Annotated in this window: 59 protein-coding genes and 1 tRNA gene (2 of these 60 cut by a window edge); 26 read left to right on the top strand and 34 right to left on the bottom strand. The window is 65.2% G+C overall.

Features of this window, described 5'->3' with window-relative positions; translation table 11 throughout:
• The 3 genes from ligA to AC13C7_RS12420 all read left to right on the top strand — a co-directional run.
• A protein-coding gene (gene ligA / locus AC13C7_RS12410; RefSeq protein ID WP_482867665.1) for an NAD-dependent DNA ligase LigA crosses the window boundary here: on the top strand, window positions 1–478 show its end. Its footprint begins 1,757 nt before the window's first position; the window shows 478 of its 2,235 coding nt (coding positions 1,758–2,235); the start codon falls outside the window, past its left edge; its stop codon occupies window positions 476–478.
• Window positions 471–2,570, top strand: coding sequence for an ATP-dependent DNA helicase RecG (recG, locus tag AC13C7_RS12415; RefSeq protein WP_172321544.1), 2,100 nt, complete (start codon window positions 471–473; stop codon window positions 2,568–2,570). The genes ligA and recG overlap by 8 nt, the downstream gene beginning before the upstream one ends.
• Window positions 2,571–2,692: 122 nt before the next feature.
• Window positions 2,693–2,815 (top strand): hypothetical protein, encoded by a 123-nt coding sequence (locus AC13C7_RS12420; RefSeq protein WP_268879115.1) that lies wholly within the window; start codon window positions 2,693–2,695, stop codon window positions 2,813–2,815.
• 215 nt (window positions 2,816–3,030) lie between these two features.
• On the opposite strand, the gene AC13C7_RS12425 is transcribed toward AC13C7_RS12420, so the two are convergent.
• Window positions 3,031–3,483, bottom strand: coding sequence for an iron-sulfur cluster assembly scaffold protein (locus AC13C7_RS12425; protein ID WP_172321545.1), 453 nt, complete (start codon window positions 3,481–3,483; stop codon window positions 3,031–3,033).
• A gap of 67 nt (window positions 3,484–3,550) precedes the next feature.
• On the opposite strand from AC13C7_RS12425, the gene hisI reads away from it, so the two are divergent.
• A complete protein-coding gene (gene hisI, locus AC13C7_RS12430; RefSeq protein WP_172321546.1) occupies window positions 3,551–3,910 on the top strand; it encodes a phosphoribosyl-AMP cyclohydrolase in 360 nt (119 codons plus the stop codon).
• A 79-nt stretch (window positions 3,911–3,989) separates the two neighbouring features.
• Here the strand turns inward: hisI and gluQRS are convergent, their stop codons facing one another.
• The 7 genes from gluQRS to gyrA form a co-directional block, all read right to left on the bottom strand.
• Entirely contained in the window at window positions 3,990–4,853 is an 864-nt protein-coding gene (gluQRS, locus tag AC13C7_RS12435; RefSeq protein ID WP_482867666.1) for a tRNA glutamyl-Q(34) synthetase GluQRS, read from the bottom strand.
• A complete protein-coding gene (locus tag AC13C7_RS12440) occupies window positions 4,850–5,458 on the bottom strand; it encodes a class I SAM-dependent DNA methyltransferase (protein WP_482867667.1) in 609 nt (202 codons plus the stop codon). The genes gluQRS and AC13C7_RS12440 overlap by 4 nt, the downstream gene beginning before the upstream one ends.
• A 38-nt stretch (window positions 5,459–5,496) precedes the next feature.
• Entirely contained in the window at window positions 5,497–6,849 is a 1,353-nt protein-coding gene (gene trmFO, locus AC13C7_RS12445) for a methylenetetrahydrofolate--tRNA-(uracil(54)-C(5))-methyltransferase (FADH(2)-oxidizing) TrmFO (protein WP_482867668.1), read from the bottom strand.
• 59 nt (window positions 6,850–6,908) lie between these two features.
• A complete protein-coding gene (locus AC13C7_RS12450; protein WP_474887730.1) occupies window positions 6,909–7,307 on the bottom strand; it encodes a DoxX family protein in 399 nt (132 codons plus the stop codon).
• A 123-nt stretch (window positions 7,308–7,430) separates the two neighbouring features.
• A complete protein-coding gene (locus AC13C7_RS12455) occupies window positions 7,431–7,817 on the bottom strand; it encodes a VOC family protein (protein ID WP_482867669.1) in 387 nt (128 codons plus the stop codon).
• Window positions 7,814–8,179, bottom strand: coding sequence for a DoxX family protein (locus AC13C7_RS12460; protein WP_172321552.1), 366 nt, complete (start codon window positions 8,177–8,179; stop codon window positions 7,814–7,816). Before AC13C7_RS12460 ends, AC13C7_RS12455 begins: the two co-directional genes overlap by 4 nt.
• Entirely contained in the window at window positions 8,176–10,869 is a 2,694-nt protein-coding gene (gene gyrA, locus AC13C7_RS12465) for a DNA gyrase subunit A (RefSeq protein WP_235952805.1), read from the bottom strand. The genes AC13C7_RS12460 and gyrA overlap by 4 nt, the downstream gene beginning before the upstream one ends.
• A 225-nt stretch (window positions 10,870–11,094) precedes the next feature.
• Between gyrA and AC13C7_RS12470 the strand changes: the two genes are divergently transcribed.
• Window positions 11,095–11,364 (top strand): usg protein, encoded by a 270-nt coding sequence (locus AC13C7_RS12470; protein WP_446120375.1) that lies wholly within the window; start codon window positions 11,095–11,097, stop codon window positions 11,362–11,364.
• A 198-nt stretch (window positions 11,365–11,562) separates the two neighbouring features.
• Here the strand turns inward: AC13C7_RS12470 and AC13C7_RS12475 are convergent, their stop codons facing one another.
• The gene (locus AC13C7_RS12475; RefSeq protein WP_482867670.1) at window positions 11,563–12,615 is read right to left on the bottom strand and encodes an ornithine cyclodeaminase; all 1,053 of its coding nucleotides are present in this window, start codon (window positions 12,613–12,615) and stop codon (window positions 11,563–11,565) included.
• Window positions 12,616–12,627: 12 nt separating this feature from the next.
• Entirely contained in the window at window positions 12,628–13,554 is a 927-nt protein-coding gene (gene rocF / locus AC13C7_RS12480) for an arginase (RefSeq protein ID WP_482867671.1), read from the bottom strand.
• Window positions 13,555–13,675: 121 nt separating this feature from the next.
• On the opposite strand from rocF, the gene AC13C7_RS12485 reads away from it, so the two are divergent.
• Window positions 13,676–14,107 carry an Lrp/AsnC family transcriptional regulator gene (locus tag AC13C7_RS12485; RefSeq protein WP_446120381.1) on the top strand — a complete coding sequence of 144 codons (432 nt, stop codon included), beginning with the start codon at window positions 13,676–13,678 and terminating at the stop codon, window positions 14,105–14,107.
• Window positions 14,108–14,159: 52 nt separating this feature from the next.
• Here AC13C7_RS12485 and AC13C7_RS12490 read toward each other — a convergent pair whose 3' ends face one another.
• Window positions 14,160–14,627 (bottom strand): disulfide bond formation protein B, encoded by a 468-nt coding sequence (locus AC13C7_RS12490; protein WP_482867672.1) that lies wholly within the window; start codon window positions 14,625–14,627, stop codon window positions 14,160–14,162.
• Window positions 14,624–15,202, bottom strand: a complete 579-nt coding sequence (locus AC13C7_RS12495; RefSeq protein ID WP_482867673.1) for a YqaA family protein — start codon at window positions 15,200–15,202, stop codon at window positions 14,624–14,626. The genes AC13C7_RS12490 and AC13C7_RS12495 overlap by 4 nt, the downstream gene beginning before the upstream one ends.
• A 293-nt stretch (window positions 15,203–15,495) precedes the next feature.
• Here AC13C7_RS12495 and AC13C7_RS12500 point away from each other — a divergent pair, with 293 nt between their 5' ends.
• The 6 genes from AC13C7_RS12500 (at window position 15,496) to AC13C7_RS12525 (ending at window position 21,067) form a co-directional block, all read left to right on the top strand.
• Window positions 15,496–16,557: a TRAP transporter substrate-binding protein gene (locus AC13C7_RS12500; RefSeq protein WP_482867674.1), complete on the top strand. Its 1,062-nt coding sequence runs from the start codon at window positions 15,496–15,498 to the stop codon at window positions 16,555–16,557.
• Window positions 16,558–16,616: 59 nt separating this feature from the next.
• Window positions 16,617–17,705, top strand: a complete 1,089-nt coding sequence (locus AC13C7_RS12505) for a hypothetical protein (protein WP_482867675.1) — start codon at window positions 16,617–16,619, stop codon at window positions 17,703–17,705.
• Window positions 17,706–17,715: 10 nt separating this feature from the next.
• Window positions 17,716–18,966, top strand: a complete 1,251-nt coding sequence (locus AC13C7_RS12510; protein ID WP_482867676.1) for a flavin-dependent oxidoreductase — start codon at window positions 17,716–17,718, stop codon at window positions 18,964–18,966.
• Between the two features lie 16 nt (window positions 18,967–18,982).
• Window positions 18,983–19,567, top strand: coding sequence for a TRAP transporter small permease (locus AC13C7_RS12515; RefSeq protein ID WP_172321563.1), 585 nt, complete (start codon window positions 18,983–18,985; stop codon window positions 19,565–19,567).
• A complete protein-coding gene (locus AC13C7_RS12520) occupies window positions 19,564–20,931 on the top strand; it encodes a TRAP transporter large permease (RefSeq protein ID WP_446117978.1) in 1,368 nt (455 codons plus the stop codon). Before AC13C7_RS12515 ends, AC13C7_RS12520 begins: the two co-directional genes overlap by 4 nt.
• Before the next feature lie 51 nt (window positions 20,932–20,982).
• A tRNA-Leu gene (locus AC13C7_RS12525) sits at window positions 20,983–21,067 on the top strand.
• 211 nt (window positions 21,068–21,278) lie between these two features.
• Here the strand turns inward: AC13C7_RS12525 and AC13C7_RS12530 are convergent.
• The 5 genes from AC13C7_RS12530 to AC13C7_RS12550 all read right to left on the bottom strand — a co-directional run bounded on the left by AC13C7_RS12530 (window position 21,279) and on the right by AC13C7_RS12550 (window position 23,807).
• Window positions 21,279–21,674 carry a curlin gene (locus tag AC13C7_RS12530; RefSeq protein WP_172321565.1) on the bottom strand — a complete coding sequence of 132 codons (396 nt, stop codon included), beginning with the start codon at window positions 21,672–21,674 and terminating at the stop codon, window positions 21,279–21,281.
• 94 nt (window positions 21,675–21,768) lie between these two features.
• Window positions 21,769–22,155, bottom strand: coding sequence for a curli-like amyloid fiber formation chaperone CsgH (csgH, locus tag AC13C7_RS12535; protein ID WP_446117976.1), 387 nt, complete (start codon window positions 22,153–22,155; stop codon window positions 21,769–21,771).
• 166 nt (window positions 22,156–22,321) lie between these two features.
• Window positions 22,322–22,762, bottom strand: coding sequence for a hypothetical protein (locus AC13C7_RS12540; RefSeq protein WP_446117974.1), 441 nt, complete (start codon window positions 22,760–22,762; stop codon window positions 22,322–22,324).
• A gap of 90 nt (window positions 22,763–22,852) precedes the next feature.
• The gene (gene csgH / locus AC13C7_RS12545) at window positions 22,853–23,245 is read right to left on the bottom strand and encodes a curli-like amyloid fiber formation chaperone CsgH (RefSeq protein ID WP_446117972.1); all 393 of its coding nucleotides are present in this window, start codon (window positions 23,243–23,245) and stop codon (window positions 22,853–22,855) included.
• Between the two features lie 121 nt (window positions 23,246–23,366).
• Window positions 23,367–23,807 carry a hypothetical protein gene (locus tag AC13C7_RS12550; protein ID WP_214647532.1) on the bottom strand — a complete coding sequence of 147 codons (441 nt, stop codon included), beginning with the start codon at window positions 23,805–23,807 and terminating at the stop codon, window positions 23,367–23,369.
• 540 nt (window positions 23,808–24,347) lie between these two features.
• Here AC13C7_RS12550 and AC13C7_RS12555 point away from each other — a divergent pair.
• From AC13C7_RS12555 to AC13C7_RS12575, 5 genes are read left to right on the top strand one after another with little or no spacing between them, the layout of a single operon-like run.
• Window positions 24,348–24,965, top strand: a complete 618-nt coding sequence (locus AC13C7_RS12555) for a DUF4178 domain-containing protein (RefSeq protein WP_482867677.1) — start codon at window positions 24,348–24,350, stop codon at window positions 24,963–24,965.
• Window positions 24,962–26,254 (top strand): DUF4178 domain-containing protein, encoded by a 1,293-nt coding sequence (locus tag AC13C7_RS12560; RefSeq protein WP_172321570.1) that lies wholly within the window; start codon window positions 24,962–24,964, stop codon window positions 26,252–26,254. Before AC13C7_RS12555 ends, AC13C7_RS12560 begins: the two co-directional genes overlap by 4 nt.
• 1 nt (window position 26,255) lies before the next feature.
• Window positions 26,256–26,420, top strand: coding sequence for a hypothetical protein (locus AC13C7_RS12565; RefSeq protein ID WP_172321571.1), 165 nt, complete (start codon window positions 26,256–26,258; stop codon window positions 26,418–26,420).
• A 12-nt stretch (window positions 26,421–26,432) separates the two neighbouring features.
• Window positions 26,433–26,657: a DUF350 domain-containing protein gene (locus tag AC13C7_RS12570; RefSeq protein ID WP_172321572.1), complete on the top strand. Its 225-nt coding sequence runs from the start codon at window positions 26,433–26,435 to the stop codon at window positions 26,655–26,657.
• A 22-nt stretch (window positions 26,658–26,679) separates the two neighbouring features.
• Complete coding sequence (locus tag AC13C7_RS12575; RefSeq protein WP_482867678.1) at window positions 26,680–28,221, top strand: polyamine aminopropyltransferase; 1,542 nt, start codon at window positions 26,680–26,682, stop codon at window positions 28,219–28,221.
• 19 nt (window positions 28,222–28,240) lie between these two features.
• Here the strand turns inward: AC13C7_RS12575 and speD are convergent, their stop codons facing one another.
• The 6 genes from speD to AC13C7_RS12605 are packed head-to-tail and all read right to left on the bottom strand — an operon-like array spanning window position 28,241 to window position 34,120.
• Window positions 28,241–28,612: an adenosylmethionine decarboxylase gene (gene speD / locus AC13C7_RS12580; RefSeq protein WP_482867679.1), complete on the bottom strand. Its 372-nt coding sequence runs from the start codon at window positions 28,610–28,612 to the stop codon at window positions 28,241–28,243.
• Entirely contained in the window at window positions 28,609–29,628 is a 1,020-nt protein-coding gene (locus AC13C7_RS12585; RefSeq protein WP_482867680.1) for an ABC transporter ATP-binding protein, read from the bottom strand. Before AC13C7_RS12585 ends, speD begins: the two co-directional genes overlap by 4 nt.
• The gene (locus tag AC13C7_RS12590; RefSeq protein ID WP_482867681.1) at window positions 29,625–30,599 is read right to left on the bottom strand and encodes an oligopeptide/dipeptide ABC transporter ATP-binding protein; all 975 of its coding nucleotides are present in this window, start codon (window positions 30,597–30,599) and stop codon (window positions 29,625–29,627) included. Before AC13C7_RS12590 ends, AC13C7_RS12585 begins: the two co-directional genes overlap by 4 nt.
• Complete coding sequence (locus tag AC13C7_RS12595) at window positions 30,599–31,516, bottom strand: ABC transporter permease subunit (protein ID WP_474887708.1); 918 nt, start codon at window positions 31,514–31,516, stop codon at window positions 30,599–30,601. Before AC13C7_RS12595 ends, AC13C7_RS12590 begins: the two co-directional genes overlap by 1 nt.
• 4 nt (window positions 31,517–31,520) lie before the next feature.
• Window positions 31,521–32,444: an oligopeptide ABC transporter permease OppB gene (gene oppB / locus AC13C7_RS12600; RefSeq protein ID WP_172321578.1), complete on the bottom strand. Its 924-nt coding sequence runs from the start codon at window positions 32,442–32,444 to the stop codon at window positions 31,521–31,523.
• 56 nt (window positions 32,445–32,500) lie between these two features.
• Complete coding sequence (locus tag AC13C7_RS12605; RefSeq protein ID WP_482867682.1) at window positions 32,501–34,120, bottom strand: peptide ABC transporter substrate-binding protein; 1,620 nt, start codon at window positions 34,118–34,120, stop codon at window positions 32,501–32,503.
• 261 nt (window positions 34,121–34,381) lie between these two features.
• On the opposite strand from AC13C7_RS12605, the gene betA reads away from it, so the two are divergent.
• Window positions 34,382–36,052 (top strand): choline dehydrogenase, encoded by a 1,671-nt coding sequence (betA, locus tag AC13C7_RS12610; RefSeq protein WP_482867683.1) that lies wholly within the window; start codon window positions 34,382–34,384, stop codon window positions 36,050–36,052.
• A 46-nt stretch (window positions 36,053–36,098) separates the two neighbouring features.
• A complete protein-coding gene (locus tag AC13C7_RS12615; RefSeq protein WP_482867684.1) occupies window positions 36,099–37,037 on the top strand; it encodes a formylglycine-generating enzyme family protein in 939 nt (312 codons plus the stop codon).
• Window positions 37,038–37,226: 189 nt separating this feature from the next.
• On the opposite strand, the gene tdh is transcribed toward AC13C7_RS12615, so the two are convergent.
• Both tdh and AC13C7_RS12625 read right to left on the bottom strand, forming a co-directional pair.
• Window positions 37,227–38,264, bottom strand: coding sequence for an L-threonine 3-dehydrogenase (tdh, locus tag AC13C7_RS12620; RefSeq protein WP_482867685.1), 1,038 nt, complete (start codon window positions 38,262–38,264; stop codon window positions 37,227–37,229).
• Complete coding sequence (locus tag AC13C7_RS12625; RefSeq protein WP_482867686.1) at window positions 38,261–39,451, bottom strand: glycine C-acetyltransferase; 1,191 nt, start codon at window positions 39,449–39,451, stop codon at window positions 38,261–38,263. Before AC13C7_RS12625 ends, tdh begins: the two co-directional genes overlap by 4 nt.
• 113 nt (window positions 39,452–39,564) lie before the next feature.
• On the opposite strand from AC13C7_RS12625, the gene AC13C7_RS12630 reads away from it, so the two are divergent.
• The gene (locus AC13C7_RS12630; RefSeq protein WP_446117945.1) at window positions 39,565–40,434 is read left to right on the top strand and encodes a ribokinase; all 870 of its coding nucleotides are present in this window, start codon (window positions 39,565–39,567) and stop codon (window positions 40,432–40,434) included.
• Here the strand turns inward: AC13C7_RS12630 and AC13C7_RS12635 are convergent, their stop codons facing one another.
• Window positions 40,435–41,331 (bottom strand): LysR substrate-binding domain-containing protein, encoded by an 897-nt coding sequence (locus AC13C7_RS12635; protein WP_172321046.1) that lies wholly within the window; start codon window positions 41,329–41,331, stop codon window positions 40,435–40,437.
• 148 nt (window positions 41,332–41,479) lie between these two features.
• On the opposite strand from AC13C7_RS12635, the gene ugpB reads away from it, so the two are divergent.
• The 6 genes from ugpB to AC13C7_RS12665 all read left to right on the top strand — a co-directional run bounded on the left by ugpB (window position 41,480) and on the right by AC13C7_RS12665 (window position 47,528).
• Entirely contained in the window at window positions 41,480–42,784 is a 1,305-nt protein-coding gene (ugpB, locus tag AC13C7_RS12640; protein ID WP_482867687.1) for a sn-glycerol-3-phosphate ABC transporter substrate-binding protein UgpB, read from the top strand.
• Window positions 42,785–42,863: 79 nt separating this feature from the next.
• Window positions 42,864–43,745, top strand: a complete 882-nt coding sequence (gene ugpA, locus AC13C7_RS12645; RefSeq protein WP_172321044.1) for a sn-glycerol-3-phosphate ABC transporter permease UgpA — start codon at window positions 42,864–42,866, stop codon at window positions 43,743–43,745.
• Complete coding sequence (gene ugpE, locus AC13C7_RS12650) at window positions 43,745–44,596, top strand: sn-glycerol-3-phosphate ABC transporter permease UgpE (protein WP_172321043.1); 852 nt, start codon at window positions 43,745–43,747, stop codon at window positions 44,594–44,596. The genes ugpA and ugpE overlap by 1 nt, the downstream gene beginning before the upstream one ends.
• A gap of 13 nt (window positions 44,597–44,609) precedes the next feature.
• Window positions 44,610–45,668 (top strand): sn-glycerol-3-phosphate import ATP-binding protein UgpC, encoded by a 1,059-nt coding sequence (locus AC13C7_RS12655; RefSeq protein ID WP_482867688.1) that lies wholly within the window; start codon window positions 44,610–44,612, stop codon window positions 45,666–45,668.
• Window positions 45,669–45,676: 8 nt separating this feature from the next.
• Window positions 45,677–46,633 (top strand): glycerophosphodiester phosphodiesterase, encoded by a 957-nt coding sequence (locus tag AC13C7_RS12660; protein WP_482867689.1) that lies wholly within the window; start codon window positions 45,677–45,679, stop codon window positions 46,631–46,633.
• On the top strand, window positions 46,626–47,528 hold the full coding sequence (locus AC13C7_RS12665; protein ID WP_482867690.1) for an HAD-IIA family hydrolase: 903 nt from the start codon (window positions 46,626–46,628) through the stop codon (window positions 47,526–47,528). The genes AC13C7_RS12660 and AC13C7_RS12665 overlap by 8 nt, the downstream gene beginning before the upstream one ends.
• A gap of 32 nt (window positions 47,529–47,560) precedes the next feature.
• On the opposite strand, the gene AC13C7_RS12670 is transcribed toward AC13C7_RS12665, so the two are convergent.
• The 8 genes from AC13C7_RS12670 to AC13C7_RS12705 all read right to left on the bottom strand — a co-directional run.
• The gene (locus AC13C7_RS12670) at window positions 47,561–47,806 is read right to left on the bottom strand and encodes a MoaD/ThiS family protein (RefSeq protein ID WP_172321039.1); all 246 of its coding nucleotides are present in this window, start codon (window positions 47,804–47,806) and stop codon (window positions 47,561–47,563) included.
• Window positions 47,806–50,046 carry a xanthine dehydrogenase family protein molybdopterin-binding subunit gene (locus tag AC13C7_RS12675; protein ID WP_482867691.1) on the bottom strand — a complete coding sequence of 747 codons (2,241 nt, stop codon included), beginning with the start codon at window positions 50,044–50,046 and terminating at the stop codon, window positions 47,806–47,808. Before AC13C7_RS12675 ends, AC13C7_RS12670 begins: the two co-directional genes overlap by 1 nt.
• The gene (locus AC13C7_RS12680) at window positions 50,046–50,525 is read right to left on the bottom strand and encodes a (2Fe-2S)-binding protein (RefSeq protein ID WP_172321037.1); all 480 of its coding nucleotides are present in this window, start codon (window positions 50,523–50,525) and stop codon (window positions 50,046–50,048) included. Before AC13C7_RS12680 ends, AC13C7_RS12675 begins: the two co-directional genes overlap by 1 nt.
• On the bottom strand, window positions 50,522–51,388 hold the full coding sequence (locus AC13C7_RS12685) for an FAD binding domain-containing protein (RefSeq protein ID WP_482867692.1): 867 nt from the start codon (window positions 51,386–51,388) through the stop codon (window positions 50,522–50,524). Before AC13C7_RS12685 ends, AC13C7_RS12680 begins: the two co-directional genes overlap by 4 nt.
• A gap of 150 nt (window positions 51,389–51,538) precedes the next feature.
• Window positions 51,539–52,273, bottom strand: a complete 735-nt coding sequence (locus AC13C7_RS12690; RefSeq protein ID WP_482867693.1) for a proteasome-type protease — start codon at window positions 52,271–52,273, stop codon at window positions 51,539–51,541.
• A gap of 43 nt (window positions 52,274–52,316) precedes the next feature.
• Entirely contained in the window at window positions 52,317–53,123 is an 807-nt protein-coding gene (locus AC13C7_RS12695) for a transglutaminase family protein (RefSeq protein WP_446168996.1), read from the bottom strand.
• 8 nt (window positions 53,124–53,131) lie between these two features.
• On the bottom strand, window positions 53,132–54,076 hold the full coding sequence (locus tag AC13C7_RS12700; RefSeq protein WP_482867751.1) for an alpha-E domain-containing protein: 945 nt from the start codon (window positions 54,074–54,076) through the stop codon (window positions 53,132–53,134).
• A gap of 6 nt (window positions 54,077–54,082) precedes the next feature.
• Window positions 54,083–54,512: the end of a circularly permuted type 2 ATP-grasp protein gene (locus tag AC13C7_RS12705; protein ID WP_482867694.1), read on the bottom strand. Its footprint extends 1,001 nt past the window's final position; the window shows 430 of its 1,431 coding nt (coding positions 1,002–1,431); its start codon lies beyond the right edge, outside the window — the gene reads right to left on this strand; it ends in the stop codon at window positions 54,083–54,085.

Raw genomic sequence — 54,512 nt, forward strand, 5'->3', positions numbered from 1 at the left:
GGGGCGTCGCGCCGATATTTCCGGCACGCGCAACGCGGCCTGGGAGGGGCTGGATGCCGACGCCCGCGCCGCCTGGGAGGATCTGACCGGCATCGACGGCATCGGTGCCACGGTTGCGGTGGCTCTCGTGACCAGCTTTCAGCAGAAAACCGAGCGCGCCTCGATCGACCGGCTTGCGGGCATGTTGACCGTGTTGCCGCCCGAGGCGCGCGCCAGTGACAGCCCCGTCGCGGGCAAGACCGTGGTCTTTACCGGAACGTTGGAAAAGATGACGCGTCAGGAGGCCAAGGCGCGGGCCGAGGCGCTTGGCGCCAAGGTCTCGGGCTCGGTCAGCGCCAAGACCGACATCCTGATCGCGGGGCCGGGGGCGGGCTCGAAGGCGACAAAGGCGGCAGAATTGGGGGTCGAGACGATTGACGAGGACGCCTGGCTGGCGCTGATCAACGACGCCCCGGCGGCGGCGCCCTCCGATGGCTGAGGCGCGGGGGCGGCCCGAGATCCTCTTCCCCCTCTTTGCCGAGCTTGAGGGGCTGGACGGAATCGGCCCGAAAACGTCAAAGAATTACAAGGGGTTGGGAATCGAAACCCCGAAAGACCTGCTGCTGACCCTGCCGGTGGGGGGCATCAACCGGACCCGGCGCGCGACGATCAACGGGGCCGATCTGCCCGCCACATTGACGGTCGAGGTTGTCGTCGGCCCGCATCGCAAACCCGCCCTCAAGGGGCGGCCCTATCGCGTACATGTCACCGATGCCGAGACCAGTTTCGACCTCGTCTTCTTTCACGCGCGCGGCGATTACCTGGACCGGCTCCTGCCCACCGGCGCGCGGCGGGTGATCTCGGGCAAGGTGGAGCTTTTCGACGGCATCGCGCAGATGGTCCACCCCGATCACGTCGTGCCCCCCGTCGAGGCCGAGAGCATCCCGGCATTCGAGCCGGTCTATCCGCTGACATCGGGCGTGACGCAGAAGGGGATCGTCAAGGCCGTCGCCTCGGCCCTGCCGCGCGCGCCTTACCTGGGCGAATGGATTGACCTGCCGCTGCTGAAATCGAAGAAATGGCCGGCCTGGCCTGAGGCGCTGGAGGCCGCGCATCACCCTGAAAGCGAACGGGATTTTTCCCGCGCCCACCCCGCGCGCGAACGCCTGGCCTATGATGAATTGCTTGCCCATCAGGTCACGCTTGGCCTGGCGCGGGCCAAGGTGCGGCGGGCCAAGGGGTTCGTCTCGAAAGGCGACGGGGCGCTGGCCGCGAAGGTGCTGGAGAGCCTGCCTTACCGCCCGACGGGCGCGCAGACCCGCGCGATTGCCGAGATCACGGCGGATATGGGGGCGGAAACGCGGATGAACCGGCTGCTTCAGGGCGATGTCGGCGCGGGCAAGACGCTGGTGGCGCTGATGGCAATGCTGAACGCGGTCGAGGCGGGCGGGCAGGCGGTGATGATGGCGCCGACCTCGATCCTGGCGGCGCAGCATTTCGCCGGCCTGAAACCGCTGACTGATGCGGCGGGCGTGGTGATCGAGATGCTGACGGGGCGCGACAAGGGGGGCGAACGGCGCGCCAAGCTCAAGGCGCTGAAAGCGGGCGACATCTCGATCCTGGTCGGCACGCATGCGGTGTTTCAGGATGACGTGGCGTTCGCCGATCTGCGCCTTGCGGTCGTCGATGAACAGCACCGGTTCGGGGTGCGCGAACGGGTGCGGCTCGGCTCGAAAGGGCAGGGCGCGGATGTTCTGGTGATGACGGCGACGCCGATCCCGCGCACGCTGAGCCTGGCCACCTATGGCGACATGGATATCTCGGTGCTGGATGAGAAACCGCCAGGGCGCAAACCCATTGCGACCGCGCTGGTCAGCTCGGGTCGCATGGGCGAGGTCGTGCAGCATCTGGCGGATGCCGTGGCCGAGGGGCGGCAGGCCTATTGGGTCTGCCCGCTGGTCGAGGAAAGCGAAGCCGTCGACATGACCGCCGCCGAGGACCGGTTCAAGGCGCTGCGCGCGAGCCTGGGTGAAGGGGTCGTGGGCCTCGTTCATGGCCAGATGCCGCCCGTCGAGAAGGACGCGGCGATGGCCGATTTCATCGCCGGACGCACGCGGGTTCTGGTCGCGACCACGGTGATCGAGGTCGGCGTCGATGTGCCCAATGCCTCGATCATGGTGATCGAACAGGCCGAGAATTTCGGGCTGGCGCAGTTGCACCAGCTGCGTGGCCGGGTCGGGCGGGGGCAGGCGGCCTCGACCTGTCTTCTCATGTATCGCGCGCCCCTGGGCGAGACGGCGGCGCGGCGCCTGCAGGTGCTGCGCGAGACCGAGGACGGGTTCCGCATCGCCGAGGAAGACCTGGCCATTCGCGGCGCGGGCGACCTCATCGGCACGGCGCAATCGGGGCTGCCAAGGTTCCGGGTCGCGGACCTCGAAAGCCAGACCGGGCTGATGGAGATCGCGCAACGCGACGCGCGGGCGCTGCTGGCCCATGACCCCGATCTGATGGGGGCGCGCGGGCAGTCGGTGCGCGTTCTGCTCTGGCTGATGGAGCAGGAGAAGGCGATCCGTTTGATTTCAGTAGGTTAGATCAGCCGTTAACTGTTCGGTTGCGTTTTGTTCTCAAATGTTCTCAAAAAGTTCTTGATTAACGCGGTCGAAAATGAGAACAAAGCGTTAACACGCCGATGACGGTTGAGGAGTTGGACACCATGCTGAGCCAGATCAAACAGATCCTTTCGACCTCCCGCGATACGCTTCTCTACGATTTCGCGGGGGTGTTGGCACTGGGTGTCATAACCGTCGGATTGCTGCATCTGCCGGGTCTGATCTGACCCTTTCGATTTCTGCCTGCGGTCGCACGCCCGAAACCTTTTGACCCGCGCAAGGGTCTGTCCCCAACCTTCCCCTTGCCCGAGCCTCTGCCTGATGGCCCCTGGTTATTGCCTGACCAGATCGGCCCCCGGTTTTGGATCACGCCGACACGCACACCTTGCCGCCGCCTTCGGGATCCCCCCCGGAGTGCGGCGGTTTTTTTTGTCCGGAGGTGTCAGGCGCAGGCGGCCTGTTCGGCCTCGGCCATGGCCTCGGCGGTGGCGTCGAAGGCCAGCATGATCGAGGCGTGGCGATTGCGGTAATCGCGGGCGGGCTCCAGCACATCGTAGCCGTCGAAGGGGCCGTCGGGGGGCGGTGCGCCTTCCTTGAGCATGGCGCGCAACTGGTCGCGCCCGGTCTCGACCTCGGCGCGGGTCCGCCCGATGATGTTGCGCGCCATCAGCGCGGCGGAGGCCTGGCCAAGCGCGCAGGCTTTCACATCCTGCCCGAACCGCGCCACGACGCCATCTTCCAGATCCAGATCGACGGTGACGGTCGAGCCACAAAGCGGCGCGCGTTTGCGGATACTGGCCTGCGGGGCCTCCAGCCGGTCGGTCAGGGGAATGTCGGCGGCCAACGCCAGGATGCGCTGCGAATAGAGCTTGATCAGGTCGGTTTCGGTCGTCATGGCTTTTCCCCTCGGGTCACTGCCTATAGGTAGCGACGTGCAGGCGAAATGCAAAGAGAGGCGCGGCATGAGTTTCGACCCCACAAGTTTGACATATGACGAGGCCGGATTGCTGCCCTGCATCGCGCAGGAGGCGGAGACCGGCGAGGTGTTGATGCTGGCCTGGATGAATGCGGCGGCGGTGGCGCGCACGCTGGAGACGGGCCGCGTGACCTATTGGTCGCGGTCTCGTCAGGCGTTCTGGGTCAAGGGCGAGACCTCGGGCCATGTGCAGGAATTGGTGGAGCTGCGGGTCGATTGCGACCGCGATTGCCTGCTGGCGCTGGTCCGGCAAGCGGGACCGGCCTGCCATACCGGGCGGCGGTCGTGTTTCTATACTGCCGTGCGGGACGGGGATGAGGTGGAGATCATGGCGCCCGAGGCGTGAGCATGGGAGCCTCCGGCGGGAGTATTTGGACCAAGAAGATGGGGCAGGGGCGCGCGCGTTAAGGTTAATCGCGGGTGTGTTAACCTTGAGGTGGCAGGCCCACGATGCGGCGGATGTCGTCGGGTGTGGCCCCCTCGGCGCGGTAGGTGCGGATGGCGCGGGCATCGTCGCGCTTGGCCAGGCGCTTTCCGGCCGCGTCCCGGATCAGGCGGTGGTGATGGTAGACGGGCGGGGACAGCCCCAGTTCCCATTGCACGAACCGTTGCAGAAAGGTCGCCTCATAAAGGTCCTCGCCGCGTATGACATGGGTGATCGCGGTCTCGGCGTCGTCGATGACCACGGCGAAATTGTAGGAGGCGGCCATGTTGGCGCGGGCCAGGATGGGGTCGCCGACCTGTGTGAGAAGGTGCTCGGCCGTGACCTCATGGTCCCCGGCATGGGCCGGGCCGGTCTCGGTGAAGGCGGGCATTCGGGACGGCGGTCCGACGGTGGCGGCGAGGTTGTAGCGCAGCGCGTCCGTCGGCGCTCGATCGGCATAGGGGCGGGCGCGGCAGGTGCCGGGATAGATCAGGCCATCAGGGCCGAAACGCGGCACGCCCTCTTGCGGGGCCGAGGCGGCGGCCTCGATGTCGCGGCGCTTGCAGCGGCAGGGATAGACCGCGCCCGTGGCCTGCGCGAGGCTGTCGATGGCGCGTTGATAGGCGTCGAAATGATCGGATTGGCGGCGCACGGGGCCGTCCCAGGTCAGGCCGAGCCAGCGCAGGTCATCATGGATCAGATCTTCCCATTCAGCCCGCGCACGGGACTGGTCCAGATCGTCGATGCGCAGCAGGAAGCGGCCCCCTTGGCTGCGCGCCATGTCATGGGCGAGCATCGCGGAATAGGCGTGGCCCAGATGCAGGGGGCCGGTGGGGGATGGCGCAAAGCGTGTCGTGAATGTCACGTTTTTTCAAGGACGTAGACGGTGGCGTTCAAGTCGATGCCGGGCAGGTGGGGGCCGTGTTCCTCGAAGATCATTCGCGCGGTGCCGCCATTCACCACCTCCGCCAAACCCTGCGTGTAGCTGTCATCGGCCAGCGCGTGGTCGTTATAGGAAAACACCAGGTAGCCGCCCTTGGGCAGGGCCGTCAGCGCGGTCTCCAGCATCGAGACGGGGGCCGCGCCGGGGCTGATCACGCCGACAGCGCAGATCGCCTGATAGGGGCCGGGGGGCAGGCCGCCATCGGGTTCACCTTCGTAAAGCTGGCGGTAGAGGCCACGGGCGCGGGCCTGCTCCAGCATGCCGTGCGACAGGTCGGTGCCGTCGATGATCGAGAAGCCCTTGAGCATCAGCGCCAGCCCCGAGAGGCCCGTGCCGCAGCCCAGGTCGAGGATCGGTGCGTTTGTCTTCAGGCCGGTTTGGGCCAGCGCGGCGGCGCAGCGTCCCGGCGTGGCATAGCCGTTCGCGGCGATCTCGTCGTCATAGCTGGCGGCCCAGGCGTCGTAATGCGCCCGCACTTCCGTTTCACCGCGTTTTCCGTAGGATTTCGTCAGGAATTTCTCTGTCATGGCGGGACGCTACCAGCCTGCGCGGGCTGGCGTCCAGTTCAAAGCACCAGCGCCGGTTCCCCTGTCAGCCAGCCGGTCCAGGCCGTCTTGGCGCGGTCGGTATAGCCCTTGTAGCGCGCCTTGCGGTTCTTGCGCCCGCCCTTGAGGTCGATGGGGGGAAAGAGGCCGAAATTCACGTTCATCGGCTGGAACGTCCTGGCCTCGGCCCCGCCGGTGATGTGATGGATCAGCGCGCCCATGGCGGTGTCCTGCGGCACGGGCGGCAGCGTCTGGCCGAGGATCTCGGCAGCGGCGAGGCGCCCCGCAAGAAGCCCCATCGCGGCGGATTCGACATAGCCCTCCACCCCGGTGATCTGGCCCGCAAAGCGGATATGGGGGCGCGAGCGCAGGCGCATCTGGTCATCGAGCAGCGTCGGCGAGTTGATGAAGGTGTTGCGATGGATGCCGCCGAGGCGGGCGAAGCGGGCATTTTCCAGACCCGGAATCATCCTAAAAACAGAGGTTTGCGCGCCGTACTTCATCTTGGTCTGGAAGCCCACGATGTTGAACAGTGTGCCAAGCTTGTTGTCGCGGCGCAGCTGCACCACCGCGTAGGGTTTCACATGCGGCGCATGCGGGTTGGTGAGGCCCACGGGCTTCATCGGGCCGAAACGCAGGGTCTCGCGGCCCCGTTCCGCCATCACCTCGATGGGCAGGCAGCCGTCGAAATAGCCTGCGGTCTCACCTTCCTTGAAGGCGGTTTTCTCGGCGGCCAGCAGCGCGTCGATGAAGGCCTCGTAGGTGGGTTTGTCCATCGGGCAGTTCAGATAGGCGGTGCGCTCCTCCTGGGTCTCGCCCTTGTCATAGCGCGACTGCATCCAGGCCTTGGACATGTCGATGCTGTCGGCATGGATGATGGGCGCGATGGCGTCGAAGAAGGCGAGGCTGTCCTGGCCCGCCTCATCGGCGATAGCCTGCGCCAGCGGGCCGGAGGTCAGCGGGCCGGTGGCGATGATGGCGGGGCCGGTCTCGGGCAGGGCGGTGATCTCCTCCTCGCTGACCGTGACCAGCGGATGCGCGCGCAGATGGGCGGTGACATCGGCCGCGAAGGGCTCGCGATCCACGGCCAGGGCGCCGCCCGCGGGCAGGCGGTGGCGGTCGGCCATGGACATGATCAGCCCGCCGGCCTGGCGCATCTCCCAATGCAGCAGGCCCACGGCGTTCTGTTCGTCATCGTCCGAGCGGAAGGAATTGGAGCAGACCATTTCCGCCAGGTGCCCGGTCTGATGCGCGAAGGTGCCGACCCTGGGCCGCATTTCGTGGATAACGACCGGAACGCCAAGGTTGACGGCCTGCCAGGCGGCCTCGGACCCGGCCATGCCGCCGCCGATGATATGAATGGGTGTGCTCATGGGCCGGATATAGAACGGGCCGAGGCGATTGGAAAGCCTCGGCCCGTTCGGCAGGAAGGTCAGGCCGCGGTGGCGGGTCTCAGGCGGCCATCCAGCGCCAGGGCGCCCGCGCCCGCGACGGCCAGCGCGATGTAACCGCCTGCCATCGCCACGTTCTTCAGGAACATGGTCATCTGCGCGCTGTTGGCGGGGTCGAAATGGTAGAGCGCAGCGGTCACGACGCTGAACGCGGCCAGGGCCAGCGCGGTCAGGCGGGTCTGGAACCCGATCAGGAGGGCGAAACCGGCCAGGATCTCAAAGAGGATCGCGGGCCAGGCCAGGACCGCGGGCAGGCCGCCGGATGCGAGATAACCGGCGAAACCCTGGACATCGCCCAGTTTGCCGAAACCGGCCACGATGAAGATCAGCGCCATCAGGACGCGGGCGGCCAGAAGGCCGTAGGAAAGGGGGTTGGACATTGAAGCCTCCGACAAGTGGTCCCAGGATGTCTGGGTCGGAGATCTGTGTAGTGTGGAACGAAACCGCAGATCAATCTCGACTTGTGTGCATGGGTGCGGAGGTTTTGTTCGGCTTTGCGACGCCTATCCCGGCTCGATCAGATCCCACCGGTTGCCGTGGAGATCGCGGAAGACGGCGACGGTGCCGTAGGGCTCATGCCGGGGGGCTTCCTCGAACTGGACGCCTGCGGCCCGCATCCTGGCGTGTTGCGCGGCGAAATCGTCGGTATGCAGGAAATAGCCCACCCGTCCGCCCGCGTGCTGGCCAATCGCCGGTGCCTGTTCCCCCACGGCGCGGGCGATCAGGAATGAGGTCTCGGCCCCCTCATGCGGGGCGACACGGATCCAACGCTTGCCCCGGCCCATATCGGTATCTTCCAGCAGCACCCATCCAAGCGCCGCTCGGAACCAGGCAATGGCCGCGTCATAATCATCCGTCAGATAGGCGGTGGCGAAGAGGGTCTGTTTCACGTCCGGTCCAGTGCATATCGCCCCGGCCCATGCGCGGCCAGCACCAGGAACCCGCCCGCAATGGACCAGTTCTTGACAAAGATGGTCATCTGCCAGGGATCATCGGGCAGGAAATGAAAATAGCTGGTGACGGCGCAATAGGCGGCTGACGCCAGCGCGAAGGGCCGCGTCAGCCAGCCCGCGACCAGCGCCAGCCCGGCGATGCCGTTGAACAGAAGCGCGGGCCAGGCCAGAAGCGGCGGCAACCCGCGATCCGTCAGAAGCGTCATCGCGGGTTCCGGGTCGTTCAGCTTTTGCAGCGCGCCCAGGATGAAGAGAAGCGCCAGCAGGAGCCGCCCCGCCAGCGCCGCCGCATCGCTCATGCCTCGGCCTCGTCGCCCTCGTCCCCCTGATCGGCGATCCAGGCGACCGAGACGACCTCTTCGCCCTTGCCGGTGTTGAACACCTTGACCCCGCCCGCCGAGCGGGAGCGGAACGAGATGCCCTCGACCGGGCAGCGGATCGACTGGCCCTTGGAGGTGGCCAGCATGATCTGGTCTTCGAGCAGGACCGGGAAGGCGGCGACGATCTCTCCGCCGCGCATCGCCTTGTCCATCGCGGCGACACCTTGCCCGCCCCGGCCCCGGACCGGGTAATCGTGGCTGGAGCTGAGCTTGCCCTGGCCGCCTTCGGTGATGGTCAGGATCAGGTCTTCGGCGGCCGACATTTCCGCGTAGCGCTCGGGCGACAGTTCCCCCGGCGCGACTTCGTCTTCCTCGCCCTCCTCGGTCACACCAGCCATCAGGCGGCGCTGCTTGAGATAGGCCGCGCGTTCCTCGGCGCTGGCCTCGAAATGGCGGATCACGGCCATCGACACGACCTTGTCGCCATTGGAGAGGCGGATGCCGCGCACCCCGGTCGAATCGCGGCCCTTGAAGACGCGCACATCGGTGGTGCGGAAGCGGATGGCGCGGCCCGCATCGGTGACCAGCATGACATCGTCATCCTCGGTGCAGATGCGCGCGTTGACCAGTTCGACGCCCTCGGGCAGCTTCATCGCGATCTTGCCGTTGCGCATGACATTGGTGAAATCCGACAACATGTTGCGCCGCACATCGCCCGCCGTGGTGGCAAAGACGATCTGCAGATCGCCCCAGTCTTCCTCATCCCGATCGACGGGCATGACGGCGGCAATGGACACGCCCTGCGGGATCGGAAGCAGGTTCACGATCGCCTTGCCGCGCGAGGTGCGCCCGCCCTGCGGCAGGCGCCAGGTCTTCATCTTGTAGACCATGCCGTCAGAGGTGAAGAACAGAAGCGGCGTATGCGTGTTGGCCACGAAAAGCGTGGTGACGACGTCGTCTTCCTTGGTCGCCATGCCGCTGAGGCCCTTGCCGCCGCGCCGTTGCGCGCGGAAGTCGATGAGCGGCGTGCGCTTGATATAGCCGCCCGAGGTGACCGTCACGACCATATCTTCGCGCTCGATCAGGTCTTCATCCTCCATGTCGCCGGACCAGTCGACGATCTCGGTGCGGCGGGGGACGGCGAACTGGTCCTTCACCTCGGCCAGCTCGGTCGAGATGATCGAGAGGATGCGGTCGCGGCTGGACAGGATATCAAGGTAGTCGCGGATCTTGGCGGCAAGCTCCTGCAACTCGTCCGTCACTTCCTTGACGCCGATCTGGGTCAGGCGTTGCAGGCGCAGCTCCAGGATGGCGCGGGCCTGGGTCTCGGACAGGTTATAGGTTCCATCCTCGTTGGCGCGATGGGTGGGATCGTCGATCAGCGCGATATATTCCAGGATCTCGCCCGCGGGCCAGCGCCGCGTCATCAGCTTTTCACGCGCTTCGGCGGCATCGGCGGAGGCGCGGATCGTGGCCACGACCTCATCGACATTCGAGACCGCGACGGCCAGGCCGCAGAGGATATGGCTGCGTTCGCGCGCCTTGCGCAGCTCATAGGCGGTGCGGCGCGCCACGACCTCTTCTCGGAAATCGAGGAAGGCGGTCAGGAACCGGCGCAGCGTCAACTGCTCGGGACGGCCACCGTTCAGGGCCAGCATGTTGCAGCCGAAACTGGTCTGCATCTGGGTAAAGCGGAAGAGCTGGTTCAGCACCACCTCGGCGGTGGCGTCGCGTTTCAGCTCGATCACCACGCGCACACCGATCCGGTCGCTCTCGTCCTGGACGTGGCTGATGCCTTCCAGCTTCTTGTCGCGCACCAGTTCGGCGATCTTCTCGATCATCGAGGCCTTGTTCACCTGGTAGGGAATCTCGTCCAGGATGATGGCGTAGCGGTCCTTGCGGATCTCCTCGACGCGGGTTTTTGCTCGGATGATGACGCTGCCGCGCCCCTCAAGATAGGCTTTGCGCGCGCCGCTGCGCCCCAGGATGATGCCGCCGGTGGGGAAGTCAGGGGCCGGGATGAACTCCATGAGCTGTTCGGAGGTCAGGTCGGCATCCTCGATCAGCGCCTGGCAGGCGTCGATCACCTCGCCCAGGTTATGCGGCGGGATGTTGGTGGCCATGCCCACGGCAATGCCGCCCGCGCCATTGACCAGCATGTTGGGAAAGCGCGAGGGCAGGACGGTCGGCTCGCGGTCCTTGCCGTCGTAATTGTCCTGGAAATCGACCGTGTCCTTGTCGATATCGGCCAGAAGGGACGCGGCGGGCTTGTCCATCCGCACCTCGGTATAGCGCATGGCCGCCGCGTTATCGCCATCCATCGAGCCGAAATTGCCCTGCCCGTCCAAGAGGGGCAGAGACATGGAAAACGGCTGCGCCATGCGCACCAGCGCGTCATAGATCGCGCTGTCGCCATGCGGGTGATACTTGCCCATCGTGTCGCCGACGGGGCGGGCCGATTTGCGATAGCTCTTGTCATGCGTGTTGCCGCTTTCGTGCATCGCATAGAGGATGCGCCGATGCACCGGCTTCAGCCCGTCGCGCAGGTCGGGGATGGCGCGGGAAATGATGACGCTCATCGCGTAGTCGATGAAGCTGGTCTTCATCTCCTCGGCGATGGAGATCTGGGGGCCATGGGGAACGGGCGCGGGCCCGTCGGTTTCGTCCATGTTCTCAGGGGGTTCTGGCGTATCGGTCAAAGGCGGGCTCGCGTCCTGTCCAAGCGTCTATATCTAGTTGTCGCGCACTATAGAGACGCAGGTTTTGGGGTGCAATGGCCCGGTTTCACAGGGTTTGGCACTCCTCCCTCACGGTGGGTAACAAGTTGTTTTATTTGATTTTTAACGAAACCGGCGCATGATCGGATCGGGGAGGGCAAACCAAAGAGGCAGAAAATGGCAAATCGAGAGACCGAGTTGATGCTGAAAGGCTACGGCCTGACCACGGCCGAGATGTTCTATCACATGCCGGATTACCCGCATGTCCTGAACAGTTTCACCTGGCAGGATTATGACCTTGCGCCGGATCACCCGCGCCTGTTTTCCTTCATCGAGTTCTGGCAAGACAAGATCGAGGGCGCGCTGCATTCGGTGCGTTTCACGCATCGCAAGATGATCGGCGATGGGAAATGGCGCAACGTGGTGGGGGAGTTCACGATCCCCTGACCCTCAAGGGCGTGCGCCCCTCCTCACCCCCCGTTCCGGAGGGCTCGTCAGAGCGCGGCCTGCCGGCGGCAGGTATTTCCAGCAAAATGAAAGCAATTCGACTAAAATTTTCGGCTTCTTTGTTCTGAAAATATCCGCGGGGGGCCGCTCAAAAGCGGCGGGGGCAAGGCCCCCTCCACCCTGTCTGCCTGGCGCAGGTCACGCCTTGGCGCGCTGCAACATCCCGAAGAGGTCGCGCGGATCGTCGGGGTCGGCCAGCATGTCGAGCTGGTCGAACAGGTCGGTCCCGTCCAGACGGTCGCGGATATAGCGCAGGGCCGAGAAATCCTCGATCGCGAAGCCCACGGAATCAAAGAGCGTGATCTGGCTGGCCGAGCTCCGGCCCGCCGCCTGCCCCTCGATCACCTGCCAGAGCTCGGTTACCGGGTGGTCCTCTGCCACGTTCTGGATCTCGCCCTCCACCCGCGTCTGGGGCGGGTATTCGACGAAGATGTCGGCGCGGTGCAGGATCGCAGGCGCCAGTTCCGTCTTGCCCGGACAGTCGCCGCCGATCGCGTTGATATGCACGCCCGTGCCGACCATGTTGTCGGTCAGGATCGTGGCGTTCTGCTTGTCGGCGGTGCAGGTGGTGATGATCTGCGCGCCTTCCATCGAGTCCTCGGCACTGCTGCATTTCACCACCGTCAGGCCCTGGCCCTCAAGATTGCGGGCGGCCTTGTCGGTGGCGGCCCGGTCGGTGTCATAAAGGCGCACCGTGGTGATGCCGCAAATCGCCTTCATGGCGAGGCTCTGGAACTCGGACTGCGCGCCATTGCCGATCATCGCCATCGTTGTGGCGCCCTTGGGGGCGAGGTATTTCGCCACCATCGCCGAGGTCGCCGCCGTGCGCAGGGCGGTCAACATCGTCATTTCTGTCAGCAGCGTCGGGTAACCGGTCGCCACATCGGCCAGGAGGCCGAAAGCGGTGACGGTCTGCAAGCCTTCGCGCGTGTTCTTGGGGTGGCCGTTGACGTATTTGAACCCGTATTGAATGCCGTCCGAGGTCGGCATCAGCTCGATCACGCCCTCCTTGGAATGGGCCGCGATGCGGGGCGTCTTGTCGAAAAGCGGCCAGCGGCGGAAATCCTCCTCGATATAGGCGGCAAGCTCCACCAGCATCCGCTCGACGCCGATGGAATGCACCAGCCGCATCATGTTGTCGACCGAGACGAAGGGTACGAAGGCGCGCTCGGAGGGTTTGGGCAGGGACATCTGGGGCCTCCTTCAGGCGAAACTGCGGGTCGGGCGGTCGAAGACGCGGCGGCCCATGAGCGATGCGGTGAGATCGACCATCAACGACGCGGTGCGGCCGCGATCATCGAGGAAGGGGTTCAGTTCGACAAGGTCGAGCGAGGAGACCAACCCGCTATCATGCAGGATCTCCATCACCAGATGCGCCTCGCGGAAACTGGCGCCGCCCGGAACCGTGGTGCCGACGGCGGGTGCGATCTCGGGGTCGATGAAATCGACATCCAGCGAGACATGCAGGAGGCCGTTCTCGGCCTCGACCCGCGCCAGGAAATCGCGCAGGGGGGCGGCGATGCCGTGTTCGTCGATGGCGCGCATGTCATGCAGGATCATGTCGGTATCCTGCAACGCGGCGCGCTCCTCACGATCAACGGAGCGCAACCCGATCATGCAGATATTCTCCAGAGGCACGGGGTTTTGCACCTTGGGGAAGCCGTCAAAGCCTTTCTGTCCCGTCACATAGCCCACGGGCGTGCCGTGCAGGTTGCCGGAATCGGTGGTCTGCGGCGTGTGGAAATCGGAATGCGCATCCAGCCAGAGGACGAATTGCGGGCGGCCTTGGGTGGCGGCGTGGTTGGCGACGCCCGAGACGGTGCCAAGCGCCAGCGCGTGATCGCCGCCCAGGAAGATGGGAAAGCACTGCGCCATGGCAGTCTCGGCAGCATCAGACAGCGCCTCGGTCCAGGCGATGTTCTCGGCCAGCTTGTGGATGTGGTGCGCGCCGGACACGTCGCGCAAGGGCGCGGGCGTGACATTGCCGAGGTCGCGGGGGGCGCGGCCAAGCTCGGTCAGGGTCTCGGCCAGACCGGCGGTGCGATAGGCGTCGGGGCCCATCAGGCATCCGCGGCGGCGCTTGCCGCAATCCATCGGCGCGCCGATCAGGAGACAGGGTGTATCGGTCATGGGGTGGCCTCGTCTGGTTCGGGTTGCGGCAGAGATAGTGAACAAACCGGGTCAAGCAGAAGGCTTCAATTTGTGCTATCTGGTGTTAGAATGATCGAAACGCGCAATTCAGGTGATCGAAATGGATGATATCGACACGCAACTGATCGCCGCCCTGCGCCGCGACGGGCGGGCGGCGCTGTCCGATCTGGCCACCACACTGGGGATCACGCGGGCCACGGTGCGGGCGCGAATCGAAAAGCTGACGCAGGCGGGCGAGATTCAGGGGTTCACCGTGCTGACCCGCGCCGATCTTGCGCAAAGCCCGGTGCGCGCGCTCACCATGCTGGGGATCGAAGGGCCGGGGATGGACCGCATCCGGCGGCAGCTTTCCGGCATGGCCGAGGTCGAGGCGGTTCACGCCACCAATGGCAAATGGGACCTGATCGTGCAGCTTGGCACCCCGACGCTGGAGGCGCTGGATGACGCGCTGCGCCGGATCCGGCGGCTGGACGGGGTGGCGACCTCGGAGACCAGCCTGTTGCTCAGCACTAGCCGCTATTCCAGACTCTAGGTTTGACGCGCAATTTGATCCGAAAACCGGTGCCCACTTTTTGGATTGCGCTTCAGGCGCGCCGCGCCGCCATCAGCCAGATCGCCACCAGCACCAGCGAGGCAATCGCGTTGTAATTGGCCATGGAAAGGCCGATGAACTGCCAGGAGATCTGATCGCAGAGCACGACCGGCGTGCCGCAATCGAGATCCAGCAGCCCGCATTCGGAGGTATCGAGGCCCCCCCCGCGTGCGGTGCAGGAGGTCGGGCCGCTCCACCAATGCCGCTCGACCCCGGTGTGAAAGAGGGCAAGACCGGTCGAGACCAGCATCGTCAGCGCGCCCGCCAACGCGACAAGGGCAAGGGGCAGGGCCAGCGCCAGCAGGGCCAGCACGATCGCCAGGCCATGCGGCCAGCGTTGCCAGTAACACATCGCGCACGGTTCGAACCCGCCCAGATGCTGGAACCCGAAGGCCCCGATCAGCAGCGCGGCAGAGCCGAGACCTGCAAGCAGAGCAAGCGAGCGGAATGTCAGGGTCATAGAAATTTCACCACGTAAAAGCCTCCCAGGAGCAATATCACGAAAAGGATGAACATCAAGCCGAGGCGGCGTTCGATGAAATCGCGGATCGGCGCGCCGAATTTCCACAAGAGCGCCGCGACGATAAAGTACCGCAGCCCGCGCGCGATCACCGACGCGACGATGAAGACCGGCAGGCTGAGGCCGGTGGAGCCCGACAGGATAGTGATCACCTTGTAGGGGAAGGGCGTGACCCCCGCGATCAGCACCATCCACGCGCCGAATTCGTTGTAGCGGGTGGCGAATTCGTCGAAATAGGCGTCCTTGCCGTAGAACTCCAGCACCGGGCGGCCCACGGTCTCGAACACGGAATAGCCGATCCAGTAGCCAAGCAAGCCGCCCGCGACCGAGGCGACCATGCAGATACCCGCGATCATGAAGGCGCGGCGCGGGGCGGCGATGATCATCGGGATCAACAGAAGGTCGGGCGGGATCGGGAAGACGGAACTTTCCAGGAAAGCCACGATCGCCAGGGCGACCAGCGCGTAGCGATGCTCGGCCAGGCCGAGGGTCCAGTCGTAGAGGCGGCGGATCATGCGGGGGGCGCTCCGGGCAAAAAACTCCGCAGGCGATGCCGCAAAAGCGGGCAGGGGTCAAGCGCGGCGCGCGGGACCAACAAGACAGGTGACAATGACCGACCGTTCGGTTAAAGAATTACCGGGAGCGGGAATCGCGACAAGATTGCATTGGATGGTTACAAAATCCCCGTCTATTGCAAACCACCGTAACGGGAGGCGGGGCAGAGGCCGGCAAAGACCGGAAAAAACCTTTGCAGACCGCACCCGATTTGCGTCTACGATACGATGTCACCAATTTTGGGAGGATAGGCATGACAAAGACCTTAACCACAGCGGCACTCAGCGCGCTGGCCCTGACCATGGCGGCCGCGCCCGTCTCGGCGCAGGATGCGGAAGTGACGCTGCGCTGCCAGCATTTCCTGTCGCCGCTGGGCTCCATCCCGCGCTATTTCATCGAGCCCTGGGCCGAAGCGATCGAGGAGCAGTCGGATGGTCGGATCGACGTGGAAATCTATCCCGCGATGCAGCTTGGCGGCGCCCCGCCCGCGCTGTACGATCAGATCCGCGATGGGGTGATTGATTGCGGTTGGGCGATCCCGTCCTACACGCCGGGCCGCTTCCCCGAGGCAGAGGCCATGGAACTGCCCTTCATGACCACCATGAACGCCGAGGACAGCAGCCGCGCCGCCTGGGCGTTCACGCAGGAATACCTGGCCGAACAGCGGTTCGGCGATGTGCAACTGATGGCTGTTCACGTGCATGGCCCCGGTGTCATCCACCTGGCCGGTGACCCGATCGAAGAGGTCGCCGATTTCGAGGGGCTGCAACTGCGCGGCCCGTCGCGTCAGGCCAACGCGCTGCTGGAACGTCTGGGCGCCACGCCCGTCGGCATGCCGGTCCCGGCCTTCCCCGAGGCGCTGAGCCGCGGTGTGGTCGATGGCGGCGTCATCCCGTGGGAGGTCGTGCCGCCGCTGCGCGTGCATGAACTGGCCAATAGCCACACCCAGATCGGCGGTGACCGGGCGCTCTACAACACCTATTTCATCTGGGCGATGAACCGGGATGTGTATGAGGGCCTGCCCGACGACCTGCGCGCCGTGATCGACGCCAATTCCGGGATCGAGACCTCGGCCGATGCGGGCCGCGCGATGGATATCGGCGACACCGCCGGCGAGGAAACGACCGCGGCCACGGGCAATACCATCGTGACGCTGTCGGACGATGTCGTGGCCGAGATGCGGGCCATCGGCGACGCGGTGATCGCCAACTGGATCGAGGAGATGAACGGCCTCGGACTGGACGGCGCGCAGATCGTCGAGGATGCCCGCGGATATATTGCCGAGTATGAAGGCCAGATCGCGGAAGACATGTAAGACGGGATCGGGCGCGCCGGGAACACCTGGCGCGCCCATCCACCTCCGGGGGCAGGGACATGGAGTATTCATCGGCACTGGCGGCGTTGCTGGCCCGCGTTGAGGAGACGCGCGACCAGATCGGCGATGCCTGGCCCTATCATGCCGACCCCGAAACCGGCGTCTGGGACACCGTCGATGACGGCGACTGGTGCGGCGGGCATTGGGTCGAGTGCCTGCGCATCGCGGGCCGGCTGCTGGGCAAGCCGGAATTGATCGAAGAGGCCCGCGCCCGCACCGAGAGGCTGCGCCCCAAGCTGGAGAAGGACGACCAGTTTCGCGGCCACCGCTTCTACTATTCCGCCGCGCGGCTTCATGCCGAAACCGGCGATCCGCACCTGCGCACGCTGGCGCTGGCCGCCGCCTATTCCATGCGCGCCATGGCGATCCCGCAAAACGGGGCCATGCCGATCGGCCATGAGGTGCAGGTCAAGTCCACCACACTGGCCAGCCGCCGGATCGTGGCCATCGACAATGTCCATCCCAACCTGCGGCTTGATTACTGGGCCGCCGCCGAAACCGGCGATCCGGTTTTCCGCGAAGGCGCGATGCGGCATCTCGACGTGACCATCCGCGATTTCCTGCGCCCTGATGGCTCCTCAATCGAATTCATCGAATATCGCCAGACCGAGGACCGGATACTGCGCCATTTCACCCTTCTGGGCGTGGATGACGACAGTTGCTGGAGCCGCGGCCAGGCCTGGGCCATCGCGGGCTTCCTGCGCGCCTGGCAGGAGTTCGGCGAGACCCGATACCGCGATGCGGCCCGCGCCGTCTTCGGCTATTGGCAGGGCAAGAGCGGCCATGCCGTGCCGCCCTGGGATTTCGCCGATCCGGACGGGCCGCTCGACACCTCGGCCAGCGCCATCGTGGTGGAGCAACTGGCCCGCATGGCGGTCGATTGCGACAACTCGGAGGCGCTGGAATTCCTCGACGCGATGGATCCGATGCTTGAGGCGCTCATCGGTCACATCCAACCCACCGGACGGCTGGTCAATGGCTGTTTCAACCAGCCGAAGGAATTCGCCAACCGGTCGGAACTGATCTGGGGCAGCGCCTACCTGCTGATGGCGCTGTCCTACCTGGAGGAGGGGCGGGTGATATGCTGAGGGCGCGACCATGACGGTGATCATCGCAGGCGGCGGCATTGGCGGGCTCAGCCTCGGGCTGTCCCTGCACCAGCTTGGCATCCCCTTCCACGTCGTCGAGGCGGTGGCGCATGTGAAGCCGCTGGGCGTCGGCATCAACCTGCAACCGCATTCGGTGCGCGAGTTGTTCGAGCTTGGCCTGGAATCGGAGTTGGACAAGATCGGGCTGCGCACCGAAGAGGTCGCCTATTTCTCGGCCCAAGGCCAGCTCATCTGGTCCGAGCCGCGCGGGATGGAGGCGGGCTATCGCTGGCCACAATACTCGATTCATCGCGGCGAGTTGCAGTTCCTGCTCTACCGCGAGCTTCTGCGCCGCTGCGGCCCGGAGGTCATCACCACCGGCGCGGCGCTGAAGGGCTGGCGCGAGGATGCGAATGGCGTGACCGTCGCGCTTGAGAACCGGCGCACCGGCGAGGCGCTGGGGGATATGCGCGGCGCGGTCCTCATCGGCGCGGACGGGATCAACTCGACCGTGCGCGCCACGCTCTACCCGGGGGAAGGGGGGGCGAAATGGCGCGGCACCATGATGTGGCGCGGCGTAACGAGGGGAAAGCGCTTTTTCACCGGGCGCACCATGGCGATGGCGGGCACGGCGGAACGCAAATTCGTCTGCTACCCGATCCAGGATCACCCCGATGGCGAACAGCGCATCAACTGGATTGCCGACCTGTCGCGCCCGGAGGATTACCCCTGGAACCGGCAGGACTGGAACCGCGAGGGGCACCTGTCCGATTTCGCGCCCGCATTCGCCGATTGGCGCTTTGACTGGCTGGACATCCCCGCCCTGATCGAGGCGGCGGAAGGCGTCTGGGAATACCCGATGGTCGACCGCGACCCGCTGCCGCGCTGGAGCCATGGGCGCGTCACGCTGCTGGGCGATGCGGCGCATGCGATGTATCCCATCGGTTCCAACGGCGCGACGCAGGCCATTATCGACGCCCGCGTGCTGGCGCGCGAGTTGAACCGGGCGGGCGGGCCGCAGGCGCTGGCCGCCTATGACGCGGCGCGGCGCGAGGCGGTCAACAAGCTGGTGGAGCTCAACCGGGGCGATGGGCCCGACAAGGTGCTGGACGAGGTCGCGGCCCGCGCGCCGGACGGGTTCGACGACATCTCGGACGTGATGAGCGCCGAGGAACTGGACAATATTGCCCGCAGCTACAAGGCCGTTGCCGGGTTCGACGTCGACAAGTTGAACGCGCGCGGCCCGCTGATCGAAGGCTAGGAAAGGGAACGAGACTATGGGGTTGGCACCTGAATTGGAACGGTCCATCGGCCGGGGGATCGAGCGGTTCGCCCGCTACCTCGCCTATGGCGGCGGCATCGTGCTGGCGGCGGTCGCGCTGATGGTCGTGGCTTCGGTCATCGGCCGGGCGCTGGATGGCTTCGGCCTTTCCCCGGTGCGCGGCGATTACGAGCTTGTGCAGACGGGCTGTGGCCTCGCGGTCTTCGCCTTCCTGCCCTGGTGCCAGTTCAATCGCGGCCATGTCAGCGTCGATATCCTGGTGACGCAGTTTCCGATGCGCAGTCAGGCGTTTTTCGGCCTCATCGGCGACATCCTGATTACGCTGGCCGCCTTTGTCATCGCCTGGCGGATATGGGCGGGCTTCGGCGAGAAATTCCCCTATGGCAGCGACGGCCTGCGCGAGGCATTGAGCATGGGCCATCGCCCGTTCTTCCCCGAAACCACTTATGAGCTGTCGATCCCGATGTGGATTCCCTTCGGCCTCGCCTTCCTCTTTTCGGCCCTCTTCTTCCTTACCGCGCTCTACACCGTGTGGCGCGCGCTCAACTGGACCCTTCAGGGCCGGGAGCAACTGGCATGACCGGTCTTGAACTTGCCATCGCGGCCTTTGCCCTCATGCTGGTGGCGATCTTCTTTCGGGCGCCCATCGGCGTGGCCATGGGAATCACCGGCTTCGTTGGCACCTGGTATTACCTCGGCAACCCGAACGCGCCGCTTTCCCTGATGAAATCGCTGACCTACGAAACCTTCTCCAGCTACTCGCTGTCGATCGTTCCGCTGTTCCTGCTGATGGGACAATTCGCAACGAAATCAGGCATGTCGGCGGCATTGTTCAAGGCCGCGTCCGACTGGCTCGGGCACCGGCGGGGCGGTGTCGCCATGGCTGCCGTGGGGGCCTGCGCGGGGTTTGGCGCGGTCTGCGGGTCTTCGCTCGCCACCGCCTCCACCATGGGCCAGGTGGCGCTGCCCGAGATGCGCAAGCGTGGCTATGCCGACAGCCTGAGCACCGGGGTCCTGGCCGCGGGCGGCACGCTTGGCATCCTGATCCCGCCCTCGATCATCCTGGTGATCTACGCCATCCTGGCCGAGCAGAATATCGTCAAGATGTTCATCGCGGCGCTGGTGCCGGGCATCCTGGCGGCACTTGGCTATATGCTGACAGTGGCAATCTACTGCTGGTTCAAGCCCGATGCCGGCCCCGCGCTGGACCGCGTGCCGATGGGCCGGCGCATCCGCGACCTGGGCCAGATCTGGCCCGTGGTGGTGATCTTCGGCCTCGTCATGGGCGGGATCGCGGCGGACTGGAACTGGACGCAGGAGGGGGTTCAGGCCCTCTTCACCCCCACCGAAGGCGCCGCCGTGGGCGCCGTGGCTACCGGGATTTACGGCGTGTTCTCAGGCGGTCTGACCTGGCGCGGCTTCCTCGATTCGGTGCTGTCGGCGGCCAGCTCCACCGCGATGATCTTCTTCATCGTGTTGGGCGCGCATATGTTCAACTCGTTCCTCGCCTTTACCAACGCGCCGCAGCAACTGGCCGACTGGATCAGCGGCCAGGGCTTCGCGCCGCTTCTGGTGCTGACGATCATGCTGGCGACCTATCTGATCTTCGGCTGCGTGATGGATTCGCTCAGCATGATCCTGCTGACCATCCCGATCTTCTTTCCCATCGTGCAGGCGCTGGACTGGGAGATCCTGGGCTATGCGATGAACCAGGAGCAATCGGCGATCTGGTTCGGTATCCTGGCGCTGATTGTGGTCGAGGTCGGGCTGATCACGCCGCCGGTGGGCATCAACCTCTTCATCATCAACTCGATGGCGCGCGACATTCCGATTGCCCGGACCTATGCGGGCGTCGCGCCCTTCGTGGCCTCGGACCTCATCCGCGTCGTGGTGCTGGTGGCCTTCCCCGGTATCACGCTGTGGCTGGTGGGCGTGATGTTCTGACGATGGGATATTGACGATGCGGGGGCGGGCGACTAGACCCTCCCTCGCGTTGCCCGAGTGGCGGAATTGGTAGACGCAGGGGATTCAAAATCCCCCGCCGCAAGGCTTGTCGGTTCGAGTCCGACCTCGGGTACCATCGGTCGTTCTGGCAAGAGCGACCAAGGCGGCAGTCGCTCTGCAAGAGCGACGAGAGCCAACATCAGAAATCCCGCAAGAGACCGCGACGGCCACTCCGCGCCTTGCATGGGCGATGAGAGCCTCATCCCCCACGAAAAACGCGCCCCCTGAATTCTCAGGAGGCGCGCTATTGGCGTTTCGACTGGGGGTGGGGTCCAGGATCTTCCCGATCAGTCGAGGCCAACCTGAAACAGCAGGCCCGTCTGGCAGCCGTCGCCCTGGGCGACATTGGCGTTTGCACCGTTGCCGAACTGGAAGATGCCGTAGCTGTCGCAGCCGTTCTGGCTCAGCGTGCCGCTATTGCCGTTGCCTTCCTGATAGATAACGCCCTGGTTGCCACCGCCGGACTGGCCGAGGCCGGCACCATTGCCGTTGCCGTTCTGCAAAACCTGCGCCGGATCGCCGCCATTGGCGATCTGGAAAATGCCAAGACCCAGGCGGATCATGTTGGCCTCTTCGGCATTGGTGGGGTTCACCTCGAAGCTGAGGGTGCCACCGGCCATTGCGGCGGGGGCGGCGAGCGTGGTCAGGGCGAGGGTGGCGGCGATGAAGGTCTTGCGGATCATGGGTCTGGTTCCTTTGAATAAATTTGCTGTTGGCTGGTGTCTCTGTGTTGATGATTCTACTTTAGTGTCTGAAAGACACTAAGTCAACACCGAATTACAGGTTGGTGGCACAATTATAGGTCGCGCCGTTCACCGACAGGACCATGGTGGCGTCGTAGCGCGACGGGTCGCCCGACAGGTTGGCCTGGCCCAGGGTCACGATCTCGCCTTCGCGGGCCGAGAACGCGCCGCCCTGGCGGATATTGGTGCCACCGCCCGACAGCGTCAGGGCATAGGTGCCGGTCATGGCCTCATGGGCCTGAACCCGGCCCTGGAAATGCACCATGGCGCCGGTCTGGTCGACGGCGATGTCGCAGGCCAGCGGGGCCGTGGCGGCGGCGGTGGTCGTGGTCGCGTTGCTGACGGCAGCGATCCCCAGGCCGGCCAGGATCACGGCGGCGGGAAGGGCGGTGCGCAGGTTGAGGATATTTACGTAAGTCATTGAAGAAGTATCCTTTTGTTGGTGGTCAGGCGGGGGCCTTGACGCGGGGGGTGTGTGTGAGACGGCTGCAAACCGGGGGAAATCGGAAAAGGATGGGGCACAAGATCCGGGGGGCGGGGGCGGGATCACCGCTCCGCCCCCCGGGGGATTGTCGATGCCGATCGGCTTAGTTCTGGACGATCACGGCGGTGTTGCCGGTGCCGACCTGGCTGGAGGAGGCCGAGTTGCCAAAGCCGTTCTGGATGATGGCGACGCCGTTGCCATAGCCGAGCTGGCCGGTCGAGGCGGAGTTGTAGGCGCCGTTCTGGGCGATGCCGGACACGTTGCCCGAGCCGTAGGTCGCCGCGGAGGCCGCGTTGCCATAGCCGGTCTGGCCGATCACGGTGGTGTTCCAGTTGCCGTTCTGGGTGGCGGCGGCGCTGTTGTAGTTGCCGTTCTGGTAGATGCCCATGTCGTTGAACCACCCGGTCTGTGCACCGGCGGCGGCGTTACCCACGCCCCACTGCTGGACATTGACATAGGAGCCGTTGGCAGAGGCGGCACCTGCGACGGGCAGGGCGATCATCAGGGACAGGGCGGCGGTCTTGAAGAGCTTGGAGAAAGTCATTTTGAAAAGATCCTTTGGGTTGGTGGGTTGAATGGTCTTGGTTGCGATGAAACTAATTTAGTGTGCTTTGCACACTAAGTCAAGAACTTTTTACTGGGTGGCGGCACAATTGTAGGTGCTGCCGTTCACGGAAAGGGTCAGGGCCGCGCTGGTGCGAGCAGAGGTGCCGGACAGGTTGGCCTGGCCGATCGTGACGGTTTCGCCGGCGCGGGCGGAGAACGGCCCGCCCTGGGCGATATTGGTGCCGGGCCCGGTCAGGCGCAGGCTGTAGGTTCCGGAAACCGCCTCATTGGCGTGGACGCGGCCCTGGTAGGTGACGATGGCGCCGCTCTGGGTGACGGCGATGTCGCAGGAAAGCGGTCCGGCGGAGGAGGGGCGCGGGGTGGTTGCGGTCGCGGTGCACGCGGCGGTCAGACCGAGCCCGGCGAGAAAAACGGAGGCTTTGGCCAGTCGACGAATTTTCGGGGCGGTGAAGGGGGTCATGGGTCTGATCCTTGGGGCGCGGTGCTGCGGAAAAATCTTGGGGTCGTGCTTGGGGTCGTGAAGGAGGGCGCGCGGGGGGCAGGGAGGGCACTCTGCCCCCCGCGCTTCAGGGTCATCGGGCTTAGTGCTGGACGATGACCGAGACGTTGCCGGAGCCGACCTGAGTGGCCGAGGCGTTGTTGCCGTTGCCCATCTGGATCACGCCGATGGCGTTGCCATTGCCGAGCTGGCCAATATCGGCGGTGTTGCCATTGCCCTGCTGGGCGATGCCGACGATGTTGCCCGAGCCGATGGTCGTGGCCGATGCGCCGTTGCCGTACCCGGTCTGGCCAACAACAGTGGTGTTGAAGTTGCCGTCCTGGCTGGCGATGGTCGTGTTGTAGGCACCGTTCTGGTAGATGCCCATGTCGTTGAGGAACCCGGTCTGTGCGCCGGCGGCGCCGTTGCCGTAGCCATACTGCTGGACGTTGACATAGGAGCCGTTGGCCGAAGCTGCACCTGCGACGGGCAGGGCGATCATCAGGGTCAGGGCGGCGGTCTTGAGGGTCTTGGAGAAAGTCATTGTGAAAAGTCCTCTTCGGGGGTCGGTGTGAATGGGTTGATGCGTTCGTCTTGATGTTGCGGGGGTCGCATGTCGTTTCGGGTTTGGGCGGCGTCTGCATCGTGGCGTCAGCCGATGACCAACACTTGGCCCGATCCGCCGGGGTCAGACAATATCGGCGCGGAGAAAGCTGATAACAGCGAGTTAGTCATTGGATAACACGAACTCAGATGGCAATGTTATTGGATAACACGGGTATATAAATGCAGGTATATCAACATGTTAAAGGGTCGCTCTGAATGTCTTCCCGATCCGCTCCAGCCTGTTCGTGTAAAAACGCCCAAAATAAATTCCGAAACCGATAACACGGGCCAAACCGCGCGCGCGCCGATAACAATCCAATAACGTGTAAAAATCACACTAATGTGACTCGTTCTGCGCGTCCGACCCCTGGATTCCGCCGACTGATTCCCCCGCTTCCACCGTCACCCGAATCGTGCCGCGCCGCCCCGTCGTCCAGCTTGCGGTTGAAAATTCCGTCGGTCCGGGCAATCTGGGCGCATGAGGCCCTTCAACTGCCCCAATTGCGGTGACACCATCGCCCCCGCCCTCGCGCGGGTGAAGATGATGACCTGTCCGTCATGCGGCACCACGCTGCTGTTGGAGGATGAGGCCGTGCGCCTGGCGGGGCGCGAAGGCGTCATGCACGCTGCGCCGACGCTGATCGGCCTGGGCGACAGCGTGACGCTCGGGCGCAGCACCGTCGAGATCCACGGCCATGCGCGATTCTCCTACGGGCGCGGGTTCTGGGACGAGTTCTGGGGCGTGACCGGTTCGGGCGCGTCGCGGTGGGTCTCGGTCGATGAGGGCGACGTGGTCTATCAGCGCCCGCTGGAACCGGAGGATTGGCCGCGCCATAACGGGCATTTCCGTACCGATGGGCACCTGATCGCGGCCGGTGACGAGTTTGACATCCTCGAACTGGACAGCGCCCAATGCGTCGCCGTCGCGGGCTCCTTCGACGAGGCGCTTATGGTGGGCGAGACCTACCGCTTCGTGAACGCCCAATCGCCGCGCGGCAGGCTCCTGTCCGGCGAGATCTGGCAGGGCGGCGAAAGCTGGTTCCTGGGGGACTGGTTCGACCCGTTCGAGATCTCCGTGCGGAAGGCCCCGGCATGAGCCGCGCGCCCGAACTGACCACGATCAACTGCACCTCCTGCGGGGCGGGGCTGGACGTGCTTGGCGGCGGCCGCGTCGTGGCCCATATCTGCGGCTATTGCGGGGCCGAGCTGGACGCGCAGCATGATTACCAGGTTCTGGCCAGGTTCGACGGGCTGGAACGGCCCGATTCCCCCTTCAGGATCGGCATGACCGGCACGCTTTTCGGCGTCCAGTACACCGTGATCGGCACGCTGGAGCATCGCGAGAGATGGGGCGCGCAGGTCTGGACCTGGATCGACCACCAGCTTTTCTCGCCGACCCACGGCTATGCCTGGATCACGGTCGAGGAGGGCCACCTGGTCTTTACCCGCCGCTACCGCCGCCCGGTCTGGATGTCGGTGGCCAGGGTCGAAACCTCCGAGCATCGCCCGTCGGTCTCGTCGCGCGGGCAGCGCTACAATTACTACGAGACATCGACCAGTGAGATCACCTTCGCCGAGGGGGAGTTCACCTGGGCCCCGCGCATCGGCGACCGCACCACGACGGTCAGCGCGCTTGGCACCGACGCCATGCTTGGCTTTTCCGAGACCGGGACCGAACGCGAGGTCTACCGCTCCACCTACCTGCCGCGCGCCGAGGCCGAGGCGGGGTTCGGCATCGACACCGGGTTGCGCCCCCAGGGCATCCACCCGCTGCAAAGCTACAAGGCAGGGCGGCATGACCGCTTCCTGCGCAACACCTGCCTGGCGCTGGCGCTTGTGACGGCCCTCATCGGCCTGTTCATGGGCGGCCGCGACGGCACGACATTCCTGCCCGAACAGCGCTTCGCGGCGAACGCCCTGCCGCAGACCGTCACATTCGACGTCACCGATGCCACCGGCCTCACCGATATTCGCCTGCAAGGCGACGTGCGCAATTCCTGGGCCTATCTGACGGTGGAGCTGGAAGACCCCGAGGGCGAGCCCCTCTTCGAGGCCGGACGCACCGTCGAATATTATTTCGGCCGCGACAGCGACGGCAACTGGAGCGAGGGGCGCAGGTGGTCCACCCTGCGCTTCCGCCCCGAGACAACCGGCACCTACACGATGAATCTGGGGCTAGAGGAACAGGGCCATTGGCCCAATACCAGCGCCGGGGGCGCGGCGCTCAGCCAGGTCACCGTCAGCGTGGCGGGCGGGCGGTCCAGCGGGTTCTGGCTTTACCTGCTTGCCGGCATCTTTGCGCTTGGCGGTGGCAGCTTCCTTGCGCGCCGGTTCTGGCACCACACCCGCCGCTGGCGCGGCTCGGACTGGACGGATGAGGATTGAGATGAGCCTGTTTCGCATAGCCTTTCTGGTCATATCCATCGGTGCCATTGCCGGAACCGGCTATGTCTCCTATCACGGGTGGGGACGGGCCAGCACCGATCTGGATGCCTCGATCCGCCTGGGCAGCGGTGGCATCGGCGGGATCGGCAATTCACGGGTCAAATAAGCGAGGGTTTTCATGGACGCTTTCTGGAATATCGAACTGGCCGAGCTTGTCGGCACCATCTTCTACACCTTCCTGGGCATGGTCCTTATGGCGATCACCTGGCGCATCATCGTCTGGATATCGCCCTTTTCCATCGTCAAGGAGATCGAGGAGGATCAGAACATCGCGCTGGCGGTGCTGATCGGGATGCTCTTTGTCTCCATGGCCATCATCATCGCGGCTGTCATCGTGTCATGAAGGACAGGCAAGGTCGGGTCTCATGACACCAGCCCAAGGCGCGCGGCTGCGCGCGGTCTGGCTGCTGGCCGCGACATTCCTGGTCGCCGTCGCGGGGCTGATCTACGAGCTGATCGCGGCGACACTCTCCAGCTACCTGTTGGGCGATTCGGTGCGCCAGTTCTCGCTGGTGATCGGAATTTTCCTGTCCTCTATGGGGTTGGGCTCGTGGCTCTCGCGCTATGTGGGCCGGGCCTTCGCGGGCTTTGTCTGGGCGCAGATCCTTCTGGGGCTGGTGGGCGGCTTCATGGCGCCCGTGCTGTTCCTGACCTATGCCTGGATGGGCGACGTGTCGGCGCCGCTCTTCGCGATGCTCATCGCCGTGGGCGTCTTGTCGGGGATGGAGATCCCCCTCATCGCGCGGGTGCTGAAAGAGGAGGGCGCGGGCGCGTTCCGGTTCGAGAACGTGTTGACGGTGGATTATGTCGGCGCGCTGGCGGCCTCTTTGGCTTTCCCCCTGATCATCATCCCGCAGCTTGGCCTGATGTCGGCAAGCCTGGCCTTTGGCGCGCTCAACCTTGCCGTGGCGGGCCTGTCGCTGTGGATCTTCCGCGACCGGGCCACACGCGCGCAGGCGGGCATCTGGGCGCTGGCCTTCGCCGCCTGTCTCGTGGGCCTCGTGCAATCCGAACGGCTGATGGCGCTGACCGAGGTGGGGCTTTACGAGGATGACGTGATCCTGTCCGAGGCGACGCCCTACCAGCAGATCACCGTCACCCGCTTCCGCGACCGGGTGCGGTTCTTCCTCGACCAGGCAATCCAGTTCGATACCGTCGACGAACACCGCTATCACGAGCTTCTGGTGCATCCCGCCATGGGGCTGGCCCCGCGCGTTGAAAATGTGCTGATCCTGGGCGGCGGCGATGGCATGGCCGCGCGCGAAGTGCTGCGCCATGAGGGCGTCGCGGCGATCACCCTGGTCGATCTGGACCCGCGCGTGACAGAGCTTTTCCGTGACCACGCGCAACTTGCGCCGCTCAATGATCACGCGCTCAGCGATCCGCGCGTGACGATCGTCAATCAGGACGCCTGGGAATTCATCGAACATGACGAGGCGCTTTATGACGTGGTGATCATCGACCTGCCGGACCCACGCACCCTGGCGCTGTCGCGGCTCTACACGACGCAGTTCTACGGCCTGCTGGCCGAGCGGCTGACCGGGCAGGGACTTATCGTGACGCAATCGGGATCGCCGCTCTTCGCGCGGGCGGCCTTCTGGTCGATTGTCGAAACCTTCGAGGCCACCCGCAACCCGCAAGACCCCGGCGAGGGTCTCAGCGCCTTGCCCTATCACGGCTATGTCCCCAGCTTCGGCGATTGGGGCTTCGTGATCGCCAGCCAGCACGAATTGGCCCCACGCATGCCCGACCTGCCCGAGGGGCTGCGCTTCGTGACGCCGGAAGTCTGGCAAGGGGCGCGGGTCTTCGGGGCCGATACCGCACGGGTGGAGGCCGAGCCCAACTCGCTGCAATCGCATCCGCTGCTGGATTACTACCTTGACGGTTGGGCGACCTGGTTTCCGTGATACCCGGCGCGGGATCAGCCTACACCGCGCCGGCGACTTCCTGACCGCGCAGCACCTCGGTGCGCGCAACCCGCTGTGGTTGCAGCACCTTCTCCAGGTACTCCGCCGCCGCCCGCGCATCCGCCTTGCCGCACATGAAGATGTCCACGGCGGCATAATCGCGTTCGGGCCAGGTGTGGATCGAGATATGCGATTCCGCCAGCAGGGCCACGCCGGTGATCCCGCTGCCCTCTCCGAACCCGTGCAAATGGCACGACAGCACCGTGGCACCGGCGGGCTTCGCCGCCCCGCGCAGCGCCGCCTCCATCCGCCTCGCGTCCCGCAGCATCACCGCCCCGTGCAGGTCCAGCAGGATATGGACGCCGGGGGCGAAGGGGGCACCGCCGCTCATAGCTCGGGCTTGACCCGTCTCAGGGCCTCGCTGCCCAACGGGTAGTGGCAGGCGACGGTGTGGCCCGGTCCGATCTCCTCCAGGTGCAGCTTGCGCGTGGCGCAATCGGGCTGTGCCGCCGGGCAGCGGGTGCGAAAGACGCAGCCCGAGGGCGGCGAAAGGGGGGAGGGCAACTCGCCTTCCAGGATCGGCCTTGGCCGCGCCCGTTCCGCCTTGGGCGAGGGGATCGGGATCGAGGAGATCAGCGCCTTGGTATAGTGATGGCGCGGCGCGCTGATCAGCGTCTCGGCATCGGCCAGTTCGACCACCCGGCCCAGATACATCACCGCGATGCGGGTCGAGATATGGCGCACGACGGAAAGATCATGCGCGATGAAGAGGATCGAGAGGCCCATCTCGCGCTGCAACCGGCTGAGCAGGTTCACCACCTGCGCCTGCACGGACACATCCAGTGCCGAAACAGGTTCGTCGCAGACCACAAGCTCGGGTTCCGTGATCAACGCGCGGGCAATGCCGATGCGCTGGCACTGGCCGCCGGAAAACTCGTGCGGGTAGCGGTTGAGCAGCGTCGGCAGTAGCCCCACCTTCTCCATCATCTCCTGCACCCGGCGCCGCACCTCCGCCTTGGGCGTGTCGGGGTAGTGCGTGATGTAGGGTTCCGCCACCGCCTGACCCACCGTCATGCGCGGGTTCAGCGCGGCCAGCGGATCCTGAAAGATCATCTGCACATGGCGGCCATGCGCGCGGGCCTTGTCGGGGGGCATTTTCGACAGGTCCTGACCCTTCCACGTGACGGTTCCGCCCGATGCGGGAACCGTGCGCACGATGGCGCGCGCCAGTGTCGACTTGCCCGAGCCGCTTTCGCCCACCAGCCCAAGCGTTTCCCCCGGTGCGATGGACAGCGTCGCGTTCGACACCGCGTGCAGCAGGTCGGGCTTGGTCCAGGGCCAGCCTCCGCGCTTGGGGACGGGGAAGGTGACCGAGAGGTCGTCGATCTCAAGGACAGGTGCGGTCATGTCACGTCCTCCATGTCGGCGTGGCAGGCGCGCAGGTGGGTTCCGGTCACGGTCTCCAACCTCGGCATGATCTTGGGGCAGGGCTCATGCGCCAGAGGGCAGCGCGCGGTGAAGGGGCAGCCCGGCGGCAGGGCTGTCAGGTCGGGCGGGTCGCCCGGAATGATCTGCAGATCGCGCTGCGGCACGTCGAGGCGCGGCACCGCCTTCAAAAGACCGAGCGTGTAGGGATGGGTCGGGTTCTCGAACACCTCGTCGGTGCTGCCCGTCTCCATCACCCGGCCGCCATACATCACCAGCGTGCGTTCACAGGCCCCTGCGACGATGCCCAAGTCATGCGTGATGAGGATGATCGCGGCCCCGAAATCGCGCTGGATATCGGCCATCAGCGCCATGATCTGCGCCTGCACGGTCACATCCAGCGCCGTGGTCGGTTCATCCGCGATCAGAAGTTTCGGCTTACAAAGCAAGGACATGGCGATCATGATCCGCTGCCGCATGCCGCCGGAAAACTCATGCGGATACATGCGCAGCCGCGATTTCGCGTCCGGGATCCGCACCGCATCCAGCATCTTGGCGCTTTCATCCAGCGCGCGGCGCTTCGACAGGCCCTTGTGCAGTTGCAGCACCTCGGCCATCTGGTCGCCCACGCGCATGAACGGGTTCAGCGACGTCATCGGGTCCTGGAAGATCATCGAGATCTTCTCGGCCCGGATCGCATTCAGCTTTTCCTCGGGCAGGTTCAGGATCTCGCGCCCCTCGAACCTGACCGAGCCCTCGGCGCGCCCGTTCCGGGCCAGCAGCCCGAGCGTCGCAAAGGCCAGCTGCGTCTTGCCCGAGCCGCTTTCGCCGACAATGGCCAGCGTCTCGCCCGCGTCGAGGTCGAAGGACAGGCCATTGACGGCGCTGACGGTGCCATCCGGCGTCGAGAATTTCACCGACAGGTCGTCGATCTGCAGAAGGGGCGTCGTCATCAGCGGTCTTTCGGGTCGAGCGCGTCACGCAACCCGTCGCCCACGAAGAAGAAGGCGAAGAGGGTGATCACGAAGAAGAAGAGGGGGAAGCCCAGGATCCACAGAAGGCCGTTATTCATCTCGGCCGCACCATCATTGATCAGCGCGCCCCAGGAGGTCAGCGGCTCCTGCACGCCGAGGCCGAGGAAGGAGATGAAGCTTTCGTAGATGATCATTGAGGGCACCAGCAGGGTGGAATAGACGATCACCACGCCCAGGAGGTTGGGCACGATATGGCGCATGATGATGGTGAAGGGGCGCACGCCGGTGGCCTGGGCGGCCTCCACGAATTCCTTGCCGCGCAGCGTCAGGGTTTGCCCCCGCGCGATCCGGGCCATGTCCAGCCAGGACACCAACCCGATGCCGATGAAGAGCATCAGCATCGAGCGTCCGAAGACGACCAGAAGCAGGATCAGCACGAACATGTAGGGGATCGACATCAGCACATCGACAATGCGCATCATCAGGTTGTCGAGGCGGCCCCCGAAGAAGCCCGCGACCGCACCGTAGAGCGTGCCGACCCCGACCGCGATCAGCGCGCCGACAATACCGACCATGAGGCTGATCTGCGTGCCCTGCACGGTGCGCGCAAAGAGGTCGCGGCCAAGCGCGTCGGTGCCGAACCAGTGGCCGGTTTCCAGCGATGGGCGCCCCGCCTCGCGGACATTGCCCAACACGGCCCAGTCGATATCCTCGTAATTCCACGGCGCGATGAACGGTCCGATGGCGGCGAAGAGCCCCACGGCGATCAGCACGACCAGCCCGGAGACGGCGGCGCGATTGCGAAAGAAACGCGCCCGCGCATCGGCCCAGAGGGACCGGCCCTTGACGGGCGCGGCCTGCGCAAGGTTATCGGCGGCGGTCTTGGTGGCTAACATGACATCAATACCGGATCTTGGGGTCGATCCAGGCGTAAAGCAGGTCGACCACGAGGTTGAAGAAGATGGTCAGCGCGCCAAGCAGGACGGTGATGCCCATCATCACGCCATAGTCGCGGTTGAGCGCCGAGGCGACGAAGAACTGCCCGATGCCGCCCGTCGAGAAATAGACGTCGATCACCACGGAGCCGGTGATCATGCCCACGAAGGCCGGTCCAAGGTAGGAGATCACGGGCAGCAGCGCGGGTTTCAGCGCATGGCGCATGACCACGCGGCGCATCGGCAGGCCCTTGGCACGCGCCGTGCGGATGTAGTTCGAGGTCAGCACCTCCAGCATCGAGGCCCGCGCGATCCGCGCGATCGAGGCCATGAACGAGGTCGAGAGCGCGATCACCGGCAGGATGATGTATTCCAGTTGCCCGCCCTGCCAGCCGCCGCCCGGCAACCAGCCGAGCCACAGCGTGAAGACCAGCACCAGGATCGGCGCGAGGACGAAGTTGGGCAGCACCTGCGCGCCCACGGAAATCCCGACGGCCAGGTAATCCAGCCAGGTGTTGTGGCGCACGGCGGCGACGATGCCAAGCGTGCCACCAACCAGCACGGCGACCACGAAGCTCCAGAACCCGTAGGTGAGCGTCACGGGAAAACCCTGCGCGATCAAGTCGTTCACGTCCTGGTCGCGGTAGATGAAGGAGGGGCCGAAATCGAACTGCGTGACCAGGTTCCAGATGTAGGAGCCGATCTGCACGATAAAGGGCTGATCCAGCCCGTATTGCCGCTCCAGGTTGGCCAGCACGGCGGGCGGCACGCCGCGTTCCGAGGCAAAGGGGCTGCCCGGCGCGGTATACATCAAGATGAAGGTGCCCACGATCAGGATCAGCATGACCGGAATCGCGATCAGCAGGCGTTTGAGAATATAGCTGAGCATGGCGGCCCCCTAAGGGAAGGCGGGGCGCGCCGCAAGGGGCCGCCCCGCCAGATGGGTCACTCGGCGACGCGGTAGATGTCGCGCACGTACCAGTTGTTTTCGACGTTCTCCATCGGCCAGTTCCGGATGGCCGGGTCAAGCACGAAGTTCTGGGTGTAATGGTAGATCGGGATGATCGCCATTTCCTCGGCCAGGATCTCCTCGACGCGGGTATAGTTCGGCTGCGGATCGGCCATGGTGGCGCTCTCGGCCATCAGGCGGTCCACCTCCTCGCTCTGGAACTTGCCGTCATTATTGGCATTGCGCGAGGTCAGCAGGTCGAGGAAGGTCGATGCCTCGTTGTAATCCCCGCACCAGGCCGAACGGGCCACGTCGAAATTCTGGTTGCCGCGAATGTCCAGGTAGCTCTGCCATTCGAAGTTGCTGAGGTTCACCGTCACGCCAAGCGGACGCCACATCTGGCTGACCACGGTGGCGATCTGGCGGTGGTTCTCGGAGGTGTTGTAGATCAGGTCGATCTCGATCGGGTTCGACGGGCCGTATCCGGCCTCTTCCATCAGCTCCATCGCGCGCTGCTGACGCTCTTCCTGCGACCAGCTGGCATAGTCGATCTCGGGCATCTCGAAGCCTGCCGTCGCCCAGTGGGTGAAGTTGTAGGCCGGGGCCTGACCCGCCTGTAGCACCTGGTCGGTGATCACGTTGCGGTTGATCATGTAGGACAGCGCCTGACGCACGCGGGGGTCTTGCAGCGCCTCATGGCCGCTCTCGCTCTGGTTGACGGTGTAGTAATAGGAGCAGAGCCGCGGCACCGAATGGGCGGTCTCGGGCATCTCTTCCTCAAGCTGCGGGTAGGAGCCCGCGGGCAGGTCGTCCATCATGTCGAACTCACCGGCGCGGAACCGGGTCAGCGCCTGGTTGGCATCGTTGATCACCAGGCCGGTGATCTCGTCCATGATGACGCTGTCGGCGTTCCAGTAATTCGGATTCGGGACCAGGCGGAAGAACTCGTTCACCGCGATTTCATCCAGGATATATGCGCCGTTGGACACGATATTCTCCGGGCTGGTCCAATCGGCGCCATATTCCTCGATGGTGGCCTGATGGGTCGGCATGAAGGTGTAATGCACCACCATCTGCGGGAAATAGGGCAGCGGGGCCTGCAAGGTTACCTGGAGTGTGTAATCGTCCAGCGCCTCGACGGCCAGCTCCTCGGGCGGAATCTCTCCGGCGATGACGGCGGAGGCGCCTTCGATCTGGCTCAACTCGACATACCAGGCATATTCCGACGCGGTGGCGGGGTCGGCGGCGCGGCGCCAGGCATAGACGAAATCCTGCGCCGTCACGGGGTCGCCATTCGACCACATCGCATCCTGGCGCAGGGTAAAGGTCCAGGTCTGGTTGTCCTCCGACGTCCATTCGGTCGCGACACCGGGGCGCAGCTCGCCCTGGTCATCCTGGGTCAGCAGCCCCTCGAATATCTGGCGCGCGACGTGGCCGCCGGCAGTTTCCTCGATCAGTTGCGGGTCGATGGTGGGGAACTGGTCCAGCAGGCGGTAGGAGAAGGTCTGATCCTCGGCCAGCGTCTCGCCGGTTTCGGGATGCGTCTCCTGGGCGAACGCCGCCCCGGACAGGCCAACCGCCAGCGCGGTTGTCATCAGCAACGTGAACTTTGACATTTTTTACTCTCCCAATGTTGGTTTCGACGCCAAAGGGAAACACCGTAGCTGCTGTCCCAATTGGCGGGATGGGTCATGCTCCGCCAAATCGGGGGGGGATGCAACAGGACCTGTCCAAAAGGTCAGGTATTCTGTCGGGTCTCTCCGGCAAACTGGCAAGAACTTGCCACATGGTGCGGGCTGACCCCGCGGCGTCCGGTGTCGAATGGGCGTGACGCATCCGGCAATCGCGCGTAATCAGGCAGAAAAAGGGGGGACCACATGCAGGCGGATTACGTGATCATCGGGTCGGGCTCGGCCGGGGCGGCGCTGGCTTACCGGCTGTCGGAAAGCGGCAGGCATTCGGTGCTGGTGCTGGAGTTCGGCGGCTCGGATTTCGGCCCCTTCATCCAGATGCCCTCGGCGCTCAGCTATCCGATGAACATGCGCCAGTATGACTGGGGCTTTACCTCGCAGCCCGAGCCGAATTTGGCGGGCCGCCGCCTGGCCTGTCCGCGCGGCAAGGTCGTCGGCGGCTCGTCCTCGATCAACGGCATGGTCTATGTGCGCGGCCATGCGGGCGATTTCGACCATTGGCAGGATCAGGGCGCGACCGGCTGGGGCTATTCGCATGTGCTGCCCTATTACCAGCGGATGGAAAACTGGCACGATTGCGGCCATGGCGGCGATCCGGCCTGGCGCGGGCATGACGGCCCGCTGCATGTGACGCGCGGGCTGCGCAGGAACCCGCTTTTCCGGGCCTTTGTCGAGGCCGGACGGCAGGCGGGCTATGAGACCACCGACGATTATAACGGCGAAAAGCAGGAAGGCTTCGGCCCGATGGAGGCCACCGTCTGGAAGGGCCGCCGCTGGTCCGCCGCCAATGCCTATCTGCGCCCCGCGCTGAAACGGCCCAATTGCCAAATGATCCGCTGCCTCGCCCGCCGTGTGGTGATCGAGGAGGGGCGCGCCGTGGGCGTCGAGGTGGCGCGCGGGGGCAGGGTGCAGGTGATCCGCGCGAACCGGGAAGTCATCATTTCGGCCTCCGCCATCAATTCGCCGAAACTCTTGATGCTGTCGGGCATCGGGCCTGCCGCGCATCTGGCCGAACACGGCATCGACATTGTCGCCGACCGTCCGGGCGTGGGGCAGAACCTGCAGGATCATCTGGAGATCTATTTCCAGCAAGCCTGCCTGCAACCGATCACGCTCTTCCGGTACTACAACCTCTGGGGCAAGGCGCTGATCGGGGCGCAATGGCTCTTTACCAAGCGCGGGCTCGGTGCGTCGAACCAGTTCGAATCGGCGGCCTTCCTGCGCTCGGCCCCCGGTATCCGCTACCCCGATATCCAGTTCCATTTCCTGCCCCTCGCGGTGCGCTATGACGGCCAGACCCCGGCGGAAGGCCACGGCTTCCAGGCCCATGTCGGCCCGATGCGCTCCAAGTCTCGCGGCGCGGTGACGCTGGCCTCCGTCGATCCCGCAGCGCCGCCCGAGATCCGCTTCAACTATATGAGCCACCCCGATGACTGGTCCGAGTTCCGCCGCTGCGTGCGCCTGACGCGCGAGATCTTCGCCCAACCCGCCTTCGACCCCTATCGCGGCACCGAGCTTCTGCCCGGCGCGCAGGTGCAGAGCGATGCGGAGATCGACGCCTTCATCGCGGAACACGCCGAAAGCGCCTATCACCCCTGCGGCACCTGCAAGATGGGCGCGGAGGATGATCCGATGGCCGTGGTCGACCCCGAAACCCGTGTCATCGGCGTCGAGCGTCTGCGCGTCGCCGACAGCTCGATCTTTCCGCGTATCACCAATGGCAACCTCAACGCGCCCTCGATCATGACCGGCGAGAAAGCCGCCGATCACATATTGGGGCAGGGGATGCTGCCGCCCTCGAACAAGCGCCCCTGGGTGCATCCCGATTGGCAGACCACCGTCAAGGCGGCAGGGTAGCGCCAAGTCTGGACGCGGGCGCAATTCTGTCCCAGAACCGGAACCAATGACCGACGATCGCGCAAATCCCGCCCCCTGCTGCCCCGCGAGCGGCCCGAAAGGCCCCCCGGCGCCGACGCGCGCCTTGCGTGGCGGCAGCTATCCGGGCGACCTGGCCGATATTCCCGGCGGCCCCGCCCTGGTCGGCACCGATGCGCCGCAGATCCCCATCGACAGCGAAGGCCCCTTGCGGCGGGTCAAGCTCAAGCCCTTCCGCATCGGCGTGACGACCGTGACCAACGCCGATTTCCGCGCCTTCATCGACGCCACCGGCTACCGGACCGAGGCCGAGCGTTTCGGCTGGTCCTTCGTCTTCCACGCCCAGGTGCCCGAGGCGGTCGGCCCGACCGAAGGCGTCGCGGGGGTGGAATGGTGGCGGCAGGTTTTCGGCGCCTGTTGGTCCGCGCCGAACGGGCCGGGAACGGAAGATGCCTGCCTGCCGGATCACCCCGTGGTGCAGGTCTCGTGGAACGACGCGCGGGCCTATGCGGGGTGGGTCGGCGGGCGGCTGCCTACTGAGGCCGAATGGGAACACGCCGCGCGCGGGGGCTCAGGCGATCTGCGCTTTCCCTGGGGCGAGGCTGAGCCCGACGACACCGACACGCTGCCCTGCAATATCTGGCAGGGACGGTTTCCCGACCTGAACACCGGGGCGGATGGCTACATCACCACCGCGCCTGCGCTGAGCTTCGCGCCCAATGGCTACGGGCTCTACAACATGGTGGGCAATGTCTGGGAATGGACGGTCGAGCCCTACAAGGTCCGGTCGATGCGCAAGGAGGCAAAGGCCCATATGGCCGCGCGCAAGGGCTACAAGCTGCTGAAAGGCGGCTCGTTCCTCTGCCACCGCTCCTATTGCTACCGCTACCGCATCGCCGCACGCACCGGCAATTCGCCCGACAGCACCACGACGCATCAGGGCTTCCGGGTGGTGTTCGACGGGTAGCGAGATGTCACCGGCGCGGAATCAAGGCCGTAGGCCGCCGCGCCATCGCCGTCACGCCCCCTGGGGCGGCGATTGGGTGAAGGCAGCACGTCCACTTGAGGTCATTCGGAAAACGAAGGATAAAGTGCATCACAACACCGGAGCATCGCCACCCCGCGTGACGGCGATGGCGCGGCATTAAAGCCAGCCTCACCCCCAGTCCATCACCACCTTGCCCGCCTGACCCGAGAGCATCGCGGCGAAGCCGTCCTCATACGCGTCGATCGAGATCCGGTGCGTGATCAGATCGGTCAGGTCCAGCCCCGATTGCACCAGCGCGATCATCTTGTACCAGGTCTCGAAGATCTCGCGGCCATAGATCCCCTTCACATGCAGCATCTTGAAGATGACGCTGTTCCAGTCCACGGCGAACTCGGTCGGCGCAATGCCCAAGAGCGCGATCTTGCCGCCATTGTTCATCCGCGCAATCATCTGGCGCATCGCATCCGCCGCGCCCGACATCTCAAGGCCCACGTCGAAGCCCTCGGTCATGCCGATTTCTTCCATCACGTCGCGCAGGTTTTCCTTTGCCACATCGACCACATATTGCACCCCCATCTCGCGCGCCAGCGCCAGCCGGTAGGGCGCGATATCGGTGATCACCACCTTGCGCGCGCCGACCTTCTGCGCCACCAGCGCGCCCATGATGCCGATGGGGCCCGCGCCGGTGACCAGCACATCCTCGCCGACCAGATCGAAGCTGAGCGCGGTGTGAACGGCATTGCCGAAGGGATCGAAAATCGCCGCGATCTCGTCGGGGATGTCGTCGGGGATCGGCACCACATTGGCCTCGGGGATGCAGAGATATTCCGCGAATGAGCCGGGCCGGTTGACGCCCACGCCCTTGGTGTTGCGGCACAGATGCCCGCGCCCCGCGCGGCAGTTGCGGCAGATGCCGCAGGTGATATGCCCCTCGCCCGAGACCCGCTGGCCGATCTCGAATTTCACTGCCGCCGCGCCACGGTCGACGATCTCGCCGCAGAACTCATGGCCCACGACCATCGGCACCGGCACCGTCTTGGCGGACCACTCGTCCCATTTCCAGATATGCACATCGGTGCCGCAGATGGCCGATTTCCTGACCTTGATCAGCACGTCGCGGGGGCCGGGTTCGGGCACGGGGACGCGCTCCATCCACAGCCCCGCCTCGGGTTTCGCCTTCACCAGCGCCTTCATTTCGTTGCTCATTGGATCAACCCCATGTCGCGGCCCACCTCGATGAAGGCGTCGATCGCGCGGTCCAACTCCTCGCGGCTATGGGCGGCCGACATCTGGGTGCGGATGCGGTCCTGGCCCTTGGGCACCACCGGAAAGCTGAAGGGGGCCACATAGACACCCTTGTCATCCAGCCGCTTGGCCATCTCCTGCGCCTTTTTCGGGTCGCGCAGCATGACCGGGATGATCGGATGTTCGCCCGGCAGTAGGTCGAACCCCGCGCCTGCCATGCGCTCGCGGAAATGCGCGGCATTCTGCATCAGCCGGTCGCGCCGCTCCGTCGAAGCCTCCAGCATGTCCAGCACCTTGATCGAGGTCGCCGTGATCACCGGGGCCAGCGTGTTGGAGAAGAGATAGGGGCGCGAGCGTTGGCGCAGCCATTCCACCACCGGCCCTTTCGCGCTGGTATAGCCGCCCGAGGCGCCGCCAAGCGCCTTGCCGAGCGTGCCGGTGATGATGTCCACCCGGTCCATCACGCCGCGATGCTCCGGGCTGCCGCGCCCGGTTTCTCCGATGAACCCGACCGCGTGGCTGTCATCGACCATGACCATCGCGTCATATGTGTCGGCCAGGTCGCAGATCGCCTCCAGCTTGGCGATATATCCATCCATCGAGAACACGCCATCTGTCGCGATCATGCGGAACCGTGCGCCTGATGCGGCCTGCAACTGCGCCTCCAGCTCGGCCATGTCGGAATTGGCGTAGCGGTAGCGCTGTGCCTTGCACAATCGCACCCCGTCGATGATCGACGCATGGTTGAGCGCGTCCGAGATGATCGCGTCCTCCGGCCCCAGAAGCGTCTCGAACAGGCCCGCATTGGCATCGAAGCAGGAGGAATAGAGGATCGTGTCCTCCATCCCCAGGAAGGCGGAGATCCGGCCCTCCAACTCCTTGTGCACCGATTGCGTGCCGCAGATGAAGCGCACGGACGACATGCCGTAGCCATAGCGCTCCAGCGCCTCCTGCCCCGCCGCGACAAGCTCGGGATGGTCCGACAGCCCGAGGTAGTTGTTGGCGCAGAGGTTGATCACCTTGTGACCGGAGGCCAGCGCCACGGTGCCCGCCTGCGGCGTGGCGATGATGCGCTCGGTCTTGAACAGGCCCGCCTCGCGGACCGCGTCGATCTCGGCTGAAATATGGGCGATGAAGGCGTCGGACATGGGCGGTGACCTCGGGACGGGGGGGAATCGCCCCCCACCATCGTGCATTTGCGCCGCCTTGTCAGGCCCCGCGCATTGCGCCTACGGTCCGGGCCGAAGGGGAGGGGCGCGCCATGACGATCTACAATCTCGGCTCGATCAATATCGACCATGTCTACGCGATGGAGCGCCTGCCAAAGCCGGGCGAGACCCTTGCAGCGACCGACCTGACAACGGGACTTGGCGGCAAGGGCGCGAACCAGTCGATTGCCATCGCGCGGGCGGGCGGGCAGGTGGTCCATATCGGGGCTATCGGGCCGGAAGGCGGCTGGACGCGGGACGCGTTGCGCGAAGCCGGGGTTGATACGGAGAATTTGCGCGAGGTCGCCACCCCCACGGGCCACGCGATGATCACGGTGGATCGCGCCGCCGAAAACGCCATCGTCCTCTTCCCCGGTGCCAATCGCGAGATTGCCGAGGATCAGATCGCACAGGCGCTGGCCCCCGCTGCCCCTGGCGACTGGCTGCTCTTGCAGAACGAGACCAATGGTGGCGCGTTTGCCGCCAGGCTGGCCCGCGACGCCGGGATGCGGGTGGCCTATTGCGCCGCGCCGTTCGACCGGCAGGCGGTGGCCGGGATGCTGCCACTGACCGATCTGCTGTCGGTCAACGAGGGCGAGGCGGCGGCGCTGGAGGCGGCCTTGCCTGCCGAGGCGCTGGCAGATGTCGCGCGTCTGGTGACCTACGGCGCGAAAGGCGCGGCCCATATCGACGGCGACAAGTGGCAGGGCGTCGCGGCCTTTCCCGTCACGCCCATTGACACCACCGGCGCGGGCGACACGTTCCTGGGCTATTTCCTGGCCGCCATCGACACCGGAAAACATGTGCCCGAGGCCCTGCGCCTGGCCTCTGCCGCCGCCGCGCTGCAAGTCACGCGCAAGGGGGCTGCCGACGCCATTCCGACCCGCGCCGAGGTCGATGCCTTCCTGGCCCAACGCGCCTGATCAGCCATTGACCAGGAAGGGCGCGAGGCTGTCGGTGAAGGCGTCGATGAAATCCAGCACGATGGGCGTGCGCGAACCGGTCGCGGGGCGCAGCACCGTCAGCCGGTGATGGATCGCGGGCTCGAACGGGCGGATCAGCAGCCGGTCGCGGTAGCCTTCCGCATCCAGCGCGCTGACCACCGAGGCGCCGGTGCCCTCGGCCACCATGGTGCAGGCGGCGGTGAACTGGCGCACCTCGACCCAGGAATTCAGCGCCACGCCGGCCGTTGAAAAGGCCCGCGCGAGCCGCTGGTAGAACCGGCTGTCGCGGCGCGTGTGGATCAGTTTTTCTTCCGCCAGATCATGCGGGGTTATGGTCGCGCGCTCCGCCAGCGGGTGACCCATCGGCAGGATGCAGACCGAGCGCATCAGAAGGTCCTGGCTTTCGGTCGCGGGATGGCCCGCGAAGCCGTCGGTGATGCCGCAATCATATTGCTCGCCGATGATCCATTCCAGGATGCGCTCGGGGCGGTCGGGCTCCAGCGTGACGGTGACGCCGGGGCGGGTGGCCAGGAACCGGACCAGCAGTTGCGGCAGGTGGCTGGTGGCAAAGCCCGGCAGGCAGGCGATGCGGATATGGCCGCCGGTGCGTTCCGTCAGGTCGCGGCGCAGATCCTCCAGGTGGTCCAGCCCGTCCAGGATGCGCTTGACCTCGGCCAGCAGGTAGCGCGCTTCGGGCGTGGCCACCAGCACGCCCTGTCGGCGGTCGAACAGCTCGAACCCCACCGAGCGCGCGAAATCCGACAGGAGGCGGCTGACCGCGGGCTGGCTCACGCCCAGATGCTTTGCCGCCTTGGTCACGTTGCCGGTCTCGGCCACGGCCTGGAACGCCTCCAGTTGCCTGAGTTGAAATTTCATCGTCCCGCGCACCCTTGCCCTTGCATCCGTCCTGCGATGTCTCATAACACAGTGTTATGCAACTATCGCAGAAATTTCACTTGAATTATTCTGCGTATGGCCGAAAGTGTGGCCACAAAATATGACATTTCTGCCAGGGAGACATGAAATGACCTTCACCAAGACATTGCTGACCAGCACCGCGCTTGTCGGTATGATGGCGGGCGCCGCGGCGGCCCAGACCGAAATCAACTGGTGGCACGCCATGGGCGGCGCCAATGGCGAGCGGGTGGACCGCATGGCCGAGGAGTTCAACGCGATGCAGGACGAGTTCACCCTCGTCCCCACCTACAAGGGCAACTACACCGAGACCATGACCGCCGCCATCGCCGCCTTCCGCGCCGGTGAGCAGCCGCACTTGGTGCAGGTCTTCGAGGTCGGCACCGCCACCATGATGGCCGCCGAGGGCGCGATCTACCCGGTGCAGCAGCTGATGGAAGACGCAGGCGAGCCGTTCGACGGCGGTGATTTCCTGCCCGCCGTGGTTTCCTATTACCAGACCCCCGAGGGCGAGCTTCTGTCGATGCCCTTCAACAGTTCCTCGCCGGTCCTGTGGTACAACGCCGACGCGCTGGAGGCCGCCGGGGTCGAGGTGCCCACCACCTGGGCCGAGGTCGAGGCCGCCGCCGCCGCCCTCGTCGATAACGGCATGGAATGCGGGGTCTCCTTCGGCTGGCAGTCCTGGGTGATGATCGAGAACTTCAACGCCTGGCACAACCTGCCCACCGGCACGCAGGAAAACGGCTTTGCGGGCTTCGATACCGAACTGGTCTTCAACAGCCCCGAACTGGCCGCGCGCCTCGATCGCATCGCCGCGATGTCCGAGAACAACCATTTCGTCTATGGCGGGCGCCGGGGCGACAGCCTGCCGATGTTCACCAATGGCGAATGCGGCATGTGGATGAACAGCTCGGCCTATTACGGCTCGATGGTCGACCAGGCCGATTTCGAGTTCGGCCAGACCATGCTGCCGCTGGACACCGACATCGCCGACGCGCCGCAGAACTCGATCATCGGCGGTGCGACGCTCTGGGCGCTGCAAGGCCATGAGGCGGCCGATTACGAAGGTGTCGCGGCCTTCTTCACCTATCTCTCCTCGCCCGAGGTGCAGGCCTGGTGGAGCCAGGAAACCGGCTATGTGCCGATCACCACGGCGGCCTATGAACTGGGCCAGGAGCAGGGCTTCTACGCCGACAACCCCGGCACCGACACCGCCATCCAGCAGCTCAGCCTGAACGAGCCGACGCCCAATTCGCGCGGCATCCGGTTCGGCAACTTCGTGCAGATCCGCGACGTGATCAACGAAGAGCTTGAGGCGCTCTGGGCCGGTCAGCAGACCGCACAGGAAGCCCTCGACCGCGCGGTCGAACGCGGCAACGAGCTTCTGCGCCGCTTCGAGCGTTCGGTCAACTGATCCTCTGATCCCGGCCCGGCGGCCCCTGTCATGGGGTCGCCGGGCCACATCCACGTCCTGCCGCCCCCCCTGAGGTCAGATGCTCAAGCGCGTCCATTTCCCCACATCGCTGCTGCCCTACCTTCTGGTGGCCCCGCAGATCGCCATCACGCTGATCTTTTTCATCTGGCCGGCGTCCCAGGCGCTCTACCAGTCCTTCCTGGTCGAGGATGCGTTCGGCCTCTCGACGGAATTCGTCTGGTTCGAGAATTACGCCTACCTGATGACCGACGACCAATATCTGAACGCCTTTGGCCGCACGATCTTCTTCTCGGCCGCCGTGGCCTTCATCTCGATGTCCATGGCGCTGGTGCTGGCGGGTTTCGCCGACCGCATCATTCGCGGCGCGACCACCTACCGGACGCTGCTGATCTGGCCCTATGCGGTGGCCCCGGTGCTGGCCGGGGCGCTGTGGCTCTTCATGTTCAACCCGACCATCGGCATCTTTCCCTACCTACTGGATTTCGTGGACTACAACTGGAACCACTACTTGAACGGCGGCGAGGCGATGTTCCTCGTCATCATGGCCGCCGCGTGGAAGCAGATCGCCTATAATTTCCTCTTCTATCTCGCCGCGATGCAGGCGATCCCGCGCTCGATCACCGAGGCCGCCGCCATCGACGGGGCGGGGCCCATCCGCCGCTTTGTCACCATCATCTTCCCGCTGATCTCGCCCACCACCTTCTTCCTCTTGGTCATCAACGCGGTCTATGCCTTCTTCGAGACCTTCGGCATCATCCACGCGGTCACGCAAGGCGGCCCGTTCGGATCGACCACGACGCTGGTCTACAAGGTGTTCTCGGACGGGTTCATCGGCCTCGATCTGGGTGGGTCGGCGGCGCAATCGGTGATCTTGATGATCCTCGTCATTGCCATGACCGTGGTCCAGTTCCGCTTTGTCGAGAAAAGGGTGCAATACTGATGGTCGAACAACGCCCCCTCCTTGCCATCGCGGCCCATATCATCCTGCTACTCGGGGTCGCCATGGTGGCCTTTCCCGTCTGGATCACCTTCGTCGGCGCCAGCCACGAGGCCGAGCGGATGCTGCAATCGCCCATCCCGATGTGGCCCGGCGACCAGTTCTTCGTCAATTTCCGCCAGACCATGTGGGGCTCGGGGCTGGAGGGCACACAGACCGCGCCGGTCTACATGATGCTGTTCAACAGCCTCGTCATGGCGATGATGATCGCGATCGGCAAGATCGCCATCTCGCTCTTGTCCGCCTTCGCCATCGTCTATTTCAAGTTCCCCTTCCGCATGGGGTTCTTCTGGATGATCTTCATCACGCTGATGCTGCCGGTCGAGGTCCGCATCCTGCCGACATTCGAGGTTGTCGCCGACCTTGGCATGCTCAACAGCTACTGGGGCCTGACTGTGCCCCTGATCGCGTCTGCCACCGCCACGTTCATGTTCCGGCAGGTCTTTCTGACCATCCCCGACGAGATGCTGGAAAGCGCGCGGATCGACGGGGCCGGGCCGATGCGCTTTTTCTGGGACATCCTGATCCCGCTCAGCCGCACCAATATCGCCGCACTTTTCGTGATCCTCTTCATCTATGGCTGGAACCAGTATCTCTGGCCGCTCCTGATCACCACCGACACCGAGATGATGACCATCGTGGTCTCGATCAAGCAGATGCTGGAAGCCGCCGAACAATCCCCGCAATGGAACATCATCATGATGACGGCGCTTCTGGCGATGCTGCCGCCGATCCTGGTGGTGATCGGAATGCAAAAGCTCTTCGTCAAAGGGCTGACCGAGACCGACAAATAGGAACCCTGCCCAGATGGCGAATATCTCCCTCAATTCATTGACCAAGAAATACGGGTTCACCGAGGTGCTGCACCATATCGAGGCCGAGATCGAGGATGGCGAGTTTGTCGTCATCGTCGGCCCTTCTGGCTGCGGCAAGTCCACGCTTTTGCGCATGGTCGCGGGGCTGGAAAGCGTGACCTCGGGCGACGTGATGATCGGCGGGAACCGGGTCAACGATCTGGAACCGGCCAACCGCGACATCGCGATGGTGTTCCAGAATTACGCGCTCTACCCGCATATGTCGGTGCGCCAGAACATGGCCTACGGCTTGAAAATTCGCGGCAAACCGAAAGAGGAGATCACGCGGAGGGTCGAAGAGGCCGCCGATATCCTCGAAATCGGCGCCTATCTGGACCGCAAGCCGCGCCAGCTCTCCGGCGGTCAGCGCCAGCGCGTCGCCATGGGCCGCGCCATCGTCCGCGACCCGCAGGTGTTCCTGTTTGACGAGCCGCTGTCCAATCTCGACGCCAAGCTGCGCGTGCAGATGCGGCTGGAGATCCGCAAGCTGCAAAAGCGCCTCGGCGTGACCTCGATTTTCGTCACCCATGACCAGGTCGAGGCGATGACCCTGGGCGACCGGCTGATGGTGCTCAATGGCGGCTATGTCGAACAGTTCGGCACCCCGATCGAGCTGTATGAGCGTCCGGCCTCGGTCTTTGTGGCGGGCTTCATCGGCAGCCCCGCGATGAACTTCATCGCCGGGCACTCCGATGGCGGCGACCTGATCCTGCCGGGCGGCGCGAAAATCCGGACAAACCTGTCAAGAAAAGCTGACATTCTTGTCGGAATCCGGCCCGAGCATCTCGTGCGCAACGACGAGGACGGCGCGATTTCGATGCAGGTCGAGGTGCTGGAACATCTGGGCGGTGTCACGCTTCTGCATGGGCCATTGGAGGGCAGTGACCAGCAGATCGTGGCCAGCCTGAACGGCATATCCGTGGTCGAGGTCGGTGAAACCGTGCGCTTTGACGCGCCCGAGCGCGCCCTGCATCTCTTTGATCCCGCAACGGAAAAGCGGATCGAGGCGTAATTCTTCCGATGTCCGACCCGCTTGCCCCCCTGCGCAAGGCCCCCGGTCTGGTTCGCATCCACGGCCATCGCGGCGCGCGCGGGGTGCTGCCGGAAAACACCCTGATCGGGTTCCGGCATTGCTTCGATACCGGGATAGAAATCGTCGAGATCGACGTGTTGATGACCGCCGACAACATCCCCGTCCTGACCCACAACCCGCGCCTGATGGCCGCCGCAACCCGCCTGGACGGGCGCTGGCTGGAGGGCGAGGGGCCTGCCATCCGTGGCCTCTCGCTCGCGGCATTGCAGGCGCATGATGTGGGCGGGTTGCGTCGAGGCACAGTATATGGGGGGCGCTACCCCGACCAGGCCTTCCTCAGCGGCGTCTGCGTGCCGACATTGGCCGACCTCGCCGCGCTGGTCTGCACCGCGCCTTACGCCGATTGCTGGCTCAATATCGAGATCAAGAGCAACCCGGCCCACCCGGAACACACGCCGCCGATTGCAGATTACGTGGCGGGCGTGATGGCCGTCCTGACCCGATTCGCGCTGGAAAACCGCGTGATCGTGCAGAGTTTCGATTGGAGAATCCTGAAGGAACTCAAGCGGGTAGCCCCCGAAATCCCGCGCTCGCACCTGTCCTATCTGGACCGCGAGACCCCGCCGATGGACCCCAATATCCTCGACGGCTCGGAGTGGATGGCGGGCGCCTCGCGCAGCGACGCGGGCGGGTCGCTGCCCGACCTCATTGCCGATCTCGGCGGCGCGGTCTGGTCGCCTTATCATACGGATATCACGGCAAAAGAAGTTGCCCGCGCGCAAGAAAGGGGCCTCATCGTCAATGCCTGGACGGTGAATACCCCCGAGGAGATCAACGCCGCCATTGACGCGGGCATCGACGGCCTGATCACCGACTACCCGGCCCGCGCGCAACGTCTGCTGCTGGCCCGTGGCCTCAGCTGGCGCGACGATATTCATGCGTGACGTCACCGCAGATTGGGCCTTTGCGCGTTACGAGGCGATCCGCCCGCGTGCGCCTGCGGCCACGTTCCCGGCCTCCTCCCGCCCCGCCGCGCATCTGGGCGAGGTCGCGGAACATGTCGATGCCTTCATCCTCGACGCCTTCGGTGTGCTGAACCGGGGCGAGACCGCCATCCCCGGTGCCATCGACCGCATGAGAGAGCTTCGAGACCAAGGTAAGCGCTTGATCGTACTGACAAATGCCGCCAGCTACACGAAGGCCGAGGCAGTGGAAAAATACGCCCGGCTCGGCTTCGATTTCAGCGCGGAGGAGGTGATTTCCAGCCGCGACGTGGCCTTTGCCCTCCTGCCGCCTTTGCCGGATGGCACGATCTGGGCCGCCGCCGCCGCGCCGGAGGACAGGTTCGACGATAGCCCCGTGCCTCTGCGTCGTGTGCAGGATGACCCGCGCCTCTTCGACAGTGCGGGCGGCTTTGTCCTCCTGTCCAGCACAGGATGGGCTGATGCCGAGAACGAGCGTCTTATCAAAGCGCTACGCGACGATCCGCGGCCCTTGATCGTCGCCAACCCCGACCTTGTCGCCCCGCGTGAGGACGGTCTGACGCTGGAACCCGGCCATTTCGCGGAAGCCATCGCCGAGGCCACTGGCCTCGCGCCGCGCTTTTTCGGCAAACCGCATCGCAATGCCTTCGACGCGGCCCTCGCGCGGCTGGGTGGCATCGAGAGATCCCGCATCGCCATGGTCGGCGACACGCTGCATACGGATGTCCTGGGGGGTGCGGCGGCGGGGCTGAAGACGGTGCTGATCACCGATCACGGGCTGTTTCGGGGGCGCGATGTGGGCCCCTACATCACGCGTTCGGGCATCGTGCCCGACTGGATTGTGCCGACCACCTGACGGGCCCCACAAGCGCTCGGTCGACCGAGCGCTTACCCCGCATATAACCTTTGTAAAAGAAAGACTTCCGAGCTGTCCTTCACCTTGACGCCACGGCTTTTCGGGATGATCTGCCCATCGACCGAGATCGAAACACCCTTGTCGATGGCAGGCTTGAGGCCGGGATAATCCTTCACCAGATTGTCCAGCAATTGCCCGACCGTCTCGCCCTCCACTTCAACGACCTCCCGACCGTCGACGAGGGGCCGCAGCCCCGACCAGAGATGCACCTGAACCATCAGTCCCGCGCCTTGATTGCGGCCAGGACGCGGGGCGGCGTCAGCGGCAATTTCTTCATCCGCACCCCGATGGCGTCACGCACCGCGTTGGCGATGGCGGGCAGGGGCGGGGTGATCCCGGTCTCGCCCACGCCGCGCACGCCGTAGGGGTGGCCGGGGTTCGGCACCTCGACGATGACGGTGTCGATCATCGGCAGATCCGAGGCCACGGGCACGCGGTAATCCAGGAAGATGGGGTTTTGCAGCCGCCCATCCTCGCCGTAGATATATTCCTCGTTCAGCGTCCAGCCGATGCCCTGCACCGCGCCGCCCTGGAACTGGCCCTCGACATAAGCCGGATGGATCGCCTTGCCCGCATCCTGCACCACCAGGTAGCGCAGGATCGTGGTGCGCCCGGTTTCGGGATCGACCTCGACATCGACGACATGGGTACCGAAACTGCCGCCGAACCCGTCCGGCGTGCTTTCGTGATGGCCCGAGATCGGCCCGCCCGTGCTGCCCATCTCGGCCGCGATCTCGGCAATGGTCAGCGGATCGAACTCACCCGCATTGGGGCCGGAGGGTTTGGCGCAGCCGTCCTCCCAGGTCACGGCGTCGGCGTCGATGCCCCATTTGTCGGCGGCGCGCTGGCAGAGTTTTCGGGTTGCCTCACGCGAGGCCTCGATGATGGCGAGGCCGCTCGCGAAGGTGGCGCGGCTGCCATGGGTTGGCTCGTTGATGCCGAGCGAGCCGGTATCGGCGATGGAAACGCGCACGTTTTCGTAAGGAATACCAAAGGCTTCCGCCGCCATCAGTGCCATGGACGCGCGGGAGCCGCCGATATCGACCGTGCCGATGGAGACCTGGACCGAGCCGTCATCGCCGATCGCGACCGAGGCCGAGGTTTCCCCGCCCCAGTTCATCCAGTAGCCCGAGGCGACGCCGCGCCCCTGGTTGGGGCCGAGCTTGACCGAATAATTGGGATGCGCGCGGGCTTCCTCCAGCGTCTCGATCAGGCCGACGGGCGGAAACTTGGGACCGAAAGTGGCGGGCGTGCCTTCCTTGACCGCGTTTTTCAGCCGCGTCTCGATGGGGTCGAGGCCCAAGCCACGGCAGAGCTCATCCAGCACGCTTTCGGTGGCAAAGGCCCCCATCGGCGCACCGGGCGCGCGGTAGGCGGCCTGTTTCGGGCGGTTGGTCATCACGTCATAGCCGGTGTGATGCACATGTTCGATGTCGTAATTGGCAAAGGCCAGCATCGTGGTCACATCGACCGGCGCGCCGGGGAAGGCCCCGCCCTGCATCCGGAAGGTGCCGGAGGCCGCCGTGATCTTGCCCTCCTTGGTCATGCCCATCTTGATATCCATCGACGCGGACGCGGTCGGCCCGGTGGCGCGCAAGACCTCCGAGCGGCTCATCACCAGCTTGACCGGACGGCCCGCCTTGCGGCTGAGCGCCAGCGCCACGGGGTCGATGAAGACGGTGGTCTTGCCGCCGAAGCCGCCGCCGATTTCCGATGGTGTGACGCGCAGTTGCGTGGCCTCCAGCCCGAGGACAGCGGTGCACATCTGGCGCACGAACCAATGGCCCTGCGTGCAGCACCACAGGTCGCCCTTGCCATCCGCGCCCAGGTTGGCGACGCAGGCATGCGGCTCGATATAGCCCTGATGCGCGGCTTCGGTGGTGAAGCTTTCCTCGATCACCAGGTCGGCCTCGGCAAAGCCCTTTTCCAGGTCGCCGCGGCCCGATTCCATGTAGCGCACCACATTGGGGTGCATCCCCTCGGGCACCGAGTAATCGGCGGCGCCCTCGCGGATTACCGGGGCATCCTCGGCCATCGCCTTGTCCACATCGGTGACATGGGGCAGGACCTCGTATTCCACCTCGATCAGCTTCAGCGCGTCGCGGGCAATCAGTTGCGACGTGGCGGCGACGGCGGCGACGGCATGCCCGTCATAGAGCGCCTTTTCCCCCGCCATCACGTTTTCCTGGATATTCCAGTCCTCGCCTTCCAGCCCCTCGGGGAAGTCGGCCCGCGTCACCACGGATTTGACGCCCTTCAGCGCCAGCGCCTTGGTGGCGTCGATCTTGAGGATTTTCGCATGTGCATGCGGGCTGCGCAGGATCGCGCCGTGCAGCATGCCGGGCATCGAGAAATCCGCGCCGAAGCGGGCCTTGCCGGTGACCTTGTCCCAGCCATCGGGCCGTTCGGGCCGGGTGCCGATATATTTGAAGTCCTGCTTGGGTCCGTCCAGTGCCATTACGACGCCTCCCGCATTTCCGCCGCCGCATCCATCACGGCGCGGATGATCTTGTCATAGCCGGTGCAGCGGCAAAGGTTGCCGGCCAGCCAGTAGCGCATTTCCGTTTCCGTCGGGTCGGGGTTCTTTTCCAAGAGCGATTTCGCCGCGACCAGGATACCCGGCGTGCAGATCCCGCATTGCAGCGCGGCATGTTCGATGAACTTGCGCTGCAGCGGGTGCAATGCGCCATCCTCGGCCATGCCCTCGATGGTGGCGATCTCCTTTCCTTGCGCCTCGGCCCCGAGGACCAGGCAGGAGCAGACAAGGCGACCGTCCATCGTGACCGAGCAGGCCCCGCAATCGCCGGTGCCGCAGCCTTCCTTTGCCCCGGTCAGGTCGAGATGGTCGCGCAGGCAATCCAGCAGCGTCTCGCGCGGCTCGCAGAGGTATTCGACCTCGTCGCCGTTGACCTTGGTGGTGACGTGGATCTTGCTCATGACTGTTCTCCCTTGGCGCGGGCATAGGCGATCTTGGCGGCGCGGCGGGCCAGGACACCGGCCACATCGGTGCGGAACTCGACCGTGCCGCGCTTGTCGTCGATGGGCTCGCAGGCGGCGCGGGCGGCCTTGTCCAGCGCCTCCAGTGCTGCGTCGTCCAGCGCGGTGCCGATCAGCGCGTCGGCGCAGGTCTGCACCGCGCGGATGGTGGGGGCGACGGCGCCCAGGACCACGCGGGCCTCGGTGATGGTGTCGCCGTCCACGCGCAGGTTCACGGCGCAGCCGACAACGGCGATGTCCATTTCCGTGCGCGGGATGAAGCGCAGATAGGCGTCGCCGCCATTCTCGCCCCGCGCCGGGATGTTGAGGGCCGAGATCACCTCGCCTTTTTCAAGGCAGGTCTTGCCCGGCCCGGTCGGGATGTCTGCCACGGCCACGTCGCGGGCCCCGTTCGGGCCGGTCACGGTCACGCTTGCCCCGGCGGCGACGAGGGCTGGCACCCCATCGGCGGCGGGCGAGCCGTTGCAGAGGTTGCCCACCAGCGTCGCGCGGCCCTGAATCTGGGTCGAGCCGATCAGGTCCATGCCCTCGACGATACCGGGCCAGTCGCGGCCCAGGTCGGGATGTTCCGTCATCTCGGCACCCGCGACCGCGATGCCGATGCGCCAGCCGCCATCCTCCTGGCGCGCGATCTCCTTCACGCCGGGGATGTGCTTGACGTCGATGAGGTCGTCGGGCGTCACCAGGTCGGAACGCAACTGCACCAGAACATCGGTGCCGCCTGCCAGAAACCGCGTGGTGCCGGAGGCTGATGCGGCGATCCTGCTCGCCTCCTCGAAACTGGGTGGGGTGTGATATTGCATGGGGCTACCTTGAGGGTTGGCTTGGGGGACGTGCCCCCCGTCTTTGCCCACACCCTAACGCGCCATGCGGCAATGTCGATGCTTTGGGGGCGGATTTTTTCGCCCCCGACGCCGCCCTCCGGCCCTGCCGGGATCGGGCAATCGGGGCGATCAGGGAAAGCGGAAATCCGGCAGTCCCGCGAAGGCATTGCGCAGGGCCACGCCCCACCCCGAGGAGATTTCCTCGAAATAGGGGTCGCCTTCCGCGATGCGCAGGACGCGGCCCCTGGTCAGGGATCCGGCCTCGTAGACATGCAGATCCAGCGGCAGGCTGACCGAGAGGTTGGCCTTGATCGTGGAATCGAACGAGACCAGCAAGAGCTTCACCGCATCCTCGAAGGACATGTCAGGATCGAAGGCGCGCACCAGGATCGGGCGGCCATACTTGGTCTCGCCGATCTGGAAATAGGCGGTGTCCTCGCTGGCCTCGATGAAATTGCCCTCGGGGTAAACCAGGAAAAGCCGCGGCTCGCCCGCGCCGACCTGGCCGCCCAGGATGATCGTGGCGCCGAAAGCGGCGTCGGCCTTCTGGCCTTCCTCGGAATGGGTGGCGATGACCTCTTTCAGGGTCTCGCCCACCAGGGTCGCGACCTGGAACATCGATTCACACTGATAGATGCCGGGATTGCGCGCGCCGGGTTCCTTGGACCGCTCTTCCAGCAGGCTGATCACCGCCTGCGTGGTGGCCAGGTTGCCCGCCGTCATCAGCGTGATGGATCGGTCGCCCGCCACGTCGAAATGGAACATCTTGCGGAAGGTCGAGATATTGTCGACGCCCGAATTGGTGCGGGTGTCGGACATGAAGACCAGCCCGCGATTGAGTTTCAGCCCCACGCAATAGGTCATGCGCGCGTTCCTTTGTGAAAGAGGGTCGCGCCTTCTACGCCTGCTATTGCTGCACTTGCAAGTGGACTTGCAGCGCCTCCTGGCCGGGGCCGCGACGAATACCCATGATCGGCATCGCATCGCGGTAATCGCGCCCGATGGCGACCCGGACATAGCGGGCATCTGGCGAAATGCCGTTCGACACGTCGAAGCCGACCCATCCAAGCGCCTCGGTCCAGACCTCGCACCAGGCATGGCTGGCATCCTGGTCGATGCGGTCGTTCATCATCAGGTAGCCCGAGACATAGCGCGCCGGGTGGCCCATCTGGCGGGCCGCCGAGATCATGATATGGGCGTGGTCCTGGCAGACGCCGTGGCCTGCCTGCAACGCGCCCTCGGCGGTGGTGTCGCTGTCGGTGCGGCCCGTCTCATAGGTGACCTGCCCGCCGATCCGGGCCGACAGCGCGTGCAGCCGGTCGAGCGGGTCCGCCCCGTCCGTCTGCGCCGAAACCGCATCGGCAAGGGCCTGCACCAGCGGCCCGGGCGCGGTCATCGGAGTCGACGCCTCGAACAGCCAGAGCGGGGCCAGCCCGCGATGCTTGCCGACGACGCCGTTATTGTCGGCGATCTCGACCGTGCCTTCGCTGACGATCTCGATCCGCGAGGTGCCGGGATCGGCCTTCAGAAGCTCGGTGACATTGCCGTATTGATCGTCGAAGCCAAGCTGCCGGGTCGCGCCGGTGATCTGCATCGACCAGTCCAGCACCTTCTGCCCCGCGCCGCTGCGCGGCGTCAGCCGCAATTGCTGCAACGCATAGGCGACGGGTTCGTCATAGCTGTAGGTCGTCTTGTGGGTGATCTTCAGGTGCATGGGCACGCTCATTCGTTGAACCGGTAATCGGCCTGGATTTGCCCGGCCAGGGTCGCGTTGTCAGTGATGCAGGCCCTCAGGAACTCGTGCACGCCCTCGTCGAAGATCATCTCGATCGTGACCTCCTCCAGCCGTTCGGCGTTTCTTCGCGCGAGATCGTGACAGGGGTGGCGCTGGCCGTAATTCTGTTCCAGCCGCGCAAGGCTTTCGCCGATCTTCAACTGGCAAAAGGCCAGCGACCGCGGCATCCGCAGATCGAGGATCAGGAAATCGGCGATCGAGAGCGGCGACATCTCACCGCCATTGAGCCAGCGATAGGAGCGCGCCGCCGAGACCGACCGCAGGATCACATCCCATTGCACATTGTCGATGGAGCCGCCGACATGCGCCATCGAGGGCAGGAGGACATAGTATTTCACATCCAGGATGCGCGCGGTGTTGTCGGCGCGTTCGACATAGGTGCCGATATGCGAGAACGAGAAGATGTCGTTGCGCAGCATGGTGCCGTGCAGCGCGCCGCGCACCATCGAGGAGCGGTTGCGCACCAGCATCAGCGTCTCGTGCAACTGGCGCTCCGAGACAGGTCGCGCCAGCGCCTTCTTCAGCACCATCCAGGTCTCGTTGGTGGCCTCCCAGACCTCGGAGGACAGCGCCGTGCGCACCAGCCGCCCGTTGCTGCGCGCCGCCGCGATGCAGGACATGACCGAGGACGGGTTGCCCTGGTCGCGCAACAGGTAGTCGATCACGTTCTCCGCGTCATAGCTGTCATGCCTGGCCTCATAGCCCGGCTTGATCCCGGCGGTGGTGATCACCGATTCCCACTCGTTCTCGCCCTCGTCATCGGCGGCGGTCAGCGCGATGCGCCATCCCGCCTCCAGCAGGCGGGCGGTGTTCTCGGCGCGTTCGAGATAGCGGAACATCCAGAACAGCCCGCCAGCGGTTTTTCCCAGCATCATGGCTTAATCCCCCAACACCCAGGTGTCCTTGGTGCCGCCGCCCTGGCTGGAATTGACCACCAGCGAGCCTTTCCTGAGCGCCACCCGCGTCAGGCCGCCCGGCGCCATTTCCACCCGGTCGGGCGAGACCAGGACGTAAGGGCGCAGATCGACATGGCGCGGTGCCAGCCCCGCCTTGGTCAGCACCGGCACGGTGGACAGCGCCAGCGTCGGCTGCGCGATGTAATTGCCCGGGCGCGCGCGCAGCTTGGCGGCGAAACCGGCCAGCTCCTTGCGGCTGGCGGCAGGCCCCACCAGCATCCCGTAACCGCCCGAGCCATGCACCTCCTTGACCACCAGATCCTTGAGGTTTTCCAGCACATGAGCCAGCGCGTCGGGCTCCGAGCAGCGCCAAGTCGGCACGTTCTTCAGGATCGCGCGTTCGCCGGTATAG

Source organism: Alterinioella sp. B-7 (genome assembly GCF_056857775.1).

Coding starts and splice junctions, on each gene's coding strand:
- AC13C7_RS12495 (WP_482867673.1), bottom strand. CDS start 15,202: ATGATCCGCCGCCTCTACGACTGGACCCTCGGCCTGGCCGAGCATCGC.
- AC13C7_RS12550 (WP_214647532.1), bottom strand. CDS start 23,807: ATGACTTTCTCCAAGACCCTCAAGACCGCCGCCCTGACCCTGATGATC.
- AC13C7_RS12470 (WP_446120375.1), top strand. CDS start 11,095: ATGGCAAATCGAGAGACCGAGTTGATGCTGAAAGGCTACGGCCTGACC.
- AC13C7_RS12425 (WP_172321545.1), bottom strand. CDS start 3,483: ATGACGACCGAAACCGACCTGATCAAGCTCTATTCGCAGCGCATCCTG.
- AC13C7_RS12585 (WP_482867680.1), bottom strand. CDS start 29,628: ATGACCGCACCTGTCCTTGAGATCGACGACCTCTCGGTCACCTTCCCC.
- AC13C7_RS12575 (WP_482867678.1), top strand. CDS start 26,680: ATGACACCAGCCCAAGGCGCGCGGCTGCGCGCGGTCTGGCTGCTGGCC.
- AC13C7_RS12595 (WP_474887708.1), bottom strand. CDS start 31,516: ATGTTAGCCACCAAGACCGCCGCCGATAACCTTGCGCAGGCCGCGCCC.
- AC13C7_RS12460 (WP_172321552.1), bottom strand. CDS start 8,179: ATGAGCGATGCGGCGGCGCTGGCGGGGCGGCTCCTGCTGGCGCTTCTC.
- AC13C7_RS12540 (WP_446117974.1), bottom strand. CDS start 22,762: ATGACTTTCTCCAAGCTCTTCAAGACCGCCGCCCTGTCCCTGATGATC.
- AC13C7_RS12655 (WP_482867688.1), top strand. CDS start 44,610: ATGGCGAATATCTCCCTCAATTCATTGACCAAGAAATACGGGTTCACC.
- AC13C7_RS12520 (WP_446117978.1), top strand. CDS start 19,564: ATGACCGGTCTTGAACTTGCCATCGCGGCCTTTGCCCTCATGCTGGTG.
- AC13C7_RS12700 (WP_482867751.1), bottom strand. CDS start 54,076: ATGCTGGGAAAAACCGCTGGCGGGCTGTTCTGGATGTTCCGCTATCTC.
- AC13C7_RS12490 (WP_482867672.1), bottom strand. CDS start 14,627: ATGACCCTGACATTCCGCTCGCTTGCTCTGCTTGCAGGTCTCGGCTCT.
- AC13C7_RS12485 (WP_446120381.1), top strand. CDS start 13,676: ATGGATGATATCGACACGCAACTGATCGCCGCCCTGCGCCGCGACGGG.
- AC13C7_RS12625 (WP_482867686.1), bottom strand. CDS start 39,451: ATGTCCGACGCCTTCATCGCCCATATTTCAGCCGAGATCGACGCGGTC.
- AC13C7_RS12570 (WP_172321572.1), top strand. CDS start 26,433: ATGGACGCTTTCTGGAATATCGAACTGGCCGAGCTTGTCGGCACCATC.
- AC13C7_RS12555 (WP_482867677.1), top strand. CDS start 24,348: ATGAGGCCCTTCAACTGCCCCAATTGCGGTGACACCATCGCCCCCGCC.
- AC13C7_RS12635 (WP_172321046.1), bottom strand. CDS start 41,331: ATGAAATTTCAACTCAGGCAACTGGAGGCGTTCCAGGCCGTGGCCGAG.
- AC13C7_RS12440 (WP_482867667.1), bottom strand. CDS start 5,458: ATGACAGAGAAATTCCTGACGAAATCCTACGGAAAACGCGGTGAAACG.
- gyrA (WP_235952805.1), bottom strand. CDS start 10,869: ATGGACGAAACCGACGGGCCCGCGCCCGTTCCCCATGGCCCCCAGATC.
- AC13C7_RS12605 (WP_482867682.1), bottom strand. CDS start 34,120: ATGTCAAAGTTCACGTTGCTGATGACAACCGCGCTGGCGGTTGGCCTG.
- csgH (WP_446117972.1), bottom strand. CDS start 23,245: ATGACCCCCTTCACCGCCCCGAAAATTCGTCGACTGGCCAAAGCCTCC.
- oppB (WP_172321578.1), bottom strand. CDS start 32,444: ATGCTCAGCTATATTCTCAAACGCCTGCTGATCGCGATTCCGGTCATG.
- AC13C7_RS12450 (WP_474887730.1), bottom strand. CDS start 7,307: ATGTCCAACCCCCTTTCCTACGGCCTTCTGGCCGCCCGCGTCCTGATG.
- AC13C7_RS12475 (WP_482867670.1), bottom strand. CDS start 12,615: ATGTCCCTGCCCAAACCCTCCGAGCGCGCCTTCGTACCCTTCGTCTCG.
- tdh (WP_482867685.1), bottom strand. CDS start 38,264: ATGAGCAACGAAATGAAGGCGCTGGTGAAGGCGAAACCCGAGGCGGGG.
- AC13C7_RS12665 (WP_482867690.1), top strand. CDS start 46,626: ATGCGTGACGTCACCGCAGATTGGGCCTTTGCGCGTTACGAGGCGATC.
- AC13C7_RS12670 (WP_172321039.1), bottom strand. CDS start 47,806: ATGGTTCAGGTGCATCTCTGGTCGGGGCTGCGGCCCCTCGTCGACGGT.
- ugpB (WP_482867687.1), top strand. CDS start 41,480: ATGACCTTCACCAAGACATTGCTGACCAGCACCGCGCTTGTCGGTATG.
- AC13C7_RS12505 (WP_482867675.1), top strand. CDS start 16,617: ATGGAGTATTCATCGGCACTGGCGGCGTTGCTGGCCCGCGTTGAGGAG.
- AC13C7_RS12690 (WP_482867693.1), bottom strand. CDS start 52,273: ATGACCTATTGCGTGGGGCTGAAACTCAATCGCGGGCTGGTCTTCATG.
- AC13C7_RS12530 (WP_172321565.1), bottom strand. CDS start 21,674: ATGATCCGCAAGACCTTCATCGCCGCCACCCTCGCCCTGACCACGCTC.
- rocF (WP_482867671.1), bottom strand. CDS start 13,554: ATGACCGATACACCCTGTCTCCTGATCGGCGCGCCGATGGATTGCGGC.
- AC13C7_RS12560 (WP_172321570.1), top strand. CDS start 24,962: ATGAGCCGCGCGCCCGAACTGACCACGATCAACTGCACCTCCTGCGGG.
- hisI (WP_172321546.1), top strand. CDS start 3,551: ATGAGTTTCGACCCCACAAGTTTGACATATGACGAGGCCGGATTGCTG.
- AC13C7_RS12630 (WP_446117945.1), top strand. CDS start 39,565: ATGACGATCTACAATCTCGGCTCGATCAATATCGACCATGTCTACGCG.
- AC13C7_RS12420 (WP_268879115.1), top strand. CDS start 2,693: ATGCTGAGCCAGATCAAACAGATCCTTTCGACCTCCCGCGATACGCTT.
- AC13C7_RS12500 (WP_482867674.1), top strand. CDS start 15,496: ATGACAAAGACCTTAACCACAGCGGCACTCAGCGCGCTGGCCCTGACC.
- ugpE (WP_172321043.1), top strand. CDS start 43,745: ATGGTCGAACAACGCCCCCTCCTTGCCATCGCGGCCCATATCATCCTG.
- AC13C7_RS12680 (WP_172321037.1), bottom strand. CDS start 50,525: ATGAGCAAGATCCACGTCACCACCAAGGTCAACGGCGACGAGGTCGAA.
- trmFO (WP_482867668.1), bottom strand. CDS start 6,849: ATGAGCACACCCATTCATATCATCGGCGGCGGCATGGCCGGGTCCGAG.
- AC13C7_RS12615 (WP_482867684.1), top strand. CDS start 36,099: ATGACCGACGATCGCGCAAATCCCGCCCCCTGCTGCCCCGCGAGCGGC.
- betA (WP_482867683.1), top strand. CDS start 34,382: ATGCAGGCGGATTACGTGATCATCGGGTCGGGCTCGGCCGGGGCGGCG.
- AC13C7_RS12675 (WP_482867691.1), bottom strand. CDS start 50,046: ATGGCACTGGACGGACCCAAGCAGGACTTCAAATATATCGGCACCCGG.
- AC13C7_RS12565 (WP_172321571.1), top strand. CDS start 26,256: ATGAGCCTGTTTCGCATAGCCTTTCTGGTCATATCCATCGGTGCCATT.
- AC13C7_RS12660 (WP_482867689.1), top strand. CDS start 45,677: ATGTCCGACCCGCTTGCCCCCCTGCGCAAGGCCCCCGGTCTGGTTCGC.
- ugpA (WP_172321044.1), top strand. CDS start 42,864: ATGCTCAAGCGCGTCCATTTCCCCACATCGCTGCTGCCCTACCTTCTG.
- AC13C7_RS12515 (WP_172321563.1), top strand. CDS start 18,983: ATGGGGTTGGCACCTGAATTGGAACGGTCCATCGGCCGGGGGATCGAG.
- recG (WP_172321544.1), top strand. CDS start 471: ATGGCTGAGGCGCGGGGGCGGCCCGAGATCCTCTTCCCCCTCTTTGCC.
- AC13C7_RS12510 (WP_482867676.1), top strand. CDS start 17,716: ATGACGGTGATCATCGCAGGCGGCGGCATTGGCGGGCTCAGCCTCGGG.
- AC13C7_RS12695 (WP_446168996.1), bottom strand. CDS start 53,123: ATGCACCTGAAGATCACCCACAAGACGACCTACAGCTATGACGAACCC.
- AC13C7_RS12590 (WP_482867681.1), bottom strand. CDS start 30,599: ATGACGACGCCCCTTCTGCAGATCGACGACCTGTCGGTGAAATTCTCG.
- AC13C7_RS12685 (WP_482867692.1), bottom strand. CDS start 51,388: ATGCAATATCACACCCCACCCAGTTTCGAGGAGGCGAGCAGGATCGCC.
- csgH (WP_446117976.1), bottom strand. CDS start 22,155: ATGACTTACGTAAATATCCTCAACCTGCGCACCGCCCTTCCCGCCGCC.
- speD (WP_482867679.1), bottom strand. CDS start 28,612: ATGAGCGGCGGTGCCCCCTTCGCCCCCGGCGTCCATATCCTGCTGGAC.